Origin of the sequence: Aestuariivirga litoralis (assembly GCF_015714715.1) — a bacterium.
Lineage (GTDB): Bacteria > Pseudomonadota > Alphaproteobacteria > Rhizobiales > Aestuariivirgaceae > Aestuariivirga > Aestuariivirga litoralis_A.
This window is the reverse complement of the sequence record NZ_WAHS01000001.1, coordinates 1,912,990-1,970,660: the sequence shown is the minus strand read 5'-3', so window position 1 is coordinate 1,970,660 and position 57,671 is coordinate 1,912,990. Positions and strand designations below refer to the sequence as shown.

Genomic DNA, 57,671 nt, shown 5'->3' with positions numbered 1-57,671 from the left:
CCCGGGCGCAACTGGCAGACATGCATGAGGAATCCATGGCCGGTGAAGCCGGCAGCATTCTGCGTGTTGCCCACGGCGGTGCAGAAAAACAGCTGAATATCGGGCCGCCTCACACCCGGCACGGTGGAGAGAAACGCGCCGCCTTCGCCGGTGGTGGAAGCAAACAGCCCGCGCCGCCGGAATACCCAATCCAATACATGCAGGATATTGCGCGGCAGTGCCTTCCACGAAATGCCATAAGGCGCTGTGGTTTTGGCGCGGTATTCGAGCGTGATGTCGAGATGGTCCTGCAAATTGCCGCCCACGCCGGGCAGATTGTGTAACACGGATATGCCGTGTTTCGTGAGCTCCTTGGCATCGCCGATGCCGGAGAGTTGCAGAAGGTGCGGCGAGACAAATGCCCCGGCTGACAAGATCACTTCGCGGCCCAGAATTTTCTCGCCGTTGGCCTCAACACCAATGGCGCGCTTGCCCTCGAACAGCACGCGCGTCACCTGCTTGCCCGTGAGCACCGTAAGATTGGGCCGTGTGTGGCGGATGGGCGTGAGATAGGCGCTCTCCGACGTTTCACGCAAGCCCCCGCGCTGGGTGAAGGTGTAGATGCCAGCACCTTCCTGTGATGCGCCGTTGAAATCTGCGTTGAGGCCATAGCCCCGCTGCTGCATGGCCTCCAGGTAAACCCGCGTCATCGGATTGACGCTACGGATGGAGGCAATATTCAGCGGCCCGTTGGTGCCGTGATAAGCCGGATCAATCTGTTGCATTGTGCTGGGCAGATGGCGGCCGGAGCGCGGCTCAGCCAGCATTTCAAAACGCTCAAGCTTGCGAAAATAGGGCAGCATGTCGTCATAGCCCCAACCTGTGTTGCCCAGTGCCGCCCAGGCATCATAATCGTCGCGCTGGCCGCGAATGAAAATCTGCCCATTCACATTGGTGGAACCACCCGTGCCCTTGCCGCGCGGCAAGGCAATCTTGCGGCCCTGCAAGCCGGGTTCCGGCTCGGTTTCAAACCAGTCCATGAATTTGGCGCCGCCGAGAAAGGCCAAGGCTGGCGCCATGAAGGTCACCATGGCCAGCGGCATGCGCACCAGCCTGCTTTTGTCGTTGCGGTCAGCACCCGCTTCGATCAGCGCCACTTTGGTGTTGGGATTTTCGGAAAGGCGATTGGCGAGAACGGCACCGGCAGCACCAGCCCCCACGATCACATAATCATAGTCCGGCATCGTTAGCCCCGGCTCAATTGCCAGATCATGTTGCAGCGTGCGCCAGAGCGGCAATAGGCCAGGATGGGCTTGGGCATGTCGCGCATCGCCTGAGCAAAGGCGGTGATATCCTCAGGATTTGTCTGCCCCGGAATGATCGGGATATAACGGGTCTGCACGCCCACATCTGTTGCGGCCTGCTCGATCAGAGCAAAATCCGGCTGGTCAAAACTCTCGCCATCGGGGCGGTTGCAGATGATGCTTTTGAAACCGGCCCTGGCAATCAGCGCCACTTCCTCTGGCTGGATCTGGGCGGAGATGCTGAAATCTTGAGACAGCGTTTGCATGGCAGAAATCCTGTGACATTCTGAAAGCTATAGGCCGCGCGCGCCGCCTTTCGCAATGGCCAATCCGGACCCGGATGTGCTTGACAGGCCAGGCCCTTTCCGTAGGAAGGCGTGGGGGTATGACACGGGGTGGCACCAGTGACCGAGACAACGCGCAAGCATTCAACGCATCCTATCGTCACTGCCTTGCTGCTGCTGGTGATCCTGCGCATCTGCGTGCTGGCGGTTTCATCATTCATCAATCGTGAAAGTCTGTGGGGCTGGGCCACGGCCACGGGCTTTCATCTCGGTATGACCTTGCTAATTGGCGGCTTGTTCCTGCTGGTCTGGAAGCTGGTCTATCTCTCACCTTTGCGCGCACTGGTCACAGCGGCCGCGCTGATTGCGCTGTCGGCTCTGCTGTTCCTCAGCCTGTCTGATCCGATCCTGTTTGCGATCATCGGCGAAAGGCTGACACCCTCCACGCTCCGGCATTTTGCGGGCTGGGGCCTGTTTCAGTCTGATTATTTCTGGAAGCCGGTGATCGCCTATTGGCCTGCCGTTCTTTCGGGCGTGAGCTTCCTTGCGCTCTTCATACTGTGGATGCTCTGGCAATTTGTGCGTCTCGGCCTCAGGCCCTCCCTCACACCTCTGTCTTGGCGTGCAGCCTTTCTGACCCCGATGGCAGGCGCTGTTCTGGCGGGTGGGATTTTCTACGTGTTCCCACAGGTGCTGCAACCTGTCGAAATGGATTATCTGGCGCAAGCCACCGGCGCTGACGGCGCGCGCCTTGGCATGTCTGAAGCAGATGCCATCAAAAGCATCCGCAATTTCGCTGGCTTGCCGCAAGGGGCTGAATGGGCGGATGACACCTATCCGCTGATCTACCGCTGGAGGGAACCACCGGCCGCGCCCGCAGTGAAGCCGGATATCTTTGTCTTCGTGGTGGAAAGCATGCGCGGCGAAAGCTTGAAGCCCACCAATCCGGGTGGCCAGAATCTGGTCTCTGTGCCGGCCATTGAGGACATGGCGGCGCATGGTGTGGTGTTCCAGCATTTTCTGTCCAATGGTTTTCCGTCCGGGCCAGGCTTTGTCGGCATTTCATCGGGCGCGTGGATGCATCCGGTGAAGCGGTTGGATGCCGCCTATCCCGATACGGCCTTTGATCGCTTGGGTTCTCGCTTGCGCAGCGATGGCTATCATACCGGCGTGATCACTTATGACGTTCGCTACGACGACAAGACCCGTTGGGTCTATAATGTTTTTGAGGATGTGGTGGATGGCGTGGCCAAGGGCCTGCCTTCCAGTGACGCCGTGACGGCAGATGAATTCATCAAATGGGTGGGAGCAGCCGACGGCGACGGAAGCAACAAGCCGATCTTCGGCATGTATTTTACCAAGGAACCGCATCTACCCTATGCCTATCAGGACGATAGCGGCGGTTGGACCTTCGGCAAGGATCTCGCCGTAAATTATGCGCATTCCATTCATGGCATGGATGCTCAGTTGGCGCGCGTCTTCGCCGCGCTGAAGCAGCGGGCCCGGTGGAAAGACACGGTGGTCATCATCCTGGGTGATCACGCTAATTTCCTCAACCAGGGCACATCGACGGGCCAGCCGGTCAACGACACCAATTTCACCGGCGCGATCATTTCCGGAGGTTCGGCCATCATCGGCCAGCCGCGCATAAATCAGGAGCCATCCAGCCAGTCCGACATTGCCACTACGGTGCTGGCATTGGCGGGAGACTGGCGTCCGGCCATGACGCTGGGCCGCGATCTGCTGAGCGCATCGCCTGCGCGGCCGCCACGTGCCTTGGCCATCCGCAACGGTGGCAGCAGGCTTGATGTGGGGCTTGAAACCATGATGCTGCCCGGTCACAGCGCCACGCGCGCCGTGCTCACGCCATCATTGTTGCCATCAGTGCCGGGCACGCAAGCCATGCCGCCAGCAGGCGAGGTCGCCGATGCCATACGCATCTGGGCCTGGCTGATTGAGCACAACCGGGTGTGGAATCCCGATGTGCTGAAATAGGTTTTAGCGCAGCTTCTTTTCGCGGCCGTAAAGCAGCAGCATCAACACGATCACCACGCCATAGACGATCTGCCGGCCGAATTCCGGCATCTGCATGACCGACAGGATGGATTGCAGTAGCGTGATCAGCAGCACGCCGGCGACGGTACCCAGATAGCTGCCGCGGCCACCGAGGATCGACGTGCCGCCCAGCACCACGGCGGCAATGGCCGGCAGCAGATAGGCATCACCCATCGATTGCGCTGCTTTGGACGCATAGCCCGCCAGCATGATGCCGCCCAGGGCTGCAAGCCCGCCTGAGATCGCGAAGACCAGCATCACGATGCGCCTTGTATTGAGGCCGGAAAGATAGGCCGCACGCTCACGATTGCCGATGGCATAGACAGAACGGCCAAATGTTGTGCGCGTCAGCACGAACACCGCCACCGCACCGATGATCACCCAGCAGACGACCGCATTGGGAATGGTGGGAATGATCGATCCGGTTGCAATGTAACGCATCGCCGGCGAGGCCGTGTCCTGCGGTGAGAAGCCGCCGGTGTAAACCACCATCAGCCCTTGCGCGACGGCATTGGTGGCTAGTGTGATGATCATCGACGGGATGCGTAAATAGGCCACGCCAAAGCCGTTCAGCAGCCCCAGCAAAATGCCGCACAGAATGCCAAAGGGAATAGCAAACACCGCGCCCGTAGGTCCGAAGCTCGCCAGCGCACTCGACATCATGGCACCCACGGTGACGACCCAGGGCAGCGACAGGTCAATCTGCCCCACGAGAATGACAAACATCATGCCGGTGGCGATCACGCCAAGGAACGATGCCACCTTCAACTGTTGCAGCAGATATTCCGGCGATAGGAAGTTGCGCGAATAGATGCTGCCCACCAGCAACAGGAGGATGATGCAGCCAAAGGCCGTGAGTACGGCGGGATCAAAGCGTTTCGACAATTTCTGCATATTTTCCATCACGGCACTCATCCGAACCACTCCAGCCGGTTGCGGATACGCAGCAGCCCAAAGGCGCTGATGCTCACCGCCAGCATCAGGACCACGCCCTGGAATAGCGGCTGCCACAGTGGATCAAAATCAAACACGAACAGCAAGTCACCAATGGTACGGAAGGCCAGCGCGCCGAACACCGCGCCAATGGCACTGCCACGCCCGCCGAACAGCGACACGCCACCCAGAACCACAGCTGCAATGGAGAACAGCGTATAGGCATTGCCGCTGGCATAGGCCGCATCACCCGTATAGGTGAAGAAGGTGAGGAACAGCCCACCGATGGCCGAGAGCAGGCCGGAAATGGTGTAGGCCAAAAGCTTGGCGCGCTTGACCGGCATGCCCGACATGTAAGCCGCCTGTTCGGATGAACCCACCGCATAGGCGGCGCGGCCCGTTTCGGAGCGGCTGAAGGGCACCCAAACCACCAGGATCACCACCAGCAGCGTAACGAGGCTTGTCGGCAGAAAGCCGAAGAGTTTGCCAGTCAATGCATCAGCCAGTGTTTCATCCACAGTACCGCCGGGGTGGGGCCGCAAGGCGAGGGCAATGCCGAAATAAATCGCACCCGTGGCGATGGTGGCCACGATGGGTTGCAAGCGCCCGAAAATCACGATGGACCCATTGATGGCACCGCAGAGCGCACCCACCAGCAGCACGACGACCACGCCAAAGGCCACTTGCGTGGGCGACCCTGTGACCAACCATGAGGCGAGGCAATTGGTCAGCGTGAAAATCATGCCGACGGAGAGATCAATGCCCGATGTGATCACCACCAAGGCCTGCGCCATGGCCACGAAGGCCAGCAATACGCCCTTGTTGGAGGCCGTCTGCACCACATTGACGGAAAAGCCGGCCGGATGGTTTGACGTGTAGATGATGAACATCACCACAAAGATGCCGATGGCCACCAAAGTGCCGCGTTGCTCGGCAAGCCAGAAACGCCAGTCTTTCATGCGTGGGCTGCCTTTTCGGTTTCGATATTAAGCGCGCTGGCGATCAGCGCATGTTCGGTGATCCCGTCACCTTCCAGTTCACGGATCACCTTGCCGTCATACATGACCAGCACGCGGTTGCAGCAGCCGATCAGCTCATCATAGTCGGTGGAATAGAACACGATGGCCGCCCCTTCCGAGGCCAGCTTATGCAGCAGACGGTAAAGCTCCTGTTTGGTGCCCACATCAATGCCGCGCGTCGGGTCATTCAGAAGAATAATGCGCGGGCTATTCATCAGCCATTTGGCGATGACGACCTTCTGCTGGTTACCGCCGGACAGCGAGCCCACCGGAATATCGGGGCTGGCTGTCTTGATGGCCAGAAGCTCGATCATCTGGTCCAGCATGTCCTGTTCGCGCGCGCGGTCGATGATGCCGAAATTCGAAATGCGTGGCATGGACGACAACGAAAGATTTTCGCGCACCGTCATCGGCAGCATCAGGCCTTCGGTCTTGCGATCTTCCGGGATCAGCGCCATGCCGATCCTGTCACTCTTGGCGGTTTGCGGGCTGCCGATCTTGCATTCCTTGCCATCGATCATGACTTCGCCGCTGCAGCCACGCAGCACGCCAAACAAGGCCAGCAACAATTCACGTTGCCCCTGCCCATCAAGCCCACCGAGGCCCACGATCTCGCCGGGGCGCACCGCCATTGAAACCTTGTCCAGCCGGCCCGTCCACGAAAGATTATTCACCGCCAGCGCAGGCGCCTTGCTGTCGGCAGCAACCTTGAGCTTTTCGGGGAACACATTCTTGTATTCACGCCCGATCATCAGCTCCACCACTTCGTTATTGGTCTTGGTGCCGGCTTTGTAAGTGGAAATTTTCTGGCCGTTGCGGAACACCGTGCATTCATCCGCCAGTTCGGCGATTTCATGCATGCGGTGCGAAATATAAAGCAGCGCCAGCCCTTCGCCACGTAGGCGCTTGAGAACGGCAAAAATCTTTTCAACGTCCGACGCGGTGAGCGCCGATGTGGCTTCATCAAGGATCAGCAGCTTCGGCTTGCGCGCCAGGGCCTTGGCAATTTCCACCATCTGCCGGCGCGACAAAGGCAGATCCTTCACCAAAGCCAGCGGGTGAATGCCTTCAGCTCCGGCCTGCGCTAAAGCTTCTTCCGCCAAGGCGCGCTGCTTCTTGCGGTCAATCAAGCCAAAGCGCTTGGGCGGATTGCTGATGATGATGTTATCGGCCACCGACAATTCTGGGATCAGCGAAAGTTCCTGGAAGATACAGACGATCCCGGCAGCATTGGCTTCAGCGGGCGAGGCAAAGGAAACCTGCTTGCCATCCAGCGCCATGCTGCCCTCATCCGGTGCCACCACGCCAGCAATCACTTTGATGAGAGTGGATTTGCCAGCACCATTCTCACCCAGAATGGCATGGATGCGGCCCGGCCATATATCCAGACCAGCCTTTTCAAGCGCACGCACACCACCATAGCGTTTCGACACGCCTTCCAGATGCAACAGGGGAACAGAATCCGTCAAACGACCTCCAGCAGATCAAAAGGGGCGCCGTGGAATTGCTTCCACGACGCGCCCCGGGAGTAAAACCAGATTTACTGGTTTTCTTTGGTCTGCCCCATGATTTCCTGGGCAGAGAAGTTGATGCCGCAGGTGGGGAAGGAATTGCCCACGAAGAAGTTGTTGGACTGGTCAGGGAAGAAGTCCGTGCCGGCCTTGAAGTTCGGGTCTTCCACGATGGCCAGTGGCAGCTTCACCGATTGCGGAACAACTTCGCCTTCCAGAGCAGCAATGGCCGTCTTGATGGCCACGGCAACCTGGGCAGGGCCGGTGCCGGCAGACGAGCACTTCAGGCCGTCGCCAGCATGTTCCGAGCAGAACTTGCGGAAGCCGTTTTCGGTTTCACCGCCGAATGGCACGAATTTCTGCTTGGCGTCGATCATGGCTTGCACCACGCCGGTGTCGCCACCCTGTGCCGTATAGCCATCGAAGGGACCATTGGTGGCAATGGCGTCAGCAGCGGCCTTCTGGGCAACACCGTCATCCCACTTGCCGACAACTTCTGTCACTTCCCACTTCTTGCCGGAGGCATCGAGGGTCTCGTGAATGCCGTTGTGGCGGTCGGTATCAACCGAGGTGCCGGCCACGCCGCGCACTTCAAGCACCTTGCCGCCATTCGGCACATTCTTGATCAGCCAATTGGCCCAGAGAACACCAAGGCCCTTCTGGTCCACGTTCACATTGATCGCATCCTGGGTGTCCAGAATGTTGTCGAAGGCAACGAGCACCACGCCGGCTTCCTTGGCGCGCTTGATGACGGGCGCGAAGGCAGTCGGGTTCTGGGCGTTGACGACGATGGCGTCATAGCCGGAGTCAATGAAGTTGTTGATGGCGGAGATTTGCGCCGGCACGTCTTCACCGGTGGAAACCACCTTGAACTCCTTCAGCTTGGCCGCCACGTCTTTCTGGGCAGCATAGGCCTTGGCGGTTTGCACCATCTGGATGCGCCAGGTGTTGGCGATGTAACCATTGGCCAGAGCGATACGATAAGGCCCGGCCTTCTTGGGGAATTTGAAGAATTTAGTATCAGCGGCCCAGGGTGCGAAGCATTCCGCCTGAGCTGCCGGCCCGGCAACAACTTCCGGCGCTGCATGAGCCGATGTTGCAAGCGCAGTGAACATAGAGGTCGACAGGCCAGCGGCCACCAACCAGCGCGTATTGAATGAAAGTGCCATTTAGTTCCTCCCGAAACTGCGCTCCGGCTGATTCCGGGTCACGCTGCCAGAGCCCGCGAGATTGTTCTCGGCTGATTATGTTTGCTCAGGCAGGCTGGGACCATACGCGAAATGACAGCGCTGTCAAATGTATTGGATTTTGCGGTGCATCAGCCTATGGTCTGACCAGTAGACGGCAGGTGGGGAGAGTGCCATCACGAGAAAACGCAAGACATTGGATGATGTGGCCCGTCTGGCGAATGTGAGCCCAATCACGGTTTCACGCGCGCTGCGTGACCCCGATGTGGTTTCTCCTGAACTCCGGCAGCGGATTGACGCTGCGGTGGAAAAGCTGGCCTATGTGCCCAATCTCGCGGCCAGCAGGCTGGCATCGGCACGTAGCCACTCTGTGGGCGTCATCGTGCCCACGCTCTATAATGTGATCTTTGCCGACTATCTGCGCGCCCTGCATGAAGTGTTTCCCAATGCCGGCTTTCAGGTCGTGGTGGTCAACAGCCGCTATTCCGCCATCGAGGAAGAAAAGGCGGTGCGCACTCTATTGGGCCAGCGTGTCGAAGCCATCGTGATTGTTGGCGTGGACCACACGCCGATGACCAGGCGCTTGCTCAAGCAAGCAAAGATTCCGGTGGTCGAAACCTTTGAACTCTCGGATGACCCGGTGGATGTGAATATCGGCCTGTCGCATGTCGCTGCGGGCCGGGCGGCGACGCAACACCTGCTGGATCTGGGGCACCGCCAGGTTGGCTTTGTGATGGGCAGCATGGATATCCGCGCCGCCGCGCGCCTCGAAGGCTACCAATCCGCGATGACGCAGGCGGGCATTGCGCACGATCATCTGATTTTTTCAAAGCCGCTGCCCAGCACGATTGCACTTGGTTCCGCCATTCTGGCCGACATGGTGAAGGGTGGCGCCATGCCGGACGCACTGTTCTGCATCGACGACAATCTGGCCATGGGGGCGGTGATGAAATGCCGCGAGCTTGGCATCAGCGTTCCGGAGAAAATTTCGATCATTGGATTTCATGATCTCGAATTCGCGGCCTATGCCTCCCCGCCGATCACCACGGTGGCCACGCCGCGCTACGACATCGGGAAAATGGCGGCCGAAGCGGTGCTCGCCAAAATTGAAAAGAGCCGTGTCACTGCGCCGAGGCGCGTGGATATGGGCTACAAGATTCTCGAGCGGGGGAGCACCGCGCGGCGGAAATGAATTGGCCACGCCTGGTGAGTTCCAATGGACTCCTGCCGATCTCTGTGCCAGTTTTTGAACATGCGCGTTGATCATCTTGTCTGGTATTGTGCCGATCTGGCCGAAGGCGAACGCATTTTCGCTGAAACGATGGATGTCCCATCTGCCTATGGCGGAGAGCATCCCGGCGGCGGCACGGCCAACCGGCTGCTCTCGCTCTCGGACACGACCTATCTCGAAATTCTGGGCCGCGACCCGGGCCAGCCGGAAAGCAACCTGTATCCGGAACTGAGAGGTGTTTCGGGACATGGACTTTATCATTGGGCGATCGGGGGGATGGATCTTGAAGCCTTGCGCAGCAAAGCCGTCGCGGCCGGGCTGGCGCACAGTGATCTGGTGTCGGGTGGAAGAACCCTGCCCAATGGCAATTGGCTGGGCTGGACATGCTTTGGCATCAACGATCATGGCTTCGGCGCGCTGGTACCCTTCTTCATCGATTGGCAGGACAGCGAGCACCCAGCCAAGACAGCGCCGCGCGGCGGCAAGCTTGTGGGTGTGGAAGTGTTTTCGCCCAAGGCAGCGGAATTGCGCAAACTTTTCGATGCGCTTGGTCTCGACATCAAAGTGACGGAAGCGGCCAAGCCCGGATTGACAGCGAGTATTGAAAGCCGCTTTGGCACCCAGCTGTTGCGGATGTTTGATCCGGTGCCGCCGGGTTTTTCGATTTAGGGAGGCGGCACATGCAACGGCTGGCTGGAAAACGTGTTATCGTCACCGGGGGCTCCACTGGAATTGGTGCGGCCATTGCCAAGCGCTTTCTGGACGAGGGTGCAAAGGTCTGCATCTGGTGCCGCAACCCGGATAACGCTGCAAAGATCAAGGCGGAGTTGCCAGCACTTTCAGACGTGATTTGCGCCGATGTAGCGGAGCCGGGGGAAGTCGACGCGGCCTTCGCTCGCTCGGTGGCCGCCCTGGGCGGACTCGATGTGATGATCCCCAATGCCGGCATTTCGATCCGGAAGGATTTCCTCAACATTGACCGCGCCGATTTTGACCGGGTGATGCGCGTCAATGTGCATGGCGTGTTCTATCCCAGCCAACTGGCCGCCAGACACATGATGAAGGCCGATGGTGGTGCCATCGTGATCACCGCTTCCACTGCCGGCGTCGTCGGCTATCGCCACTATTCCGATTACAATGCCAGCAAGGGTGCCGTTCTGGCGATGATGCGCACCATGGCGATCGAGCTGGCCCCCAAGGTGCGCGTCAATGCGGTCAATCCCGGTTATACATCCACACCGATGCAGGATGCCGAATACAGCCCGGAAATGCTGAAGCGGGTGAACGACATCATCCCCATGCGCCGGCATGGCCGACCGGAAGAACTGGCGGGGCTTTATGTCTATCTCGCGTCTGATGAAGCGGCCTATGCGACGGGCGGTATTTTCACCTTCGATGGTGCGGAAAGCGTGGGATCTGCGGCTACCACACTGTAATATCAGCCGTGTGGCATTTCCGGCGCAAAAGCTGTAAGCGCGGCGCTCATTCCCCTTTTGAAAAGACGCGCCCTTGCCATTTCCCATTACACCAGCCCCTATTGCCCGCGCCCTCACTGAGCGCAATTACGAAGACCCCACCGCCGTTCAGCTCGCCGTTCTTGAAGCGCGCGCCACGGGCCGTGACATGGTGGTTTCCGCCCAGACCGGCTCCGGCAAGACGGTGGCTTACGGCTTAGCCATTGCCTCCACCTTGCTCGGCGAAAATCTGCGCTTTGAGCAGGAAGCTGATCCACTGGCGCTGATCGTGGCGCCGACGCGCGAATTGGCGATGCAGGTCGAACGCGAACTCACCTGGCTTTACGCCCACACGGGTGCCCGCATTCTCTCCTGCGTGGGCGGGATGGACCCGGGCCGCGAACGCCGCCGCCTTTATGATGGCGCGCATATCATTGTCGGCACGCCGGGCCGCCTGCGCGATCATCTTGAACGCGGCGCGCTGAAGATTGATGAGCTGAAGGCCGTCGTTCTTGACGAAGCCGATGAGATGCTCGACCTCGGCTTCCGCGAAGATCTCGAATTCATCCTCGAAGCCACGCCGAAGACGCGCCAGACTTTGATGTTCTCAGCCACCATGCCGAAGCCCATCGCCTTGCTGGCCAAGAAATACCAGCGCGATGCCTTGCGCATCGAGGCCAAGGGTTCCGAGCGCGCCCATGCCGATATTGAATACCGCGCCATGCGCGTGGCACCGAATGAAGTGGAACATGCCGTCGTCAACGTGTTGCGCTTTGTGGAATCACAATCGGCCATCGTGTTCTGCAACACCCGCGATCATGTGCGCCATCTGCACGCCACGCTTTCTGAACGCGGCTTTGCGGCGGTCAATCTCTCGGGCGAGTTGAGCCAGGCGGAACGCAACCACGCTTTGCAGGCTTTGCGTGATGGCCGCGCTCGCGTCTGCGTGGCCACTGATGTGGCCGCACGCGGCATCGATTTGCCCAACTTGAATCTCGTGATCCACGCTGATCTGCCGAACGATGCCGAAACCTTGCAGCATCGCTCCGGCCGCACCGGCCGCGCCGGGCGCAAGGGCGTTTCGGTTCTGCTGGTGCCTTTGTCGCGCCGCCGCAGGGCCGAGCAGCTCTTGGCCACAGCCAAGGTCAACCCGGTCTGGAGCGGCCCGCCACAGGCCGAAGACATCCGCAAGCTCGACCAGCAGCGCATGTTGCAGGACCCGATCCTGACAGCTGTGAACAGCGAGGAAGATCTGGAAATGGCGCGTGCAGTTCTCGCAAACAGGCAGCCAGAAGAAGTGGCAGCAGCACTGGTGCGCATCTACCGTTCGCGCCTGCCTGCCGCTGAAGATGTGTTTGATCCAGGCCCCGGTGACAATCGTGCGTCCCGCAACGACTTCCGCGAGCCCAAGTCTTTGCGCCGCAAAGAAGAGCGTGGCTCTGGCCCGCGCGAATATACCTGGTTTCGTCTCGATATTGGCCGCAAGAACAATGCCGATCCGAAATGGCTGCTGCCGATGATCTGCCGCCGCGGCCATGTGACCAAGCCGGACATCGGCGCAATCCGCATCAATGAAAATGAAACGCGCTTTGAAATCGCTGCCCACGCGGCGGATAAATTTGCTGCCGCCATGGTGATCGCCGACAAGGATGACGTGACGATTTCCAGGCTCGATGGCGTCATGCCGGCGCAAGCGCCAAAATCTGAGCGCAAGCGCAGCTTCGAACGCCGCGAAGGCAAGGAGAATTACGAGGCAAAGAAACCTCATGTCTTCGAGGCAAAGCCAAGCCGTGAAGGCAAGGAACCTTACGAAAACAAGAAGCCACACGGCTTCGACGCAAAGCCTGCGCATGAAGGCAAGAAGCCTTTCGGCGGCAAGCCGAAATTCAAGGGCAAACCGAAATTCAAAGGCAAAGAAGGCGGCTTCGAACCTTACAAAGGCCCGAAGGGCAAGGCGAGCTAACGCACCTCAAACGCAATGGGCGCCAGCTTGGCGATCCCGGCGGTCAACTTCATGCCACGCTGCACCGGGCCCACGCCGGCGGGCGTGCCGGTCATGATGACGTCGCCGGCGTTCAAGGTGAAATACTTTGAAAGCTGCGCCACGATCTCTGGCACGTTCCAGATCATGTCTTTCAAATCTCCGGTCTGCCGCCTTGCGCCATCGGCATCGAGCCAGATTTCGCCTGACGACAAATGCCCGCAGGCGCTGGCCAGCGTAAGCGGGCCAATGGGAGCGGATGCTGCAAATGATTTCGCGGTTTCCCACGGGCGGCTCTGCTTCTTTGCCACCGCCTGCAGGTCACGCCGCGTGAGATCAATGCCCACGGCATAGCCGAACACATGGTCCAGCGCCTGCACCACAGTCAGGTTCACGCCGCCTTTGTCCAGCGCCACCACCAGTTCCACTTCGTGATGCACATCCTGCGACTCTGAAGGATAGGGAATGGGCTGCCCAACCGGAACAATCGCATCCGCCGGTTTCATGAAAAAGAACGGCGCTTCGCGTTCGCCCGTGTGGCCCATTTCGCGGGCATGCTCATCATAGTTCCGGCCCACGCAGAAAATGCGAGACACCGGAAACAGCTTGTCTGTTCCCAAAATGGCGAGGGTGGCGACGGGTGCGGGCGCAAAGGCGTAAGTATGAGACATACGGATGTTTTAGCCAATTCAGCGCGCGGCGATAAGTGAAATCCCAGAATTGCCTTTCGCTGCAAATGAGAGCAAAGCGGAGCCCTTCCAGGGAGAATGAAATGATCAGATTTGGTGTCATTGGCGCAGGCCGCATTGGCAAAGTGCATGCCAAGACCATTGCAAGCAATTCCAAGGCCCAGCTCGCTTACATTGCCGATGCCGTGCCGCAGGCCGCGCAGGACCTGGCCGCCCAATATGGCGCCAAGGTTGCCAGCGTTGAAGAGATCATGAAGGCCTCTGATGTGGATGCCGTACTGATCGGCTCGCCCACCGGTTTCCATGCAGAACAGATCCAGGCCGCATCTAATGCCGGCAAGGCGATCATGTGCGAAAAGCCGGTCTCGCTCAGCGTGGCCAAGATTGAAGAGACGCTGAAAGTTATCGAGAAGAACAAGTCGACCTTGATGATCGGCTTCAACCGCCGCTTTGACCCGAGCTTTGCCGCCGCTGAAAAGCGCATCCGCGCCGGTGCTGTCGGCGATATCGAACTCATTACCGTGATCAGCCGCGATCCATCTCCGCCACCGGCCGAATATGTGAAGGGCTCAGGCGGCATTTTCGCCGACATGATGATCCATGACTTTGACCTGGCACGCTTCCTGATGGGCGAAGAGTTCGTCTCGGTGAGTGCACTGGGTGCGGCTCTGGTGGACAAGAAGATCGGTGAAGCCGGAGACGTCGACACGGCAGCCGTGCAGATGCAGACCAAATCCGGCCGCATCGCGGTGATCACCAATTCACGCCGCGCCACTTATGGCTATGACCAGCGCCTGGAAGTGCATGGTTCGAAAGGCATGATCCATGCCAAGAACATGCATGAAACCACGGTCGAATTGCAGACGGCCGAAGGTTACAAGACCGACCCGATCATGAACTTCTTCCTTGAGCGCTATCTGCCAGCCTACACCAATGAGCTGAACCTGTTCATCAATGCGGTTGAAACCGGTAACCGCGACCCCAAGCCCAGCGGCTTTGACGGCCTGCAGGCGCAGAAACTGGCCGAAGCTGCCACGCAAAGCTGGAAAACCGGGCTGCCGGTCAAGGTTTCGTAATCACCGGCTCCGGCCTTGTGAAAAGCGAAAAATAAAGGCAGCTTGGTCCTGACGGCAGGATTGTCGGCAGGGGGCGCACGATCCAAGCGGAGGGGTAGCGATGGCTGAACCGCAACACAGTGCCGTTACTGTTCTGGGGCTGGGTGCGATGGGCGGCGCACTCGCGAATGGGCTGCTCAAACGCGGCTTGCCCGTCACAGTGTGGAATCGAAGCCCCGATAAAGCTGAAGCACTGGTGGAACAGGGCGCGACTTTTATACCAGATCTCTCCGCCGCCATCGGCGCGTCTCCGGTGACGATCATGTGCCTGTCCGATCACGCTGCATGCATGAGCGTGTTGAACGGCAAGGCCATTGCGGCAGCGGCGGGGCGAACACTCATCCAGCTCAGCACGATCACCTCGGCAGAATCGCGCGAATTGGCGTCTCGGATGGCAGCGGCGAGCGTGCGCTATCTCGATGGCCAGATCCTGGCCTATCCCGATGACATATTGGAAGCGCGCGCCAATCTGGTCTGTTCGGGCCCGCCGGAAGTTTTCAATGAGCACGCCGCTACGCTCCGCGCCATGGCCGGAAATGTCTATCACGTCGGCGCATCGCACGGGGCAGCGCCATCCTTCGCCAAGGCGCATGATTCATTTTCGCTCGGTTGTTATCTGTCGCTCCTGCAAGGTGCTGCCATGTGCGCAAGCTCCGGCGTCGATCTCAGGGCGTGGAGCGATTACAATCTGCGTTACTTAAGCAGCGGCAATCTGGGCCGCGAAATGGCCATCCTCGCTGATCAAACCATAACGCGCAGCTATGACGAAGGCCTGGGCGCCACCATGAATGTATGGCGCGGCGCGGCCATCAAAATCGTCGAAGAATGCCGCACGGCGGGTGCGAATGTCGCCCATCTCGATTCGCTGCTGGCGCTCATGGATAAGTCCATCGCAGCCGGCGCAGGCGAAAAAGAAATCGGCGTCCTGTTCGAACAGATGACTGCGAAATAAATGGTGCCCAGGACCGGAATCGAACCAGTGACACGCGGGTCTATGGCACGCTGCTGGGCTATGACATCAGCGCCATTGCCGTGGCAGGCTCCACCACCGCGTAACGTCTTGGCACCAGCGTCACCGCTTCTTATGAGTTGGCTGGTGGCGCACTTTCCATGACGCCATTCGTGCGTGGCTCGGGCTTGTTTGAATGGCAGGCCGCCTATACTGACAACGCGGTGGTGCCGCATGCGGCCCAGTCTCTGGGCGTGGGTCTAATCTCACCCGGCCTGCGCATCTCCCATAGTTGGGAGTTGGGCAATGGCGCGGTGTTGACGCCTTATCTTGCAGGCGAGGCCGACTATGCCTTTGGCAACGGGGTTCTGGCCGGGTTCAACGACACACAGGGTCTGGCAGGAAAGGTCAATGCCGGATTGAATTGGCGTGGCGCACACGGACTCACTTTGGGCGTTGACGGCAGTTATGGCGGCATCGGTGCATCGATCCAGAGCCAGAGCCTCCAGGCCACAATCACCGTTCCGCTCTGACGCAAGGCCAATAGCGTTTCATGCGGCCCATCACGGTGGCGCGCCTGGCGTCATGCATCAGCCCCTGAAATAGGATCTCAGGGTTGCCTCCAAATTGGGCCAGAGCAACGCAATCACTACAATCAAAAAAAGTGCAACTGCTGCCAGATTCCAGGCGATCTCAAACCAATAGGTTCGCCGGGATTTTGGCTCGCTGTGAGCAGTGACGCCGGGCTTAGGCGCGCGGGTCATCGTCCGCTACCCACCCAATTTGCCACGCCACCCCAGGAAAGGGTTGCTTCGGCGGTACAGTCTTGATTTTCTCATTTGCCCAATGCTCAAAAAAATCTTTGATATTCATTCTCGGGCACGCCATAGGCGCCACCCGCAATTTTCAACAGCGATGGGCGGTCAAGAATCCGCACTTTGCCCCTCATGGATTTGATGGCATTCTGGCCTTCCAGAACCTGCAAGGCAACCGTGACGCCCGCCCGGCGCACAGCAAGAGTCTGCGACAAGAACTCATGGGTGATGACGAATTCCGCAGTATCCAACCTGTCCTGGCACATGAGAAGCCAACGCGCGAGCCTCTGTTGGATTGTCATGCGCCCATTCGCCAATGCCGTTTGTGCGGTCTGCACCATGAGAGTGTAAACAAAGCGGAGGATTGCAGTTCTCGTTTCAACACTGGAGTTGAAGGTCTCGAGAAAGGCGCGTTCAGCGATTCTGATCGACCGTCCCGGAACCTGGACTACAACCTCAAAGGGTGCATCTGTCACTGCGAAGCACAATGAAGCGCCGATCAGCCCTTCACGCCCGATGAGCCCGGTTTCAATACGCGTGCCATCGTTGCAGAGAGCGAGAACCGAGCAGATGCCGGAGACTGGAAAATAGATATGCCTGATGGTTTGGCCTTGGGAATGAAGAACGTCGTGGCTGTTCAAATCGACCCATTCAAAATGCTGATACATGGCCTCGAGATCTGCTTTTGGAAGTGCGCGAAGCAGTCGATTGTCCAACGCCGTCCTGACGCTTTTTGGCATTCAATATTCTTTCGATCGCATGGCTGACAACGGCTTCCAACTTTCAAACTTTTGCTAGTTGTCATTAGCAAAGTGCGGGGTCCAGCAAATGTGCATAAGCGTACATTCTCCTTATAAATCAGGTTGCAACAGCTTCACTTAAGCTTTGCCAAGCATCACACACCGCGGGATTCAGCACCAAAAGAGATGGCCAAATGCAATATGCAACCTCCGAAACCTACGATCAAAAAACGCAACTTGGTTTTTTCAGCATTCGGCGCGGCATGCTGCTCGGAGCCAGCTCCATAATTGCCGGCATCATTGTGGCAGGGGTTGCGATGTATCAGATCGATAACACCTACAGGATTGGCAGCGACAACTACTCAAAGATTGCTGAGGGCAAGGATCTCATCGCCGATATCTTGCCACCACCGCTGACGCCGTATCAGGCCATGCTGATTATCCACGCGTTGGACATCACCCCTGCGGATAAAATACCTGCAGCACGCGACAAGGTGGCTCAGCTCCACAAGGACTTTACCACCCGTCTCGCCCTTTGGGACGAGGTCATGAAGCAGCGTGGCAAGGCCGACATTCCACAGTGGAAAGAATTCTTCGCCGCCCTGCACAGCAAGGGAGATGTATTTTGGAAAGTTTTGGAGACCGAAGCGCTTCCCGCAGTGGTCAGCAACGCGTCCAGCAAAGACGAAGATATCAATAAGGCCATGACCGCCTTCTATGGTCTGGAGTCTACCGTAGAGTCCTCCGTATACTTTATCAACAACGACATCGCTGCCAGTGAAAGCTTGAGCAAGAGTGGCGCCGACCGGGGCATGAATTTGATCATCGGAGTTTTCGCGGTCATCCTGACAATGATCGGTCTTCTGAGTTTTCTCGGTCAAAAAATCATCGTGCAGGGCATCACCAGGCTTTCCCGGGCGATGGAAGTGCTGTCTCAGGGAAATATTGAAATTGCAATTCCCTACGAGGACAGGAAGGATGAAATTGGCGTGATGGCGCGCGCGCTTGCGGTGTTCAAAAGCCAATCCCAAAAAATCAGGGCCAGTGACATTGAAAAAACTGGCACACTTACAATTATGAAACAGCAGGCTGATGCCGTGGCGGCCAATCAGGCAGAGAACAAGCGCGTGATTGAAGAAATGGGTGAGGCTCTCAATCGGCTGTCGGCCGGCGACCTGACGTGCAAGCTGACAACCCCGTTTGCGGAATCTTTGGACGTTCTTCGTCAAAACTATAACAAGACCATCGACGCCCTGCAGGAATTGATCTCAAATGTGAAGCTTGGTGCTGAAAGCATCATGTCCGGTACCGGGGAAATTGCTGAAGCTTCAGGTGATCTGTCGCGCAGGAGCGAGAGCCAGGCGGCAACCCTTGAGGAAACCGCTGCCGCCGTCGCGCAGATCACCGACAAGGTGCGGATTACTGCGAGTGGGGCGGTCCGTGCACGAGAAGTGGTTCAATCGGCCAAAGTTGACGCTGACAAAAGCGGTGAAGTGGTTGCGCATGCCATCGACGCGATGCATCGCATCGAGGAAAGCTCCAAAAAAATCACACAGATTATCGGGATGATTGACGAAATCTCGTTCCAGACAAATCTTCTTGCCCTGAATGCCGGCGTTGAGGCGGCGCGCGCGGGCGATGCCGGTCGCGGATTTGCAGTTGTGGCTCAGGAAGTGCGCGCGCTGGCTCAAAGATCGGCGGGTGCCGCGAAAGAGATCAAGGTCATTTTGTCTTCGTCGCAAGATTCGGTGGAGGAGGGTGTCGGTCTTGTAACAGCAACCGGCGATTCATTGCGTTCCATCATCGAACGCGTAGGAGAAATCAATACAGTCATCTCAGAGATTGCCCAGAGCGCCGAGCAACAGGCCTCCGGCCTTCAGGAAGTCAATGCGGCTGTCGACAATATGGATAAGGCCACGCAACAAAATGCAGCTATGGTGGAAGAAACCACGGCAGCAACACGCATGCTGACTGAGCAGACCGTTGAATTGGCAAAGCTGGTTTCGCGCTTTTCAACGACCGCTTCGTCCGCGATCAGCAGAGAAGATTCAAAATCACCGTCAAACACCAAAAAGACCGCGTCCGTGCGCCCCGAAAAGTTCATCCCGCTGCAGCGCACAGGAACAGGAGTCGCACACAAGCTTGCGGGCGATGACTGGTCCGAATTTTAAACATACCACAATGCCGGGCAGATGAATTGCGTCCCACCGCAGCTGCGGCAGTGATCCAAATTCAAAATGATGTGAGAAATAAGTGGTGCCCAGGACCGGAATCGAACCAGTGACACGCGGATTTTCAATCCGCTGCTCTACCAACTGAGCTACCTGGGCACGGCGCTTTGGAAGCGCGCGGGCCCCCTATAGGCGAGGCGCACAGGCCTTGCAACCCATCTTTCAATCGCCTTGCGAAGGGCCTGAATCTTCTTCGTCATTCTCCACTGCAGGGATGGCATATTGCCCGCCCAGCCAGCGGTTCAGGTCCACCTCGCGGCAGCGGTCTGAGCAAAAAGGATGATGTTTCGGCCCGGCCGGTTTGTTACAGATGGGGCAGGGCCGGGGCCTTGGAAAAGTGACGACTTTCGCCACGCCTCAGAAACCCTCGGGAGGATTCGCCATCCAGTGCTCATAGACGGGATAGCGGGCACCCTGCAGAAGCGACACGGTTTCATTCAGCGGCAGGCCAACCACGGCGGCATGCGAGCCGGAGAGATAGCGCACAAAGGCTTCGGCGCGGCCTTGGATGGCGTAGCCGCCGGCCTTGCCTTTCCATTCTTCGCTCTTCAGATAGCTGTCGAGATCTTCGCGCGAGAGGCGCTTGAAGCGCACTTTTGTCTCACTGGTGCGCGTGGTCTGCCGGCCATCGGGCGCGATAAGCGAGACGGTGGAGTAGACCCAGTGCGAACGGCCAGACAGTAGCGTGAGACAGTCCTTGGCGTCCTGATAGGTTTCGGCTTTCGGGAGGATGCGCCGGCCCAACGCCACCACCGTATCGGCAGCCAGAATATAGGTGTTGCGGCCCAAAGCTTTGACCTGCGGCGCGTCTTTCGCCTTTCTGGCCTTGGCTTCGGCCAGGCGCACAGAAAGCTTGCGCGGGCTTTCGCGCTTCAACGGCGTTTCATCGATGTCGGCAGGGTTGAGCAGATCAGGCGCCAGCCCGATGCGGTCCAGCAGCGTCAGTCGTCGTGGGCTACCACTGGCCAGAACCAGACGTGCCTTGTCGTCGCTCATGTTTTATTTGAACCGGTAATTGATGCGGCCCTTGGTCAGATCATAGGGCGTCATTTCGACCATCACCCGGTCGCCGGCCAGAACGCGGATGCGATTCTTGCGCATTTTGCCGGATGTATGCGCGATGATCTCGTGGCCGTTGTGATCCAGCTTCACCCGGAACGTGGCGTTGGGCAGCAGTTCGGCAACCGTGCCTTCAAATTCGAGAAGTTCTTCTTTGGCCATTCAGAATCCTTAAAAACGCTTGTTCCGGCAAAGTCAGAAACTTTAACGGCGGGAACAGGCGCCAGTTCAATTAAACGGCGCGATTTCCCATCGGCCAGACGGGTGCCGGGCCGGAAATCGCGCTTGCTTGCGGCCTTTTGCGCCGGAAACGGGTCAAAATCAAGCCACTCTGCGGGCTGTTACCAAGGCAAAGCTTGAGGCTTCAGTCAGCCCTTGGCGCGGTCATGCGCTGGGGTGTCCGGATTGGTGATTGTGAGCAGCGAAAGCGTGAGCAGCGCCAGCGCGGTGATCAGTTGCAGATAGCCGCCCATCACCCGGTAAAGCAGCACGCCCATCACGCCACCCACCAAAAAAGACCCCACAGTGATGAGCTGCAGCTGCAGGTTTGAGGCATTGATGCCCCGGAGTTCATGTTTGCCCATCAGAAAACTCGAGGCCGCAATCCCAATATCAGTGATCAGGCCGGAAACATGCGTGGTGCGCACCCGGGCTGACGAGATCAGCGTGCTGATGGCATTCTGGAAACCCATGGCAAAGGCCAGCCCCAGCACGATGATCGAGACCCGCCAATCCCTGTTGGCCCACAGGTCCGATCCGCCGACCAGAGCAATAAGTGAAGCTTCGAGCACCAAAGCATAGGCATAAATTTTGCGCGTCTTTCTGCGCCCTGCCGTGATCAACGAGGACGAACACAGCGAGCCGAAAATGAAAGCCATTAGGATCGAAAGGAAGAATGACGCTAACGCATATTCGCCGGAAGCTATTTTCTCTGACAGGCTGGAAAGATTGCCCGTCATGTTGGCGGAAAAGAACCCGACTGCGAAAAACGCCGCCGCATTCATCGCCCCAGCCACGCAGCCCAGCACGCAGGCCAGCCTGATATCGATGGCCTGGTCCCGCTCCACGCCTTCCCTGATTAACATGACCTTGTTCTCCCCAAGAGGATCAGAAGCATAGAGCAAGTCTCCGCCGCCGCAAAGATTGCAAGCGATGCGCGGTGGACAAGAGCGGTGGTGACGCGCACTGCAAATCCCGCTTATGCTTTGCCCATGCCTGCTTCATTCCTCGACATTGCCTATCGTTATTTCCTCGCCGTGGCGGAAACCGGCTCGGTGCGCGAGGCGGCGCGTAGGCTCAACGTTGCGCCCTCGGCCATCAGCCGCCAGCTCAAACTGCTGGAATCCGAATTGGCCACCGCCGTGCTGGACCGCGATGGCCGCAACATCTCCCTCTCGCCTGCCGGTGAGATTCTGCTGCAGGGCCTGCGTGCCTCGCGGCACAGCCTTGAGAACATCATTGAGCGGCTTGATGCCTTGAATGGTCTTCGCCAGGGGCACTTGCGCATCGCTTCGGTGGAATCGGTCTCGGTCTCTTTGCTGCCGGAATTGCTGCAGACTTATGCGACCACCTATCCCGGCATCACCTTCAGCGTGAGCGTGGCGGGTTCCGAGACGGTGACCGAAATGGTGCATGACCACCGCGCCGAAGTGGGTTTCACCTTCAACCCGAAGCAATTGCGCAATCTGGAAGTCGTGACAGGGGCGGCCTTGAAAGTCTGTGCCGTCATGTCGCCCGATCATGCGCTGGCCAAGGCGAAAACCCTGACCCTTGGCCAATGCATGGAACATGCTGTGGCCTGGCCCTCCAATGACATCAGCCTACGCGCTATATTGGAACATACATTACGCCGTCGCACGAAAATGCCCCATGGTGCCCGGGTGATGGAGTGCAATTCGTTGCGTTTGATGGCAACCATGGCGCGTTTGAACCAGTGTATCGCCTTCCAGCCGCCCATCGGCATCGAGACAGATTTGCGGCAGGGCACTCTGGTGGCAATCCCCTTGACGGACAAGGGTTTGGCGCGTGACGAGTTCGCAGTCATCAAGCGCCGCGGCTTGCGCAACCGCCCTGCGGTTGATGCATTTCTAGACATCATGACTGCGCAATTGCCTAAAATGAATGCTGTTCTCAAAAAGTGAACAGGAGCACTTCCATTTTGTACTTTTGAGAACAATTCCCGCGTGTTAAGATTCTTCCGTTTTGACGGGAATGGACCTGACGGAATGGGAAGACTGACGACCCATGTGTTGGATACCGCAACAGGCAAGCCAGCGGCGGGCTTGGCCATTGAAGTGTGGCGCGGCGGCGAGCGTGTCAAGGTGATCACCACTAACGATGATGGCCGCGCCGATGCGCCGCTTCTCGAAGGCGACGATCTTAGCACCGGGCGATATGAGTTGCGCTTTCATGCCGGCGATTATTTGCGTTCTTCAGGCATCGAACTGCCCGAGCCGCTGTTCCTTGATGTGATTCCGATCTCTTTTGGCATCTCCGACGCAAGCGCACATTATCATGTGCCGCTCCTGCTCTCGCCCTTCGGCTATTCGACCTATCGGGGCTCGTAATGGCGCTCTCCTTCCTGCGGCGTGGCAAAATGGTGCAGGTGGAAAATTTCGTACCCGATACGATGCTGCTGGATTACCTGCGCCTCACCGAGCGTTCGCGCGGCACCAAGGAAGGCTGCAATGAAGGCGATTGCGGCGCCTGCACCGTGGTGCTGGGCGACCTGGTGAATGGCAGCGTGCAGTACAAGGCCGTCAATGCCTGCATCCTTTTTCTGGGCCAGATCCACGGCAAGGAACTGATCACCGTCGAAGACCTCGCCGAGGGCGGCAAGCTGCATCCTGTGCAGGCCGCCATGGTGGAAACCCACGGTTCGCAATGCGGCTTCTGCACACCGGGCTTTGTAATGTCGCTGTTTGCGCTGGGCCACCAGAAACAGAATGTTTCGCGGGATGATATTCTGCTGGCTATAGCCGGCAATCTCTGCCGCTGCACCGGCTACAAACCCATCGTCGATGCTGGCTTGAAAGCCTGCAACAAGCTCTCCGACAAATTCAGCGCCGATGCCAAACAGGCTGCCGCCGCTTTGCAATCCATCGCCAATGAAGACCTGTTCATCGGCAACGAAGACTCCTTCTTCGCTGCCCCCGCATCGGGCGCGGCGCTAGCCACTTTGGCCGCAAAATATCCGCAAGCGCGCATTGTCGCCGGAGCCACCGATATTGGGCTCTGGGTGACCAAGCTGATGCGCCCACAAAAGCAGATCATCTATACAGGCCGCGCCACTGACTTTGCCGAAGTCAAAGTGAGCGGGGACGGAATTTCTGTCGGGGCCGGGGCCACCTACACAGCAGCGCTGAATGCGCTTTCATCGCACGCAGCAGATTTCGGAAGTGTTGTGCGGCGCATTGGGTCAACTCAGGTGCGCAATTCGGGCACGATTGGCGGCAATGTCGCCAATGGTTCGCCCATCGGTGATACGCCACCCATGCTGATCGCGCTCGGCGCCACGCTCACCCTGCGCAACGGTGAAGCCACGCGGGCCATGCCCATAGAAGATTACTTCATCGCTTACGGCAAGCAGGACCGCGTGCCCGGCGAACTGGTCTGGCAGATCGATGTGCCCAAACTGAAGGCCAATCAGCAGTTCAAGGCCTACAAAATATCCAAACGTTTCGACCAGGATATTTCCGCTGTCATGGCCGCCTTCCGTTTCACGCTGGATGGCGATGTGATCAGCGAAGCCCGCATCGCTTTCGGCGGCATGGCAGCAACTCCAAAGCGCGCCACCAAAACGGAAGACGCATTGCGCGGCAAAACACTTGCGCAAGCGCTGTCCATCACGCTCGATGATTATGCGCCGCTCACCGATATGCGGGCCTCCGCCGAATACCGGCGCGAGACGGCAGCCGCTCTTCTCAAGAAGGCGCTGTTGGAATTGCAGGGTGAAACGCAAACCCGGGTTCTGGTCGCATGAAGCCGATGGCCCGCCCCCTCGCACAAGTTGGAAGGTCGCTGAAGCATGACAGTGCTGATCTTCATGTACAGGGCCTTGCCAATTACGTCGACGACATTCCCGAAATCGAAGGCACGGTGCATGTAGCCCCCGGCTATGCCAAGGACGCTGCCAAGGGCAAGATCACCAAGCTGGACTTGTCCGCTGTTAGGGCTGCACCCGGCGTGTTGGCGGTTTTCACTGCCGAAGATATTCCGCATACCAATGGCTGCAGCCCGGTGGGCCGGGATGATGATCCCGTTCTCGCGCGCGGCGAGATTGCCTTTCATGGCCAGGTGATTTTCGCTGTCGTGGGTGAAACCCGCGATGCCGCGCGCCGTGCCACGCGCCTTGCGGTGATTGAAGTGGCCAAGGAAAAGCCGGCTGTCTCGGTGGCCGACGCGGTGGCCATGGGCACCCAGGATATTTCACCACCCTATGCCTTCAACAGCAAAAACCTCGCCGGCGCATTGAAAGCCTCTGCGCATCGCCACAAGGGCAAACTGACCATCGGCGGGCAGGAACAATTCTATCTCGAAGGCCAAGTGTCTTACGTCGTGCCGCAGGAAAAGGGCGGCATGTTCGTGCACTGCTCCACCCAGCACCCGACCGAAGTGCAGCATCTCGTGGCGCATATGCTGGGCATTGATGATGCCCTGGTCACCTGCGAATGCCGGCGCATGGGCGGCGGTTTTGGCGGCAAGGAAAGCCAGGCGGCACAATGGGCGTGCCTGGCTGCCCTCACGGCCTATAAGCTGAACCGCCCGGCCAAATGCCGCCTCGACCGCGACGACGACATGATCATGACGGGCAAGCGCCATGACTTCGAAGCGGAGTTTGAAGTGGGTGTCGGCAAGGACCTGCGCATCAAGGGTGTCTCCGTCGATCTCTTCGGCCGCTGCGGTTACTCAGCCGATCTGTCAGACGCGATCTGTGATCGCGCCATGTTCCATTCCGACAATTCATATTTCTACCCCGAATATCACATCGGCACGCGGCGCCTGCGCACCAACACTGTGTCCAACACTGCTTATCGCGGCTTCGGTGGCCCACAAGGCATCATCTTTGCCGATGCGATGATGGAGCAACTCGCCATCTCTCTGGGCATTGATGCGTTGGAGCTACGCAAGAAGAATCTCTACGTCCGGGGCCGCGATGTCACGCCCTATGGCCAGAAGATTGAAGAGCACGTGCTCGTTAATCTCGTGTCCGAGCTGGAGCGCACCTCGCAATATGCCAAGCGCCGCAAGGAGATTACCAAGTTCAACAAGCAGAGCCGCTGGCTGAAAAAAGGCCTCGCACTCACCCCGGTGAAGTTCGGCATCTCCTTCACCTTCACCCAGATGAACCAGGCCGGAGCACTGGTGCATGTCTATACCGATGGTTCCGTGCATCTCAATCACGGCGGCACCGAGATGGGGCAGGGGCTTTATCAAAAAGTGGCGCAGGTTGTGGCCGAGGTTTTCAGCATTGATGTGGAGCGCGTGAACATCACCGCCACCCGCACCGACAAAGTGCCGAACACTTCACCCACCGCCGCATCCTCCGGCACTGACCTCAACGGCATGGCCGCTTTCAACGCGGCCAACACCATCAAAGCGCGCATGACTGAATTTGCCGCCAAGCTGTGGAAGGTCAAACCCGCTGCAGTAAAATTTGAAAACAGTGTGGTGAGTGCCGGCAAGAAGGCGATGAGCTTCACCCAACTGGCCCAGGCCGTGCGGGCCGCGCGCATCTCGTTGTCCTCCACCGGCTTCTATGCCACGCCAAAAATCCATTGGGACAGGCCATCGGGAAAGGGCCAACCCTTCTTCTATTTCGCCAATGGCGCTGCCTGTTCAGAAGTTCTGGTCGATGTGCTGACCGGCGAGATGAAAGTCACCAAGGTGGATATTCTTCAGGATGTCGGCCGTTCGCTCAATCCGGCGCTGGATATCGGCCAGATTGAAGGCGGCTTCGTGCAGGGCATGGGCTGGCTGACCACCGAAGAACTGGTTTTCGACGCGGAAGGCCGCCTGCGCACCCACGCGCCTTCGACTTACAAGATTCCCTGCGCCTCGGATGTGCCGGAGCATTTCAAGGTCGTGCTCTATCAAAGCAAAGGCAACAAGGAAGACAGCATCTATCGCTCCAAAGCCGTGGGCGAACCGCCGTTGAACTTGCCAGTTTCAGTTTGGTGCGCCGTAATGAATGCAGTGGCCAGCCTGAGGCCCGGCGTGGTGCCCGATCTCCATGCGCCCGCCACCGCAGAGGCGATCATGAAGGCGGTGAAGAGCATGGGGGCCGCAGCATGAATATCTGGGCAAAGGCAGCGGGCATTCTGGAGTCGGGCGCACCCTGCGTCATGGTCGAAGTGACCAAGGCCGAAGGCTCAACCCCGCGCGAAGCGGGCGCCAAGATGCTGGTCACCCCGCGCGGCTATTCCGGCACGATCGGCGGCGGCACCTTGGAATGGCACGCCATGGCGGAAGCGCAAGCGATGCTGGGCAAGCCCGGCATCATCCGCACCATGACGCGCTCACTTGGTCCCGATCTTGGCCAATGCTGTGGCGGGCGCGTCAGCCTGCGCCTGCAAAGTTTGACGATAGCGGACATGGCGCAAGTGAAGACGATGGCGGAAGCCGAACTTGAAGATTTGACGCATTTAAACCTTTGGGGAGGGGGGCATGTGGGGCGGGCGCTGGTTTTGGCGCTCGCTCCACTTGCTTTTAGGATCACCTGGTGGGACCAGCGCGAAGGCGCATTCCCAGCCTATGTGCCCGAGAATGTAATTTGCCGGGCCGGGGGGCTTGATGGAATGAAAGAGGGTGGGCTGGTCCTGATCATGACCCACAACCACAATCTGGATTTCGAGATCGCCGATTTCGCTCTGCGGCAGGATCACTTCTTCCGCGTCGGCATGATCGGCAGCGACACCAAGTCAGTGCGCTTCCGCAAACGCCTCGCCGCAGCTGGCCACAATGCCGAGGCGCTGGAACGACTGGTGTGCCCGATTGGATCGAAAGCGATCCATTCCAAGCTGCCGCCGGTCATCGCCGCCACCGTGGCCGTGCAATTGCTGGAATGGCAACAAATGTTGAAAACTGTTGAATTCCCTGTTGCCGCACCGCAGCATCTGGATAAGGTGATGTCATGACGGAGCTTCTGGCAGCGAAAAATATTGTCAAAGTTTTTGGCACCTTGCGGGCCAATGATAACGTTTCGCTCTCGCTCAAATCAGGTAAAATCCACGCCCTCCTCGGCGAAAATGGCGCAGGCAAGTCCACCCTCGTCAAGATGATCTATGGCGCTCTGCAGCCAACGTCAGGCCATTTTGAATGGATGGGAAAGCCCGTCACGATAGCCAGCCCATCGGAAGCGCGCGCACTCGGTGTGGGCATGGTGTTCCAGCATTTCTCACTGTTCGAAGCGCTCACGGCGGCGGAAAATATCGCCCTCGCCATGCCCGGCAAATTTGATGTGAGCACGCTTTCGGCCCGCGTAAAAAAACTCTCTAGCGAATATGGCCTGCCGGTTGATCCGGCTTCCACTATTGCCGATCTTTCCGTCGGCCAGCGCCAGCGCGTGGAAATTGTCCGCTGCCTGCTGCAGAATCCGAAACTGCTGATCCTTGATGAGCCGACATCCGTGCTCACGCCGCAAGAGGCTGAACAGCTTTTCGTCACCCTGCGCCGCCTCGCATCCGAAGGCTGCGCCATCCTCTATATCTCGCACCGCCTCGAAGAAGTGCGCAAGCTTTGCGACACCGCAACGGTCATGCGCCAGGGCAAGGTGGTCGCTGCCTGCGTTCCGAAGAATGAAACGCCGGCTTCGATGGCCCGCATGATGGTGGGCTCTGATGTGGCCGCCGTTCACGCCCATTCTGCGCCGCCCAAGGGCCCAGTGCGCTTGCATCTCGATCATCTCTGCACCGAAGCCGATGGCTTCGAAGTGGCTTTGCGTGATGTGTCGCTGGAAGTGCAAGGCGGTGAACTCGTCGCCATCGCTGGCGTGGCCGGCAACGGCCAATCGGAATTCTTTGATGCATTATCGGGTGAGCTTTCCGCCAAGAAGGCAGGCCAAGTCATTATTGATGGTGCCGCTTGCGGTTTTGAAAATGTAACCCAGCGCCGCCGCCGTGGTGCCGCCTTCGTGCCGGAAGAGCGCTTGGGTCACGCCGCCGTGCCGGGCTTTGCGCTTTCCGACAATGCTGTGCTCACCTTGCATTCGGTGGATGGCAAACTGTCCAAAAATGGCGTGCTCCGGAAGTCCGAGGCGCTGGCCATGGCAGCGCAAGTGATCAAGACTTACGATGTGCGCAAGGGCAAGGTTGATCCTGAGGCCCGCTCTCTCTCCGGCGGCAATCTGCAGAAATTCACCGTCGGCCGTGAGCTGGAGCGCAAGCCCGGCATTCTCGTCGTCAATCAGCCCACCTGGGGCGTTGATGCTGGCGCTGCCGCCACCATCCGCCAGGCGCTGATTGATCTGGCGCGGTCGGGCTCTGCCGTCCTCGTCATCAGCCAGGATCTGGATGAGATTTTCGAAATCGCGGACCGCATTGCAGTGATCTCGCGCGGCCAGCTTTCCAAGGCCGGCCCGCGCTCGGATTGGACGCTTGAAAATATCGGCCTGGCCATGGCCGGCGCGCATGAGGTGACCGATGCCGCTTAGACTTGAAAAGCGGTCCGAACGCTCAGCCACCATGGCGCTGCTGTCGCCGGTGATCGCCATCGGTCTCACACTGATATTCGGCGCGCTAGTCTTCTGGGGCCGCGGCGTTGATCCGTTGCACGGCCTCTATGTCTATTGGCTTGAACCGCTGACTGATGAATGGAATCTGGAAAAGCTGGTGGTCAAAGCCACCCCGCTGGTGTTGATGGCGTCTGGCCTCGCACTCTCATATCAGGCCAATGTGTGGAACATCGGCGCTGCGGGCCAGCTTTTCATGGGTGCGCTGTTTGCTGGCCTTATCCCAGCGATTTTCACCTCGTGGCAGACGCCGGAAGTGATGGTTGTGATGCTGCTGATGGGCATTCTGGGTGGTGCGCTCTGGGCCTTGATTCCGGCCTTCCTGAAAGTGCGCTTCAATGCCAATGAAATCCTCACCTCGCTGATGCTGGTCTATGTGGCCGGGCTGGTGTTTGACTGGCTGGTGCGCGGCGCGCTGCGCGACCCCAAGGGCTACAACTTCCCCAAAACGGTGAATTTCGCCGGCTGGCAAACCCTACCCACTTGGGGCGACATTCATCTCGGCGCACTCTTTGCCGTAGTGATCGCTCTCGGCCTCGGCTTCCTGATGTGGCGCATGCTGAAAGGCTTTGAACTGCGCACTCTAGGTGCCGCCCCGCGCGCGGGCAAATTCGCCGGCTTCTCGATGAACCGCGCCGTGTATTTCTGCTTCCTGGTTTCGGGCGGCCTTGCGGGCCTCGCTGGCGCTTGCGACGTGATGGGCGTGGGCCGCCAATTGCAGACGCCTTATTCCACGCCTGATTATGGTTTCGTTGCCATCATCGTGGCCTTCCTCGGCCGGCTCAATCCGATTGGCGCGATCTTCTCCGGCGTGCTTCTTGCCATCACATTCCTCGGTGGCGAAGCCGCGCAAACCACGCTGCAGATTCCAGACAAAATCGCCAAGGTCTTCCAGGGCGTGCTGCTGTTCTTCGTACTCGCCTGCGACACACTCATCCTCTACCGCATCAAATGGGTCTCATCCCGGAGCAAGCAGGACTGATGGAACAATTTTACGCCATAGCGATCACCATCATCGCCGCCTCCACGCCTTTGCTGATCGCCGCCATCGGTGAACTGGTGGTGGAACGGTCCGGCGTGCTCAATCTCGGTGTTGAAGGCATGATGATCATGGGCGCCGTCACCGGCTTCGGCGCCACCTTCATCACCGGCAATCCCTATATCGGGCTGTTCGCCTCGATTTTCGGCGGTGCTTTGATGGCGCTGCTGTTCGGTTTCCTCACCCTCACCTTGCTGGCCAACCAGGTCGCCACCGGTCTTGCCGTCACGCTGCTGGGTGTTGGCCTGTCTTCGCTGCTGGGTGAGGCATTTGTGGGCCAGCCGATCCAGCGCTTGCCCAGCTTCTACGGCATCAATGTCCTGATCATTTTCTCTTTCATCCTCGTGGGCCTCGTCTCCTGGTTCCTGTTCCGCACCAGGCCCGGCCTGATGATCCGTGCGGTTGGCGACAATCATACTTCGGCTCATGCCATGGGTTTCCACGTGGTTGGCCTGCGTTATGCATGCGTGGTCTTCGGTGGTGGCTGCGCGGGTCTCGCCGGCGGTTATCTTTCCGTGGCGGACACCCCGCAATGGGTTGAAAACATGACGGCGGGCCGCGGCTGGATTGCGCTTGCCCTTGTGGTGTTCGCAACCTGGCTGCCTAAAAGAGTGATTTTCGGTGCCTATCTTTTCGGCACCATCTCCATTCTTTCCTACACGGTGCAGACTTTTGGCTGGGGCATTCCGTCCCAGCTCTTGTCCTGCACGCCCTACCTTGTCACGATAGTGGCACTTGTGGTGATCTCCGGAAACCGGCGGTTGCTGCGTGCCAATACACCGGCTTGCCTTGGCCAGCCCTTCGTGGCTGACCGTTGATTTTTTTGTTCAAACAGGGAGAACTTTGATGAAGAAACTTTTGATGACTGCGGCCATCGCCGCTGCGGCTTTGGGCTCTGCCTATGCCTCGGCTGACGCTGCCGACAAGATGGACAAGGTGAAGGCATGCTTCGTCTATGTCGGCGCCATCGGCGACATGGGCTACACCTTCCAGCACAATGAAGGCGTGAAGGAGCTCCAAAAAGAGCTCGGCGACAAGGTCGAAACCAAGATCGTTGAAAACGTGCCGGAAGCTGATGCGGCAGGCCCGATTGAACGCCTGGCCCGTGATGGCTGCAATATCATCTTCACCACCTCGTTCGGCTTCATGGAACCGACCCTCCAGGTCGCTGCCAAATATCCCAAGGTGATGTTCGAACACGCCACGGGCTTCAAGACCGCGCCGAACGTGTCGACCTATAACGCCAAGTTCTACCAGGGCCGTTATGTGCAAGGCGTGATCGCCGCCAAGATGTCGAAGACCGGCACCGCTGGCTACATCGTCTCCTTCCCGATTCCGGAAGTGGTGATGGGCATCAACTCGTTCCTGCTCGGCGCGCATTCAGTGAACCCCGACTTCAAAGTCAAGATCATCTGGGTCAACACCTGGTTTGATCCGGGCAAGGAAGGCGATGCCGCCAAGGTTCTGTTCAGCCAGGGTGCTGACATCATCGTGCAGCACACTGACTCTGCGGCTCCGATCACCGTTGCTGAAGAGCAGAAGAAGTTCGGCTTCGGCCAGGCTTCCGACCAGATCAAGTTCGGCCCGCATTCGCAGCTGACCTCGACCATTGACAGCTGGGGCCCGTACTATGTGCGCCGCGTCAAGGAAATGCTCGACGGCACCTACAAGTCGGAAGAGCAGAACTGGGATGGCATGGCTGAAGGCACCGTCACCATGGCGCCGTTCACCAACATGCCGGACGACGTGAAGGCGCTTGCCCAGAAGACCTATGACGACGTCAAGTCTGGCAAGGTCGAGCCCTTCACTGGCCCGCTCACCAAGCAGGATGGCACCACGGTCGGCGAAGCCGGAAAGCCGCTGCCCGCTGGCGATATCCTTGGCATGAACTATTACATCAAGGGCATCGACGACAAGCTGCCGCAATAAGATGTAGTTTGATCCCGGCCCTCATCTTTGCGGCAGCAAGGGTGAGGGCCATTTCTTGTAAGCAAGCCGAAAGCCATGCAACTCGATCCATTCCTTCTTGATTGGTTGAACATCCTGGTCCGTTGGGGCCATTTGATCGCCGGCATCAGCTGGATCGGTACGTCATTCTATTTCGTCGCCCTGGATCTCTCACTGCGCAAGGATGTGCCGCTGCCCAAGGGCGTGGCGGGCGAAGCCTGGGAAGTGCATGGCGGCGGTTTCTACCATGTGCAGAAATACCTCTCCGCCCCCGACAATCTTCCGCCGCATCTGATCTGGTTCAAATGGGAGGCCTATCTCACCTGGATCACCGGCTTCCTGCTGCTCATCATCCAATATTATGTGCAGGCCGATATTTACCTGGTTGATCCTGCAGTCATGCCGCTCAACGCTTGGCAGGCCTCCGGCATCAGCATCGGATCATTGATTGCAGGCTGGTTCATTTACGATGCCCTGTGCCGCTCTCCCATTGGCAAGAGCACCGGTGTGCTGGCGCTCTGCGTTTATGCGATGATCGTGGCCGCCTCTTGGGGGTTCTCTCACGTCTTCTCCGGCCGTGGCGCCTTCATCCATGTCGGCGCTTTCATCGGCACGATCATGGCCACCAATGTGTTCGGCGTGATCATTCCCAACCAGGGCAAGATCACCGCGTCCCTGCTCAAGGGCGAAGTGCCCGATCCCAAATATGGCGTGATCGGCAAGCAGCGCTCCACCCACAATACCTATCTCACGCTGCCGGTCCTTTTCATGATGACCAGCAATCACTATGCCGTCATCACTGGCTATCCGCAGGCGTGGGCGCTCGTCGGCATCATTGTGCTGTTCGGCGGCCTGGGGCGTTATTTCCTGCTGCGCCATGAAGTGGGCGACAGCATGGATAAGATCGGCTGGGCCGTGCCTGTGATTATGCTGCTGCTGGCTGGCGCGATGCTGCTAACGCAGCCCTCAAGCAAACCGGCTCTCAACATCCAGGTCAGCGATGATCAGGCGCTATCCATCGTCACTCAGCGTTGCGCCGCTTGCCATTCGGCCAAGCCTACTGATCCCACCATCAAGGAAGCCCCCAAGGGCATCATGTTTGCATCGGTGGATGACCTGAAGCGATACGCCGTGCAGATTGACGCGCAGGCGGTGCGCAATCATTCGATGCCACTCGGCAACAAGACCGGCATGACCCAGGACGAGCGTGACCAGCTCGGCGCTTGGATTGCCAAACTGAAATGATTTCGGACCTCCTATGAAACTGAATGAAGTGAACACCCTTGATGCGGCAGGTTTTGAGCGCGTCTTCGGCGACATTGCCGAACATTCGCCCTGGGTGGCGCAAGAGGCTTTCGCCGCAGCCCCCTTCGCCTCGCGCGACGCGATGATCAAGGCCTTCCGCCGCGCCATGCGTGATGCCAGCGACGCCGCGAAAATCACCTTGCTGCGCGCCCATCCCGATCTCGCCACCCGCGCCAAGCTCACGGAAGATTCAACCAATGAACAAAAGGGTGCAGGCCTCGACACTTTGACGGCAGAAGAATTTGCCCGCTTCACTGAACTCAACGATTCCTACAAGGAAAAGAACGGCTTTCCCTTCATCTTCGCGGTGCGTGGCGCGACCAAAAATCAAATTCTTTCCGGATTTGAAGAACGCATCCATAATGACACCGATGCGGAATTCGAAACTGCATTGGAACAGGTGGGCCGCATCATCCGTTTCCGCCTGGAAGACCGGATCGAAGAATGACAAAATTGCTCATCGGCCAATTGGTGCATTTCGGCGCCGAGCCACACCAGGTCGTGCATGAAGAACGTGGCGGGCTGGTGGCCGGCGATGATGGCACCATCCTCTGGCGCGGGCCGCTGGCTTTGTTGCCGGAAGCCTTCTCTCATATCGAGCGCGATGATCACGGCAAGAAGCTTCTCATGTCGGGCTTCATTGATGCCCATATCCATTTCCCGCAATACCGCATGTTGGCTGCAGCCGCTGTCGATCTGCTCGATTGGCTGTCGCGCTACACCTTTCCCGAAGAAGCGCGCTACGCCGACCGCGTTTACGCCGATACTGCCGCAGAAATCTTCCTGCAGCGCCTGTTCAGCAATGGCACCACATCGGCGCTGGCCTTCTGTTCCTCACACAAAGTCTGTGCCGAAGCGCTGTTCGCCGCTGCCGCCAAGCGCAACATGGCGCTCATCACTGGCAAAACCATGATGGACCGTGGCGCCATCCCCGCCGTCGAGGATGATCCCGAACAATCAGCCATCGATACGCTGGCGCTGCACAAGGCCTTCCACAGCAAGGGCCGCCTGCGCCACGCGGTCACGCCGCGCTTTGCCATTACCTCCAGCGACAAACAACTGAAGCTGGCCGGCGAAGTGCTGCAGGATTGTCCTGGCGCATTGATGCAGACGCATCTCTCCGAAAGCCTGGGCGAGATCGCGCGCGTGAAGGAACTGTTCCCCAATGATCACGATTATCTGGGAGTCTATGAACGCTTCGGACTTCTCACCGATCGCAGCCTGTTCGCCCACGGTATCCATCTCTCCGAAAGCGAAGCGAACCGTCTGAGTGAAGCGGGCGGCACGGTGGTGCATTGCCCCACCTCCAACACCTTCCTCGGCTCCGGCCTGATGTCGATGGATCACTTGCGCAGCGTGTCGCTCGGGCTGGCCACCGATGTGGGCGGCGGCACCAGTTATTCCATGCTGCAGACTTTGGGTGAGACTTACAAAGTGCAGATGCTGTGCGGCCTGAAACTAAAGGCCACCGAATTATTTCACATGGCCACATTGGGCAATGCACGGCGGCTGAAGATCGAGCTTGAAACCGGCTCGCTCGATGTCGGCAAATTCGCTGACGTGATCGTGCTGGATCCGGAAGCCACCCCCGTCCTCGCCGCGCGCCATCCACTCTCGCAATCGCTGGAAGACGTGCTGTTCTCGCTGGCACTGCTGGGCGATGACCGCGCCATAAGCGCCACCTATGTGGCGGGCCAGCGCGTCCACTAAATCCTTTACCGTCATTCCCGCGAAAGCGGGAATCTGTGGTATGTGCTGATCATTGATCAGGACAGGGGACAGAACATGGACGTAGCATTGGTCACCGGCGCATCAGCCGGGCTGGGCGTGATTTTCGCGAAGAAGCTTGCTGCGCAGAAACAGAATCTCGTTCTGGTGGCGCGTCGCAAAGACAGGCTCGAAGCTTTGGCCAAGGAGCTGAAGACCGCTCACGGCGTCGAAGTTTTCGTTGAAACGGCAGATCTGGGCGAACCAGGTGCTGCGGCAAAGCTGATGAAAGCTGTGGCCGGGCAGAAGCTCACCATCTCCACGCTGATCAACAATGCCGGCCTCGGCACACTCGGAAATTTTGCCGAGCAGACGCCTGAGTCGCAAACCAACATCGTCAATGTGAATTGCACCAGCCTGATCGAACTCAGCCACGCCGTGCTGCCGGAGATGATCGCGCGCAAATCCGGCGCCATTCTCAATGTGGCCTCCACCGCCGCCTTCCAGGCCGGACCTAAAATGTCGATTTACTATGCCAGCAAGGCTTTCGTGCTCAGCTTCTCGGAAGCGCTGCATGACGAAGTAAAGAAGCACGGCATCCATGTTTCATGCCTGTGCCCCGGCCCGACCAGGACAGAATTTTTCGAAACGGCGGGCGCCACGCAGATCGGCCTCGCCAAACTGGCCGGCTCTCCCGAAAGTGTGGTCGATACCGGCCTCAAGGCACTGGCCCGTAACAAGACCTTCGTGGTCACCGGCCTGCACAACAAGATCATGGCGCAAGGCACGCGTTTTGCGCCACGCGCGGTGACCCGCACCATCGCGCGCGTGCTGATGTAGGATGCAGACTTTCGAAATCTTCCTCCTGTCCACACCGGGCCTTGAACGGGTCGTGGCTGAAGAAGCCGCTGCGGCAGGCTTTGACGTCACCGGCAAACATGCAGGCGGCGTGACCATCCATGGCGCATGGCCCGAAGTCTGGCGCGCCAATCTGGAATTGCGCGGGCCTGGTGCCGTTCTCGCCCGCCTGGGCACATTCCGCGCCAGTCATCTGTCGGAGCTCGACAAGAAAGCCCGCAAATTTCCGTGGGATGAAATCCTGCGCGCAGATACGCCGGTGAAAGTTTCCGCCGCCTGCAAGGCCTCGCGCATCTATCATTCGGGTGCCGTGAAGCAGCGCGTGGAAGATGCATTGAAAGCCGCAGGTCTCACCATCGCTGAAGATGCCGATGTGGAAGTTATGGCCCGCATCGAGAAAGACATCTGCACCATCAGCATCGATACATCGGGCGCGCTGCTGCACAAGCGTGGCCACAAGGAAGCGATGGCCAAGGCACCTTTGCGCGAAACCATGGCGTCCTTGTTCTTGCGCCAATGCGGTTATGTGGGCACCGAGCCGGTGCTTGATCCCATGTGCGGCTCCGGCACTTTCGTGCTAGAAGCGGCCGAAATTGCGCGTGGCCTGCATCCCGGCCGCGACCGCGCCTTCGCCTTTGAAAAGCTCAAGACCTTCGACGCCGCCGCCTGGGCGCAGATGCGCCTGCCTAAACCCGCTGTGGACCTGCCATTCCGCTTCACCGGTTTCGACCGCGATGCCGGTGCCATCACCGCCAGCAAGGCCAATGCCGAGCGCGCGGGGGTCGCGTCGATGACAGACTTTGCGCAAGCGCCGGTCAGCGCTTTGCGACGGCCCGAAGGCCCGCCCGGCCTCGTCATCGTCAATCCGCCTTACGGCAAGCGCATCGGTGATGTGAAGAAGCTCACGGGCCTCCACGCCGCCTTAGGTCAAGCGTTGCGCGAAGGCTTTTCGGGCTGGCGCGTGGGTCTTGTCACCAACGAAAAGGCGCTGGCGCAAGCCACCGGCCTGCCTTTCATCAAGCCTTCCGCTCCCGTCCTGCATGGCGGCCTGCGCGTGCATTTGTGGCGCACGGAAGCTTTGAAATAATACTTCCATTTCACTTGCAAGATGGAATATATGTTCCATTATTGAGGTGAAGCATGCAGAACGACCAGAACAAAAACACCAAGGCCATCGTCACCGGCGGCGCTCAGGGCATCGGCTTTGCCACCGCCAAGCAGCTCGTGGCGGAAGGTTGCAAATCCATCGCCCTCATCGGCCGCGACAAGGACAAGGGCGCCAAGGCGGTTGCGGAGCTGGAGAAGGATGGCGCCTCCGCGCTGTTCATCAGCGCCGATGTGTCCGACGGCAAAGCGGCGCTGAACGCAGTGGAGCAGGCCACGAAGAAATTTGGTGTCATCAATGCACTGTGTAACGCCGCAGCCACTTCAGCGCGCGGCACGCTGCTGGAAACCACGCCTGAACTGTTCGACCAGATCTATCACACCAATGTTCTCGGCCCGATAATGCTGATGCAAGGCGTGGTAAAGGGCCTGATCGATGCCAAGCAGCCCGGCTCCATCGTCAATGTTCTTTCTATGTCCGGCCATGGCGGCCAGCCGTTCCTCACGGCCTATTCTTCATCCAAGGCGGCGCTGGCAGCCACCACCAAGAACGTCGCCCATGCTTACCGCTTCAACAAGATCCGCTGCAACGCGGTGCTGCCGGGCTGGATGGATACGCCGAATGAAGATGTGGTGCAGAAGAAGTGGCACAACGCACCGGATGATTGGCTGGCAAAGGCTGAAGCCGCCGCACCCATGGGCCAATTGGTGAAACCGCACCAGATGGCGCATCTCATCGCCTATATGCTGTCGCCCAATTCCGGCGTGATGACCGGCGCGCTGGTCGATTACGACCAGATGATCATCGGCCCGAACAGCTGATCACTTTTCCTTCACCGACTGCATCGCCACAAAGGTCGATGTGTTGGCCACATGCGGCAGGCTGGTGATTTTCTCGCCCAGCACCTGCCGGTATTTCTTGATGTCACCGGTGCGCACCTTCAGCAAATAATCAAACGCACCGGCAATCATGTGGCATTCTTCAACCTCGCGCACGCGCTTCACCGCGTTGTTGAATTTCTGCAGCGCGTCTTCGCGCGTGTCAGAAAGCTTCACTTCCACAAAGGCCACATGATCAATCCCCAACTTTGCGGGATTGAGCACCGCACGGAAGCCCTCGATATAGCCTTCCTTCTGCAAACGCTTCAGCCGCAATTGCGTTGGCGTTTTGGAAAGCCCGATCTTCGTGGCAAGATCAGTGATCGAAATACGGCCATCCACCGCCACGCAATCGAGGATCTTGCGGTCGAATTGGTCAAAATCACTGTTGGTTTGTTGCATTCAGGACAATTGCCTATCAAAGTCTATATTCTTGGAACAATATCCTGTTCTGGAGTAAAATGTAAGACCAAAGCCGCAATTCCAGGTGCTAAAACTGCCCCATGAGCAAAGCTGCCCCCAATCCCTTCGCCCAATTCGCCCCGCCGGTCCGCCCGGCCACGCCGCTGCGTCAGGCCATCACCAAAGCCTATCGGTTACCCGAACCGGACTGCGTGCCACCGCTTATCGATGCTGCCATGCAAACCCCAGCTCAAAAGAAAGCCATCGCCGCCACCGCCCGCCAACTGATCGAGCGCCTGCGCGCCAATCCGCCCAAGGGCGGCGTGCAAAGCCTGGTGCAGGAATACGCGCTGAATAGCCAGGAGGGCGTGGCGCTGATGTGCCTCGCCGAAGCCTTGCTGCGCATCCCCGATGATGCCACGCGCGATGCTTTGATCCGCGACAAGATTTCCGGCGGCGACTGGGCCGCGCATCTGGGCGGCGGCCGTTCGCTCTTCGTCAACGCCGCCACTTGGGGCCTCGTCGTCACTGGCAAGCTCACAGCGAGTGTCAATGATACCAGCCTCGCTACGGCCCTTGGCCGCCTCATCGGGCGCGTGGGCGAACCTGTCATCCGCGCCGGCGTGGACATGGCGATGCGCCTAATGGGCGAACAATTCGTCACCGGCCAAACCATCGAGGAAGCCTTGGCCAATGCGGCGAAGCGCCATGACAAGGGCTACCGCTTTTCCTTCGACATGCTGGGCGAAGCCGCCACCACCGAAGACGATGCGCGGCGCTATTACGCATCCTACGAAGCCGCCATCCACGCCATCGGTAAAAGCGCGGGCGAGGGGCCCTATGCCGGCGACGGCATTTCCATCAAGCTGTCAGCACTGCATCCGCGCTATGCCAGATCACAAGCCGCCCGCGTGATGAACGAGCTGCTGCCGCGCGTGGTGAAACTCGCGGCCATCGCCAAGAGCTACAATATCGGTTTCAACATTGACGCCGAAGAAGCCGACCGTCTGGAACTCTCGCTCGATCTTCTCGAAAGCCTCAGCTTCGATCCAGAATTGAAAAACTGGAACGGCCTTGGCTTCGTCGTGCAGGCTTACGGCAAACGCTGCCCCTTCGTGCTCGATTTCATCATAGATCTCGCCCGCCGCAGTGGCCGCCGCATCATGGTGCGTTTGGTGAAGGGCGCCTATTGGGACAGCGAGATCAAGCGCGCCCAGGTTGATGGCCTGGAAGGCTTCCCCGTTTACACGCGCAAGATCTACACCGATGTGTCCTACATCGCCTGCGCCAAAAAACTGCTGGCAGCACGCGATGCCGTCTTCCCGCAATTCGCCACCCACAATGCACAAAGCCTGGCCAGCATCTATCACATGGCGGGCGATGATTTCCGCCTCGGCGATTATGAATTCCAGTGCCTGCATGGCATGGGCGAGCCGCTTTATGATCAAGTGGTGGGAAAGTCAGGCCTCGCCCGTCCCTGCCGCATCTATGCACCAGTCGGCACGCATGAAACGCTGCTGGCTTACCTCGTGCGCCGCCTGTTGGAGAATGGCGCCAATTCCAGCTTCGTGAACCGCATCGCCGATGAAGATGTATCGGTGGATGAATTGCTGGCCGACCCGGCAGAAGCCGCCAGCCATATTTCGCCATTGGGTGCCGCGCATGAGGCGATCTTGGCACCCCGTTCCATCTTCGGCGCGCGTGCGAATTCCAAAGGCATAGACCTCGCCAATGAAGGTGCGCTCGCGGAACTAGCCAAGGCACTGGCCTTGAGCGCCGCCAAAAGCTGGGATGCAAAACCGCTGCTCGCCAGCAAGGCGAAAGCCGCCAAGGCGCGCGCCGTGTTCAATCCTTCCAACAACGCAGATCAAGTCGGCACCGTTGCCGAAATGAGCGCCACCGAAGTATCCGCCGCAGCGAAATCCGCCGCCGTTGCTTACTCGGCATGGAGCGCAAAACCGTCTGCAGACCGCGCCGCAATGCTCGAAACCGCCGCCGACTTGCTGGAAGCCAACATGATGGAACTCATGGGCCTCATCATGCGCGAGGCCGGAAAGAGCGCCGCCAATGCGATAGCTGAAGTGCGCGAAGCAGTGGATTTCCTGCGCTACTACGCCGCCGAAGCGCGCACCCATTTGCAAGGTAAGCAGGGCCTCGGTGTCATCACTTGCATCAGCCCATGGAATTTCCCGCTGGCGATTTTCCTGGGCCAAGTCTCCGCCGCCTTAGTGGCAGGCAATGCGGTGCTGGCCAAGCCGGCAGAGGAAACGCCGCTCATCGCATACGAGGCCGTGAAGCTGTTGCATCAGGCCGGTGTGCCGAAAGACGTTTTGCAATTCCTGCCCGGTGATGGCGCCATCGGTGCGGCACTGGTCGCAGCACCTGAGACTCAAGGCGTGATGTTCACCGGCTCCACCGAAGTCGCGCGCCTGATCAATGCCACACTATCGAAGCGGCTTTCCGCTGAAGGCCGCCCCATTCCACTGATCGCCGAAACCGGCGGGCAGAATGCGATGATCGTCGATTCCTCCGCCCTCGCCGAACAGGTGGTAGGCGATGTGATTGCCTCGGCTTTTGACAGTGCGGGCCAGCGCTGCTCGGCTTTGCGCGTGCTCTGTCTGCAGGAAGACGTCGCCGACCGCACGCTCGACATGCTGAAGGGCGCGATGCAGGAATTACGCGTGGGCAACACGTCCACCCTCAGCGCCGATGTGGGCCCGATCATCACGGCAGAAGCGCAAACCAATATCGAACGCCATGTGAGCGCGATGGCCGACAAGGATCACCCGGTAACGCGCGTTGAGATGGATTCTGAAACCAGCCAAGGCTCATTCGTGGCGCCCACTCTGATCGAGATTTCATCCATGTCCGAATTGCAGCGCGAGGTCTTTGGTCCCGTGCTGCATGTGCTGCGCTTTGCGCGCGATGATCTGGGCCAACTCATCGACGAGGTAAATGGAACGGGCTACGGCCTCACCTTCGGCCTGCATACGCGGCTCGATGAAACCGTGGCAGATGTCACGGCGCGCGTCCATGCTGGCAATGTCTATGTGAACCGCAACACCATTGGTGCCGTCGTCGGTGTGCAACCCTTCGGTGGTCACGGCCTGTCCGGCACCGGCCCCAAGGCCGGCGGGCCGCTCTATCTGCATCGTCTGGTGCGCGGCGCAGCGCCTGCGATGCCCAAAACGGAAATCGAATTGCTCGGCCCGGTGGGTGAGCGCAATTTGTACAAGCTGGCCCCGCGTGGCCGCGTTCTCTGCCTGCCGCAGACCGAGAAAGGCCTCGCCGAACAACTGCGCCTGATTGCCGAAACCGGCAATGAAGCCGTGGTCTCCGCATCGCCAAAGCTCAAAGTGCCTGAGGCCTTGCGCCTCAATGCGCCATGGCAAACATCAGGTCCCTACACGGCGGCTCTGGTTGAAGCCGAAGGCGCGGCGCTGCGCAGTTTGCTGGAGGCGCTGGCCGCCTTGCCCGGCCCGGTGATCCTCGCGCAAAGCGCGCCTTATGATCCCGCCTGGCTGATGGCCGAAACCTCAACCTCGATCAACACCACCGCTGCCGGTGGCAATGCGAGTTTGATGGCCATCGGCTAAGCCGAAAGCCGCATCATCGAAGCGCGCGCCTGATCTGCGACGGGCATGGTAATTTCCCGATCGAGTTTTGCATGCTCTGCCCGCCAGATCGGCACGGCTTGCGCGATGAGCTTCTGCCCGGCTGGTGTCAAGAACACCTGCTTGCTGCGCTGGTCCTCCGGATCAACCACGCGCTTCACCAGTTTGCGCCGGGCCAGCGTGGCAACGCCTGCGGTGAGTGTGGTGCGGTCCATGCCGAGAAAACTGGCCAGTTCCATCATGCTCCACGGCCGCTTGGCATTCAGCGCCACCATCATAGAGAATTGTCCATGGGTCAGGCCCAGCGGGCGAAATGCAATGTCAAACCGCCGGGCCAGTTTGCGGGCGGCACGCTGCGTGGCCAGGCACAGGCAGCGGTCCCGTACCTCAAAAACCACATCGACCGGCAGCCCACTTGCATCCTGCTTCATAATATGTTGATATCAACATAATCAATGAAGCACAAGTACTGGGAGCAAGCCATGCAAAATTCTTATCGTTGGGTGATCGTGGCGGTGGGCGGTCTCATCGGCTGCATCGCCATGGGCGCGCTGTTCGCTCTGCCGGTTTTCATCACCACCATGGCCGAACAATCGAAATGGTCGCATACCGGCATTTCCGCCGCCATGACCATCGCGTTTCTCTCCATGGCGTTCGGCGGCTTCATCTCCGGCACGCTGACCGACAGGCTCGGCCCCTTCAAAGTGGTATTGAGCGGCTCGGCCTTGCTGGCGGTCGGTCTGGCATTGGCGTCGCAAGCGCCATCGCTTCCGCTCTTTCAGCTGTTCTACGGCGTGTTCGCGGGTGTTGCCGCATCGGCCATCATGGCGCCGCTGATGGCCACCGTGGCGGGCTGGTTTGACACGCGCGTGGCGCTTGCCGTCTCGCTTGTCTCGGCCGGCATGGGGCTTGCTCCCGCCACCATGACGCCGCTGGCCAGCTGGCTGATCACTCATCATGACTGGCGCGTATCTATGCTCACTATGGCTGTGATCGTCGGCGCCACCATGGTGCCTTTGTCCTTCTTCATCCGCCGCCCGCCTGTCCTCGAAGCGATGGCGCAAGGCGCTGCTCCAAACGCTGCGGCAGGTCCGCAAATGTCGATAGGCGACGCGCTGAAATCGCCACCCTTTGTCATTCTTGCGCTCACCAACTTCTTCTGCTGCGCCACCCATTCGGGCCCGATCATCCATACGATCAGCTATGCCATGACCTGCGGTATTCCTCTCGTTCTGGCCAGCACGATCTATACGGTTGAGGGTCTCGCGGGCATGGGTGGGCGTTTGGTCTTTGGCCTTGCAGGCGATAAATTCGGTGCCAAGCAGGTGGTGGCTGTGGGCCTTCTCGCGCAAGCCATTCTGGCTTTGTGCTACGCCTTCGTCGGGCAGCTGCCGGGCTTCTATGTGGTGGCCGCGCTCTTCGGCTTCACCTATGCCGGCGTGATGCCGCTATACTCGGCACTGGCGCGCGAGAATTTCCCGGTCAGCATGATGGGCACCATCATCGGCGGCATTTCAGCCGCAGGTGGTTTGGGCATGGCGCTGGGGCCTTTGGCTGGTGGCCTGATCTATGATCAATTCGCCAGCTATTTCTGGCTCTATGCCGGTGCCGCAGGCATGGGCCTTGCGTCCTTCCTCACGATCCTGGCTTTCCGGCCCATGGCCAAGCCACAAATGCCGAGTGCAATTGTCGCCTAAGTCTTCACGACTTTCGCGATCAGTGCATAAGAACGATAGGGCCGTGCGATCTCCGCGCGGCCCAAGTGTTTCAGCGCATCCTCAAGTGCAAGGCGCGGTGTCACATGAAACTGCGCCAGCCAAGAGTAGAGCCCGCGCTTGAACCAGCCGGGCAGGTGCGCACAGTCACCAAAATCCACCACATGCAGCGCGCCACCCGGCTTCACCGCAGCGAAGGCCTGGGTGAGTGCAGCCTGCCAATCCGGAATCATCGACAGCGTGTAGGAGAAATAAAGCCGGTCAAACTGCGCTTGTCCGAACATGGTGGTAGCATTGAACTGCGTGGCATCACCAAGCGCGAGCGTGATGTTGTTTGCGCCTGCAGTGGAACGCTCCGCGCTGCGTAGCATCTCCGATGAAATATCGAAGCCAAAAAACTTTGCCTGAGGATAGCGCCGCGCCGCGCCGATCAGATTGCGCCCTGTGCCACAGCCGATCTCAAGCGCCGTCTCGCCGGGCGCGAGATCAAGCTGATCCAGCATCCGGTCGCGGCCCAGTAGATAATAAGCGCGCGTGGCATCATAGAAATGCCGCTGCACACCATAGATGCGGTCCATGCTTTCGGCATGGGCAAGTGAGTCCGCCTCAAGCCTTGAGTTCGTAGACATGGAAGCCCCCATAGATGGAAGACCGGTCGCGGGTATGGAGATCGGCTGACTTCTTCTCAAGATAAGTCCAGCGTGACAGCACATCTTCCGTCAATCGGCCCGGCAAGATTGTATCAGCGCCAGCCGTGCGGAAAATGACCCGCGCACCCGGCGCAGCCGCCGCGGTGATCGCACACCACAGGGCATTGAGCTGTTCGTCCGTCATCCAGTCCTGCGCATCAAGCAGAACCACCCGGTCCACGCTGGCCGACGGGGCCTGCGCCAGCACATGCGTCATGTTCGCCTGATGCACGCTGAGACGCGAGGCGCGGTCACGCAGCACATCGAAATTCTTTTCTTGCAGATAGGGCGGCAGTGGGCCCGAAGCGTCCGGCGCATAGGCGCGGCCAAAAGCCTGCCAGGCAAAATAATTTTCGCTCAGCGGATAATCGCAAGTGAGGCGGCGCAGGCGCTCGTACAAAACCTCGCCCATATTGCCGCCGCCAGATAACGCATCATATTGTGCCGGCGGAATGCCCAGGCCAAACAGCGCCATCGGCGATTTGGTCACACGCTTGACCAGGCGGCGCGTAAACAGCGGGCTGATATGCTGATGGAAATAAGCGCGCTGTTCGCCCAGATCCTGGCAGTCCAGAAAGCTCTGCAGGTTCAAGCCATAAAAGCGCGCCGCCATGTGGCCCGCACCGATGAACTTGCCGAGCAGCCCGCGACGATAGATGTTTTTCGCAAACCCGTCGATGCGCTTCTGGCCCCACAGATTGCGCCCTTCCCAATAGGCGCGCGTTTCGTTGTCAATCTGGCTGGCAAGGAAGCGGCGATAAAGATCAGGATTGGCCGCATCATCAGCCTCGCCGAAAAAGCGGTAGAAGCTTTCGCTATTCGGCAAATATTTGGCACCCGCGATTTTCAGCCGCACCAGCGCCACATGCGCCCGGTTGAGATCAACGGCCGTCACCCGCGCCGGCCCCGCCATCAAATAGCTCAGCGCATTGCAGCCGCCCGAAGCGATCGTCACCACATGGTGATGCGGCTGCAGTTCCATCGCCGCCATATCGACTTCAGGGTCTTCCCAGATTTGCGCGTAAACCAGCCCGCGGAACAGATAGGCAAACAGCCGCTCCTGCAAGCCGCGCCAGCCAAAGCCGCTGCCGGGGCCCACGGCGTCAAGCACCAGATGTTTGGTGCTATGTGAAGAGATGGCGTCAATGGTCATGCAATTCCCCTTCAATTTGGTGACCGCGCTAAGGCTTCTCTGTGACGATTCGGTCACGGAATTTTCGTCATCAAACTTTCATGCGAAGCGGCCAAAGCGCGGATCATGGACCAGCTCGCCACACCGACGCGGCGCTTCCGCGCCATTTTCATCTCCGATCTTCATCTGGGAACCAGGCGCGCGCGCTGCGATTTGATCCTCGATTTTTTGAAGCAAACGGAGAGTGATTATCTCTATCTGGTCGGTGACATTATCGATTCATGGTCGCTGAAAAAGCACTGGTACTGGAACCAGAAACAGAATGACGTGGTCCAGAAGCTTCTGCGCAAGGCCCGCAAAGGTGCGCGCGTGATTTACCTGCCGGGCAACCATGACGAAAATTTCCGCCAGTTCTTGGGGCATCGATTTGGCCGTGTCGCGGTGTTGAATGAAACCGTGCACATCTCTGCCACCGGCAAGCGCTATCTGGTGCTGCATGGCGACAAGTTTGACAACGTGATCTATTTCGCTTCGTGGCTCGCCAAGATGGGCGACTGGGCTTACGAACGCCTGATGGATCTCAATGTGGTGATCCTGTGGTGCCGCAAGCTCTTCGGCCTCGGCCATTGGTCGCTTTCGGCTTACATCAAGCACAAGGTGAAGAAGGCGGTGGAGTTCATTTCCCGCTTTGAAACCGTTGTGGTGAAAGAAGCCCATGCGCGCAATTGCCAGGGCGTGATTTGCGGCCATATCCATACGCCAGATGATCGCATGATCGATGGCATCCACTATCTCAATGATGGCGACTGGGTGGAAAGCTGCACCGCCTTGGTGGAGCATTTTGACGGCCGCTGGGAAATTCTGAACTGGGCCGATCATGCCGAGCCTGCAGCGGTCGAAGAACAAGCACCGCAGCCCATCGTGTCGCGCGCGCAAGTCAGCGACGCGTTTTCAGGTCTGGCCGTCAGCGGGATCTAAATATCAAACGGCTCGATATTTTTGAACGCGACCCTGAGCGCCTTCGACCATTCGCCCGACACCATGCGGAAATACGGGTCGTCCTGCCCGATGCGCTTCACATGCTCGAATTTCAAACTGCCGTTCTCATAAGTCAGCATGTCAATCGGCAGGCCTACGCTCAGGTTTGAGCGCAAGGTGGAATCAAACGAAATCAGGATCATCTTGGCCGCTTCACCGAGCGGCATCTTGGCATCAGCCACCCGGTCAAGGATGGGCTTGCCATATTTATGCTCCCCGATCTGGAAGAAGGGCGTGTCCACCGTGGCCTCAATGAAATTACCTTCAGTATAAATCTGGAACAAGCGCGGCCGCTCCTTGCCGATCTGCCCGCCGAAAATGAAGCTGGCGGAAAACGCTTCGCCGCGCGCGCCCAGATGTTCGCCATCAATGCGGCGCACTTCGCGGATCGCCTTGCCGATGATGCGCGCCGCCTGAAACATGGTCTTCGCCGCGAACAAGCTGTCGGGATTTTTAGTGGCCTTCGGCCCCAGCATCGATTCTTCGAGCAGGCTGGTCACCGCTTGCGTCACCGCCAGATTGCCTGCGGTCAGCAGCACGAAAACCCGCTCGCCGGGCTTGGCCCAAGTGTGAAGTTTTTTGAATTTGCCCACATTGTCCAGGCCGGCATTGGTGCGCGTATCAGCAGCCATCACCAGGCCTTCGTCAATCAGCAGCCCCACGCAGTAAGTCATCGAATCCCCAAGGCAGTCAAATTTCGGCGCTACTGTTGTGCCATTTCCACGCGCACTTCAACTGTCATTTGCTCGATATTGCCGCCCCTGCGGCTGCCGCGCACTGGTGCTGTGCCCGCCGCGTCCAGTCCGCAGGCCACGCGGATATAATGATCGGTGGGGCAGGTGTCATTGGCGGCATCAAAGCCCACCCAGCCCAGATTGGGCACCATCGCTTCGGCCCAGGCGTGCGATGCTGATGCCGTGCCCTCGGCAATCAGATAGCCAGTCACATAGCGCGTCGGAATGCCACTGGCCCGCGCCAAGCCAATAAAAATATGCGCATGATCCTGGCACACGCCGCGCCCCTGCGCGAAGGCTTCAGCCCCTGTGGTCAATGAATCGGTTGTGCCGGTTTCATAAGCCACCGCACCATGCACCGCCGCCATCAATTCATGCAGGAAGGCCAGCGTGTCTCCCGGCTTGGTCTTGAATTGCGCCTGCATGTCCAGCATCGCATCGCTGGGTTTGGTATTCGGCACCTGCCGCAGATAAACATAATCCGGCACCATGTTGGAAAGGCCCTGCACCAGACCGGTCATGTCCTGCACATCGACAACACCTTCGGCCACGATGGAATAAGAACCCTTGGGCTTGATCGCGGTGATCAGATGCACTTGATTGCCAAACGCATCGCGGTATTGCATCGCGCCTTCAATGCCCGGCGCAGTGACGCGCCAGCTCTCAACCTTCTGGCCCTTGAAGGACAGCGGCGTGAGCAGCAGGCGCTGGACCGAATAGTCGACACTCGACTGATAGGTGTAATGCGTGCTGTGGGTGACGATGAGGCGCATGGGTTTACGGGAAGTTGAACGTCTGCGCGATGGACTGCGACAGCTGCTGGTTGGTGAACAGAAAATCCTGCAGGAATTCGTGCAGGCCATGCCGGAAGATTTCATCCATGTTGCTGCCGCGCAATTGCTGCAGTCTTTGATCGGCAGTGTTGTGGCAATCATAGCGCTTGCCATAAAGCTCTTCGAGGCCGCCCAGTGCTGTGTTGATCCACTGATACGAGAAAGTGAGCGAACGCGGCATTTCCTCGCGCAAGATCAGGAATTCCGCCACCTGCCAGGGCTTGTAGCTCGAGTCGCGGTAGAACCAGCGATAGGAGCGATGCGCCGAAACTGAGCGCAGAATTGTGCCCCATTGCTGCAGATCAAGATCACTGCCCACATCGCTGGGGCGCGGCAGCAGAATAAAATATTTCACATCAAGGATGCGCGCAGTGGAATCGGCACGTTCGACAAAATTGCCAAGCTGGCTGAAATAATAATTGTCGGTGCGCAACATGGTGCCCAGCAGCGCACCGCGGAACGCCATGGAGCGCTGCCTGATCCATTCCAGAAATTCCGGCAGCCTTGTGGTGCTGATGCTTTCCGGCGTGATCTGGTCAAAATCATTCCAGGTGGAATTGATACTCTCCCACACATCGCGCGTGAGTGCTGTGCGCACCGCGCGGGCATTGTTGCGCGCTGTCATCAGACAGGATTTGATGGAAGATGTATTGTCTAGATCAAACAGCAGATAGTTGATGACGTTCTCTGCCGTCAGTTCCTTGTATTTCTCGTCATAACCAAAGGCGCAGGCCGCACCCAGCAGTGTGGCACGCCAGTCGTCACGATGCCCTTCCAGCGTGCCGGGCATCAGCGAAATGCGATAACCCACTTCCAGCAGGCGCGCCATGTTCTCGGCCCGCTCGACATAGCGGCTCATCCAATAGAGTGATCCTGCGGTGCGCCCCAGCATTCCGGATCAGTCCTCCAGAACCCAGGTGTCTTTGGTGCCGCCGCCCTGCGATGAATTCACCACCAGCGAGCCTTCCTTCAGCGCCACGCGCGTCAAGCCGCCCGGCGTGATCCTGATCTTATCTCCCGAAAGCACGAAGGGGCGAAGGTCCACATGGCGCGGCGCCACGCCACTCTCGGTGAAAGTCGGGACGGTGGACAGCGCCAGCGTAGGCTGGGCAATGTAATTGCCGGGCCGCGCGATCAGCCTTGCGCGGAAATCTTCAATCTGCGCCTTGGTCGAAGCGGGCCCCACCAGCATGCCGTAGCCTCCGGAGCCGTGGACTTCCTTCACCACCAGTTCTTTCAGATGATCCAGCACATATTTCAAACTGTCAGCATCGCCGCAGCGATAGGTCGGCACATTCTGCAGCAGCGGCTTCTCGCCTGTGTAGAACGAAATCATGTCGGGAATATAAGAGTAGATCGACTTGTCATCGGCCAGGCCCGTGCCCGGCGCATTGACCAGCGTCACGCGGCCCGCGCGGTACACATCGAAAACCCCCGGTACACCCAAAGCGGAATCAGGCCGGAAGGTCAAGGGATCAAGATAGGCATCATCAATGCGGCGGTACACAATGTCCACGCGCTTCGGCTCTTGCGTGGTGCGCATGTAAAGCCAGCCATCAGACACAAAGAGATCATGGCCTTCGCAAAGCTCAGCGCCCATTTCATCAGCGAGAAACGCGTGCTCAAAAAATGCTGAATTGTGGATGCCGGGGGTCAACACCACAATCACCGGGTCGCCCTTGCAGGCCGGCGGCGCAACACTCTCCATGGTGGAGCGCAACATGGATGGATAATGATCGACCGGCGCCACGCGCTGCTGCGCGAACAGCTGCGGGAAGAGATACATCATCGCTTCCCGGTCTTCGAGCATGTAGGAAACACCCGACGGCGTGCGGCAATTGTCTTCCAGCACGAAGAAATCATTCTCGCCGGTGCGTACAATGTCGATGCCGATGATGTGCGAATAGATGCCCCGCGCCGGATCAAGCCCCATCATTTCCGGCACGAAGGCTTCGTTGTTGATGATTGCCTCGCGCGGAATTTTGCCCGCCCGGATGATTTCCTGCCGGTGATAGATGTCATGCAGGAAGGCATTCAGCGTGCGCACTCGCTGCTCGATCCCGCGTGAAAGCCGGCGCCATTCCTGCGCGGCAAAAATACGAGGCACAATGTCAAACGGGATCAGGCGCTCGGAAGCTTCGCCGCTGCCATAGACGGCAAAGGTAATGCCTTGGCGGCGGAAAATCGCTTCAGCATCAGCTGAGGCTTTGGCCACGTCGGCAGGGCTTAGGCCGGATAGCCACTCGGAAATCCGGTCATAGGGCTCTCGAAGCTTGGCCCCCGTGCTGTTCATCTCGTCGAAAAACGCTGGCATGATACTCGTTTAAGACGTTGCCTCGCTGCACTGCGATGCGCAAGCGCAAAAATCGGGCAAAATTTTTCTGCCCGGATTTTGGGCAAGCTGGCCGGGAATCAGACCGCAGGCTTGCCGTAGAACAGCGCGGAGACATGTTCGGCTTCTGCAAAAAACAGCCAGCGTTCCACCCAGGCTGCCAACAGCAGAAGCGGCGCTACCAGCATCACCAGATACGGCACCTTCGGGCTGAAAAGCGTGAGAAAAAAAGCAATGTCGAGCAGCAGCGTGCACAGGAACTGCAACCGCCGCGCATGTTTGCGCGCCACCGCAAAGCCCATTTCCTTCATGATGAAGTTGCTCGCCGTATGCGGCACTTCCCATTGCCGCACACCTTCGCCAAGGCCTGTGGCCTGGCCCATGCTGAACTCCCGCCGTGCCCGCCGCCGATGCCGCCAGTACAGCCATTTCAGCACGATCACGATGAAGATCAGAATGACGCTCAGCAGTGCCTGGAAATTTGCAGCCCCTGCCTGAAACCGCCCGAAGATCACACTCACAACTGAGAGCAACGCAGAGCCAGTGGCCAGCGCAAAGGCCAGATAGGTCGGCAGCGTGAAGCGGCTGTACCAGGCCGGAATGGTTTTCAGCGAGGCATAGATCATCGCCGTGCAGACCACAGTGACGGCACACATGAGAGACGTGGCAATCCCCAACGGCCCGATCAATTGCGGCACGTCGATCAGCCCCGACCACACCGCGCCGAAAGCAATTGCGATGGGATAAGTCACCACCGAAGCCACGCCCTCGCGCGACAGCCAGCTTGACCGCCATTGTGAGAACGCCCGCCATGCGCGTTCCGGCCGCCCCAGATGGGCAGTCGAAGACAGCAGCCCTGCTGTGATCAGCACCAAAGCCAAAACCATCGTGGTGATCGCAAAGCCGGGCGAAGACGCCTTGCCATGTGCGTTACCCACAAGCCCAGCCAAAGCCAGCAAGCCATAGCCAGCGCCTGAAGAGACAGTAAAGAAGATGACAGAATAGGCGGGGTTCATCAGCCTTCCAACTTGTCCGAATGATCGTCCGGGTTCGCCGCTGCAGTCACCGCCGAAGGCGTAAGCAGCTTGTCCGCCCAGGCGAACAACATTTCCATCACCGATCCGTCCCCCTTGGGCAGTGCTTCCACACCTGCCGCATAATTCTCCCGGCGCGCGCGTGGTGGCAGATATTTGTTGGTGGGTTTGTAGCCCATCTCCGGCAACAGATCGAAACCGCCACGCTCCTTCACCAGAATGGAAACTTCAGAACTTTCATCGGCCAAATCACCAAAGTGTCGCGCCCCCGTGGGGCACGCACGCACGCAGGCTGGCACACGGTCTTCCTCGACCAGATTGTCATTATAGATGCGGTCCACACACAAGGTGCATTTCTTCATCACGCCCTGCATGTAATCATATTCGCGCGCACCATAAGGGCAGGCCCAGGAACACAGCTTGCAGCCGATGCATGTTTCAGGGTTCACCAGCACGATGCCGTCTTCGGCGCGCTTGTAGGACGCACCCGTGGGGCACACGGTCACGCAAGCCGGCTCCTCGCAATGCAGACATGAGCGCGGAAAATTCACGATGCGTGAATCGCTGCGGCCTTCTTCCAACACTTCATAACCATGAATGCGGTTGAACCATGGGCCCGATACATCCGCTCCTTGCGGATCAGTATCCGTCAGCGGCCCGCTGTCGCCTTGCGCGTTCCATTCCTTGCAGGATGTGGCGCAAGCCTGGCACCCCACGCAGGTATCAAGATCAATGACCAGTCCGAGCTTTTTGGTCGTCGTTGCCGGAAGCATCGTCATGCGCGCTTCCTTTTCGTTGACTTCAGCACCGGAAATTGCGGTGCGCTTTCTGGCTTCTGGTCCGCACTCTTGCTGATCCGCACTTTCAAATCATACCACGCCGCTTGCCCAGTCACTGGATCGGAATTGGAATAGCGGTAACCGCCCTCGCGTTCCGGCAAAAGATCACTGATCAGATGGTTCAGCAGAAAACCCTTCTCCCCCTCAGGTGAATCCGGTGTCAGCGCCCAGGCACCCTTGCGCTTGCCGATAGCATTCCACGTCCACACAGTATGCTCATTCTGCCCATCGGAGAATTTCACTTGGGCTTTGATCGTGCCGTGATGCGAGGTCACATCCACCCAGTCACCATCGGCGATGCCGAGTTTCTCCGCCTTCGCCTTGTGCATGTAAAGCCAGTTGCGCCCGAGAATCTGCCGCAGCCAGGAATTCTGTGAACCCCAGGAGTGATACATCGCCATCGGCCGCTGGGTGATCGCATGGATGGGGAAGTCTTCATCACTCACCATCTCGCCTTCAAACGGCGCATACCAGAACGGGATCGGATCGAAATAAGTTGCGATGCGCTTCCGGTGCTGCTCCGGCACCACCACCTTGCCATGGCCCTGCGCCGCGAGGCGGAATTTCTGCAGCGTCTCGGAATAGACCTGGTGGATGATCGGTTCGGGGCGCGGCAGGAAGCCAAAGAACGTGGCCCAGTCCAGATAATCCCAGTTCACATGCCTATAGTATTTCATGTTGTCACTGAGTTCCTGATACCAGTGACTGCCATTGTCGATATAGGCCTGCAGCTGATTGGGGTTCACTGCCCCGCGCCCTGCGGCCTTGCCATCCTTGCCGCGGAAACCCGCCAGAGGCCCAAGTCCCGGCGCACGTTCATGATTCACAATGTAATCAGGATAGCCGCCCGGATAACGCGGCCCACCTTCAGCATTGGTCATGGCGGGCAGGCCGAGGCGGTGGCCGAGATCGAGCAGCACAGTCTGGAACGGCCGCACATCGCGGTCAGGCTCCACCACCGGCTGACGGATCGAATCCGCCGGGCCATCAGCTTCCGATATCGGCCGGTCCAGCATCGAGATGCAGTCCCAGCGTTCAAGGTAAGTGGTATCGGGCAAAACGAGATCTGCATACTGCACCGTCTCCGAAGCATAAGCATCGGAATAGATAATCTTGGGGATCACGTAAGAGCCGTCAGGCTTCTTCGCGGTCAGGGCCTTGAGCGTATCCGGCACATTCATCGCCGAATTCCAGCTCATATTCGCCATATACATGAACAGCACGTCGATAGTGTAAGGGTCGCCCTTGCTGGCATTGTTGATGACCATGTGCATCAAGCCATGCGCAGCAAGCGGCGCATCCCAGGAATAAGCCTTGTCGATGCGCTGCGGCGTGCCAACTGAATCCACCAGCAAATCTTCCGGCCCTGAGACAAAACCCAGCGGCGGGCCGGGTAGGGGCTTGCCGGGCTGCACTTGCCCCGGCTTTCCGGCGGGCTTCACATGCGGCGGAATGGATTTGGGGAAGGGCGGCTTGTAGCGCGAGCCGCCCGGCACATCGATGGTGCCTAGCATGATCTGCAGCACGTGAATGCTGCGGCAGGTGTGAAAGCCATTGGAATGCGCACTGATCCCGCGCATTGCATGCATCGAAACCGGGCGGCCCAAAGTCTTTTCATGGCGCCGGCCCAGATAATCCGTCCATGGAATATCAAGCTCGATGGTTTCATTGAACGCCGTATGCGCCAACTCGGCCGCAATGCGCCGCGTCGTCTCCGGCGGCACGCCGCATTTTTCGGCGACGCGCTCTGGCGAATACTCATCGCCAGCAAAGCGCTCGGCGATCAGCGTGAAGCTGGTCACCACCTTGCGGCCATCGGGCAGGTTGAAGCGGCCCAACAATGCAGGCGTTGCGCCGAATGGCCCAGCCTTGGTGCCGCTGCCCTGCTTGTCCCACACCAACGGCGTGCCCGCAGGATTGCGCAGGATGAGGCCATCATCCGCCCCGCCCGGGTTCTCGATCACCAGCCACGAAGCATTGGTGTAGCGCGACAGATATTCCGCATCGATCTTCTGTGCCGCCAGCAGGCAGTGGATCAATGCCCCCACAAACAACCCATCGGTGCCGGGCGTGATTCCGATCCATTCATCAGCAATGGCGGAGTAACCCGTCTTCACCGGATTGATCGAAACGATCTTGGCGCCTCGCGCCTTCAGCTTGCCCAGGCCCGCCTTGATCGGGTTGGAGCCGTGATCCTCCGCCACGCCGAACAGCAGGAAATATTTGGTGTGCTTCCAATCGGGTTCGCCGAATTCCCAGAACGCGCCGCCATAGGTGTAAAGCCCCGCCGCCGCCATGTTCACCGAGCAGAAGCCGCCATGTGCGGCATAATTCGGCGTGCCGAATTGCGAGGCCCACCAGCCCGTCAATCCCTGGCTCTGATCGCGGCCGGTGAAGAAGGCCAGTTTCTTCGGATCGGAATTGCGCACGTCAGACAGCCATTGCGTGGCCATGGTCAGCGCATCGTCCCATTCAATCTCGCGGAATTCGCCCGAACCACGCTCACCCACCCGTAGCAAGGGTTTGGACAAACGCGCCGGCGAATAATGCTGCTTGATGCCAGCGGCACCCTTGCCGCAGATAATGCCTTTGTTCACCGGATGGTCGGCGTTACCGTCGATGTAAGTAACCTTGCCGTCTTTCAGATGCACCCGGATGCCGCAGCGGCAGGCGCACATATAGCAAGTGGTAGTTTTGATTTCGTCCCAGCCTTTGGGCGAAAGATTGATCTTGGGTTCGGCCGTCATGGCGGGGACCTTAGTGATGCGGCACTATTGCATCCATGGTGCAGTCCGGCAAGAACGCCAGTCCAGGGAGGAAGTCCAACTTCAGAATTAAGAATTGTGACGGAATTCACGCTTGCGGCGCAGCAATGAAGTGCGTTACCCCTGTGATCTGCCAGCTGATTTGATAATAGCGGGTCGTAAGTCTCGGGTAGCTCAGCCAGTTTCACACAAGTTGTCTTAATTAACATCCGTCAAGCTGAAGCCATCTGTTTGGCCAGAGGTGTGTGCGTTTTTAGGCCGTGTTCACCCGTGTCCGAATGGAGAATTTGCCCCGATGTCGATCGTATCAAGCCTGACCACCCGTCAGATTGCGGCCCTTACCACCACGGCCATCAAGCAGCTCTCCTCATCTGATGTGCAGTCACTCTCCACCACGCAGGTGGGGGCACTTTCGGCAACCCAGATCAACGCGATGGAGACAACTGATCTCCAGGCGATGGGCACCGACCAGATCAAGGGCATATCCACGGTAGCGATGAGCGGCCTCATCGGAGATACACTGATCGCCCTCACCGATACGCAGACGCCAAGCTTCACTGCATCACAGATTTCGAACATTCAGGCCGCCGCAATGGCCTCGCTCAGCGCAACCGATGTGCAAAGCTGGGATGCAACGCAGCTCGCCGCCATCACCACCAAGCAGCTCTCCACGCTTTCTACCGCGGCACTGGCGCACTTTTCTGATACCCAGCTCAACGGCCTCACCACCACCCAGGCCCAGAGCCTGACCACCACCCAGCTCAATACGCTCGATACGGCCCAGCTCAACGCGCTCGATACGACCAAGCTGTCGGTCACCCAGATCAAGGGCATGACTGCAACTGCCGTCGGCAACCTTTCCACCACCCAGGCGCAATCCCTCACCGCCACCCAGATCGGTGCGTTGACCACCCAGGATCTCGCAGCCTTGAGCTCGGAAGAAGTGCAGGGCTGGGGCACCGCCCAATTGGCGGCGTTGACCTCCAAGCAGCTGTCGGGCCTTTCGACGGCAGCCCTCGGCAATTTCTCTGACACGCAATTCGGCGGGCTTTCTTCAACCCAGCTGCGCGGTTTGACCGCTGGCCAGTTGAACGGCCTGGGCACCACGCAGCTCAACGCCATCGACGTGACCAATCTGTCCACATTGCAAATCAGTGGTCTGAACGAAACCGGCGTTGCCGCTCTCTCCGCCACGCAATCCGCTGCTTTCACCACCACGCAGATCGCTTCGCTAAGCAATGCCGCTTTGGGTGCCATTGCTTCCGACAATCTCCAGACCTGGAGCACCGCTCAGCTCGGCGCCATCACCACAAAGCAATTGTCCGGCTTGTCGACCACGGCGCTCGCGCATTTCTCCGACACCCAATTGAATGGGCTGACCACTGCGCAGGTTCAGGGCCTCACCACCACCCAGCTCAACACGCTGGATACGGCCCAGCTTAACGCGCTCGATGCAACCAAGCTGTCGGTCACCCAGATCAAGGGCATGACCACGGTAGCCTTCGGCGCTCTTTCGACCACCCAGAGCCAGTCCCTTACCACCGCCCAGATCGCGGTTCTGACCACCGATGACCTGAAGGCCTTGAATTCCGACGAGTTGCAGGGCTGGGGTACAGCCCAGCTTGGCGCTCTGTCGTCGAAGCAGCTCTCCGGCCTCAACGCGACTGACATTGCCAAATTCTCAGACACCCAGCTGGGTGGCCTGAGCTCGACGCAGCTGCGCGGCCTCACGGCTGGCCAGCTCAACAGCCTCGGCTCCACGCAGATGGCCGCCCTCAATCTGTCCAGCTTGTCTACGCTGCAGATCGGTGCGCTGAACGAAACCGGCATCGCCGCTCTCTCCACCACCCAGGCCACCGGGCTGTCCACCACCAATATCGCCGTCCTCAGCACGGCCGCTCTGGGCGCTCTTTCCAGCGACAATGTGCAGGCCTGGAGCACTGCTCAGCTTGGCGCCATATCGACCAAGCAGCTCTCAACCTTGACCACCACGGCGATCAGCCATTTCTCGGATACGCAGCTCGGCGCGCTCACCACGGCGCAGACCCAGGGCCTCACCACGGCACAGTTGAACAGCTTGGGCACCGCCCAGCTCAACGCGCTCGACGTGACCAAGATTTCCAACACCCAAATCACCGGCATGACCGCCACCGTCTTCGGCACGCTTTCGTCCACCCAGGTTGGCGCCTTGACCACCGGCCAAGTCGCCGTTCTGACCAGCACCGAACTTGGCGCTCTTTCGTCCGACAATGTGCAGGCCTGGAGCACGGCGCAGTTGGGTGCGATCACCACCAAGCAGCTTTCTGCCTTGAGCACCTCCGCGCTCGCCAACTTCTCCGACACGCAGCTTGGCGCCTTGACCACGGCACAGACGCAGTCGCTCACCACCACCCAGCTCAACACACTGGCCACGGCTCAGCTTAACGCGCTGGATGTCACCA

The 57,671-nt window shown here is 58.9% G+C and carries 51 protein-coding genes and 1 tRNA gene (2 of these 52 only partly in view); 28 read left to right on the top strand and 24 right to left on the bottom strand.

Annotated elements, in window-relative coordinates:
• Positions 1 to 1,223, bottom strand: the 5' portion of a protein-coding gene (locus F8B91_RS09975) for a GMC family oxidoreductase (RefSeq protein WP_196503551.1). 433 nt of this gene lie to the left of the window's left edge; the window shows 1,223 of its 1,656 coding nt (coding positions 1–1,223); the start codon lies at positions 1,221 to 1,223; its stop codon lies beyond the left edge, outside the window.
• Between the two features lie 2 nt (positions 1,224 to 1,225).
• Complete coding sequence (locus tag F8B91_RS09970; RefSeq protein ID WP_196503550.1) at positions 1,226 to 1,549, bottom strand: TIGR01244 family sulfur transferase; 324 nt, start codon at positions 1,547 to 1,549, stop codon at positions 1,226 to 1,228.
• 138 nt (positions 1,550 to 1,687) lie between these two features.
• Between F8B91_RS09970 and F8B91_RS16930 the strand changes: the two genes are divergently transcribed.
• Positions 1,688 to 3,562 carry a sulfatase-like hydrolase/transferase gene (locus F8B91_RS16930; RefSeq protein WP_196503549.1) on the top strand — a complete coding sequence of 625 codons (1,875 nt, stop codon included), beginning with the start codon at positions 1,688 to 1,690 and terminating at the stop codon, positions 3,560 to 3,562.
• A gap of 3 nt (positions 3,563 to 3,565) precedes the next feature.
• Here F8B91_RS16930 and F8B91_RS09960 read toward each other — a convergent pair whose 3' ends face one another.
• The 4 genes from F8B91_RS09960 to F8B91_RS09945 form a co-directional block, all read right to left on the bottom strand.
• On the bottom strand, positions 3,566 to 4,537 hold the full coding sequence (locus tag F8B91_RS09960; protein ID WP_246715011.1) for an ABC transporter permease: 972 nt from the start codon (positions 4,535 to 4,537) through the stop codon (positions 3,566 to 3,568).
• A complete protein-coding gene (locus tag F8B91_RS09955; RefSeq protein WP_432432039.1) occupies positions 4,534 to 5,457 on the bottom strand; it encodes an ABC transporter permease in 924 nt (307 codons plus the stop codon). Before F8B91_RS09955 ends, F8B91_RS09960 begins: the two co-directional genes overlap by 4 nt.
• 53 nt (positions 5,458 to 5,510) lie before the next feature.
• A complete protein-coding gene (locus F8B91_RS09950; protein WP_196503547.1) occupies positions 5,511 to 7,043 on the bottom strand; it encodes a sugar ABC transporter ATP-binding protein in 1,533 nt (510 codons plus the stop codon).
• Between the two features lie 71 nt (positions 7,044 to 7,114).
• Positions 7,115 to 8,200, bottom strand: a complete 1,086-nt coding sequence (locus F8B91_RS09945; protein ID WP_196503962.1) for a sugar ABC transporter substrate-binding protein — start codon at positions 8,198 to 8,200, stop codon at positions 7,115 to 7,117.
• A gap of 268 nt (positions 8,201 to 8,468) precedes the next feature.
• Between F8B91_RS09945 and F8B91_RS09940 the strand changes: the two genes are divergently transcribed.
• The 4 genes from F8B91_RS09940 to F8B91_RS09925 all read left to right on the top strand — a co-directional run bounded on the left by F8B91_RS09940 (position 8,469) and on the right by F8B91_RS09925 (position 12,920).
• Positions 8,469 to 9,464 carry a LacI family DNA-binding transcriptional regulator gene (locus F8B91_RS09940; RefSeq protein WP_210324349.1) on the top strand — a complete coding sequence of 332 codons (996 nt, stop codon included), beginning with the start codon at positions 8,469 to 8,471 and terminating at the stop codon, positions 9,462 to 9,464.
• Positions 9,465 to 9,524: 60 nt separating this feature from the next.
• On the top strand, positions 9,525 to 10,172 hold the full coding sequence (locus F8B91_RS09935; RefSeq protein ID WP_196503546.1) for a VOC family protein: 648 nt from the start codon (positions 9,525 to 9,527) through the stop codon (positions 10,170 to 10,172).
• A gap of 11 nt (positions 10,173 to 10,183) precedes the next feature.
• Positions 10,184 to 10,939, top strand: a complete 756-nt coding sequence (locus F8B91_RS09930) for an SDR family NAD(P)-dependent oxidoreductase (protein ID WP_196503545.1) — start codon at positions 10,184 to 10,186, stop codon at positions 10,937 to 10,939.
• Between the two features lie 73 nt (positions 10,940 to 11,012).
• Positions 11,013 to 12,920: a DEAD/DEAH box helicase gene (locus tag F8B91_RS09925; RefSeq protein WP_196503544.1), complete on the top strand. Its 1,908-nt coding sequence runs from the start codon at positions 11,013 to 11,015 to the stop codon at positions 12,918 to 12,920.
• Here F8B91_RS09925 and F8B91_RS09920 read toward each other — a convergent pair.
• Positions 12,917 to 13,609 carry a fumarylacetoacetate hydrolase family protein gene (locus F8B91_RS09920; RefSeq protein ID WP_196503543.1) on the bottom strand — a complete coding sequence of 231 codons (693 nt, stop codon included), beginning with the start codon at positions 13,607 to 13,609 and terminating at the stop codon, positions 12,917 to 12,919. The genes F8B91_RS09925 and F8B91_RS09920 overlap by 4 nt on opposite strands.
• Before the next feature lie 101 nt (positions 13,610 to 13,710).
• Between F8B91_RS09920 and iolG the strand changes: the two genes are divergently transcribed.
• The 3 genes from iolG (at position 13,711) to F8B91_RS09905 (ending at position 16,224) form a co-directional block, all read left to right on the top strand.
• Positions 13,711 to 14,703 carry an inositol 2-dehydrogenase gene (gene iolG / locus F8B91_RS09915; RefSeq protein ID WP_196503542.1) on the top strand — a complete coding sequence of 331 codons (993 nt, stop codon included), beginning with the start codon at positions 13,711 to 13,713 and terminating at the stop codon, positions 14,701 to 14,703.
• A gap of 100 nt (positions 14,704 to 14,803) precedes the next feature.
• Positions 14,804 to 15,694: an NAD(P)-dependent oxidoreductase gene (locus F8B91_RS09910; RefSeq protein ID WP_196503541.1), complete on the top strand. Its 891-nt coding sequence runs from the start codon at positions 14,804 to 14,806 to the stop codon at positions 15,692 to 15,694.
• A 158-nt stretch (positions 15,695 to 15,852) separates the two neighbouring features.
• A complete protein-coding gene (locus F8B91_RS09905; protein ID WP_196503540.1) occupies positions 15,853 to 16,224 on the top strand; it encodes an autotransporter outer membrane beta-barrel domain-containing protein in 372 nt (123 codons plus the stop codon).
• A gap of 317 nt (positions 16,225 to 16,541) precedes the next feature.
• On the opposite strand, the gene F8B91_RS09900 is transcribed toward F8B91_RS09905, so the two are convergent.
• Positions 16,542 to 17,174 (bottom strand): Crp/Fnr family transcriptional regulator, encoded by a 633-nt coding sequence (locus tag F8B91_RS09900; RefSeq protein WP_196503539.1) that lies wholly within the window; start codon positions 17,172 to 17,174, stop codon positions 16,542 to 16,544.
• A gap of 266 nt (positions 17,175 to 17,440) precedes the next feature.
• Between F8B91_RS09900 and F8B91_RS16925 the strand changes: the two genes are divergently transcribed.
• On the top strand, positions 17,441 to 19,417 hold the full coding sequence (locus tag F8B91_RS16925) for a methyl-accepting chemotaxis protein (RefSeq protein WP_246715009.1): 1,977 nt from the start codon (positions 17,441 to 17,443) through the stop codon (positions 19,415 to 19,417).
• An 83-nt stretch (positions 19,418 to 19,500) separates the two neighbouring features.
• Here the strand turns inward: F8B91_RS16925 and F8B91_RS09890 are convergent.
• From F8B91_RS09890 to F8B91_RS09870, 5 genes are all read right to left on the bottom strand, one after another.
• Positions 19,501 to 19,576, bottom strand: a tRNA-Phe gene (locus F8B91_RS09890).
• A 63-nt stretch (positions 19,577 to 19,639) separates the two neighbouring features.
• Positions 19,640 to 19,831, bottom strand: coding sequence for a DNA gyrase inhibitor YacG (yacG, locus tag F8B91_RS09885; protein WP_196503538.1), 192 nt, complete (start codon positions 19,829 to 19,831; stop codon positions 19,640 to 19,642).
• A gap of 3 nt (positions 19,832 to 19,834) precedes the next feature.
• A complete protein-coding gene (locus F8B91_RS09880; RefSeq protein WP_196503537.1) occupies positions 19,835 to 20,473 on the bottom strand; it encodes a Maf family nucleotide pyrophosphatase in 639 nt (212 codons plus the stop codon).
• Between the two features lie 3 nt (positions 20,474 to 20,476).
• Positions 20,477 to 20,698: a translation initiation factor IF-1 gene (gene infA / locus F8B91_RS09875; protein WP_196503536.1), complete on the bottom strand. Its 222-nt coding sequence runs from the start codon at positions 20,696 to 20,698 to the stop codon at positions 20,477 to 20,479.
• 206 nt (positions 20,699 to 20,904) lie between these two features.
• Positions 20,905 to 21,621 carry a YoaK family protein gene (locus F8B91_RS09870; RefSeq protein WP_196503535.1) on the bottom strand — a complete coding sequence of 239 codons (717 nt, stop codon included), beginning with the start codon at positions 21,619 to 21,621 and terminating at the stop codon, positions 20,905 to 20,907.
• A gap of 90 nt (positions 21,622 to 21,711) precedes the next feature.
• On the opposite strand from F8B91_RS09870, the gene F8B91_RS09865 reads away from it, so the two are divergent.
• The 15 genes from F8B91_RS09865 to F8B91_RS09795 all read left to right on the top strand — a co-directional run bounded on the left by F8B91_RS09865 (position 21,712) and on the right by F8B91_RS09795 (position 38,046).
• Positions 21,712 to 22,677, top strand: a complete 966-nt coding sequence (locus tag F8B91_RS09865; protein ID WP_196503534.1) for a LysR substrate-binding domain-containing protein — start codon at positions 21,712 to 21,714, stop codon at positions 22,675 to 22,677.
• Positions 22,678 to 22,761: 84 nt separating this feature from the next.
• Positions 22,762 to 23,103, top strand: coding sequence for a hydroxyisourate hydrolase (uraH, locus tag F8B91_RS09860; protein WP_196503533.1), 342 nt, complete (start codon positions 22,762 to 22,764; stop codon positions 23,101 to 23,103).
• Positions 23,103 to 24,518, top strand: a complete 1,416-nt coding sequence (xdhA, locus tag F8B91_RS09855) for a xanthine dehydrogenase small subunit (protein ID WP_196503532.1) — start codon at positions 23,103 to 23,105, stop codon at positions 24,516 to 24,518. Before uraH ends, xdhA begins: the two co-directional genes overlap by 1 nt.
• A gap of 5 nt (positions 24,519 to 24,523) precedes the next feature.
• Positions 24,524 to 26,830 carry a xanthine dehydrogenase molybdopterin binding subunit gene (gene xdhB, locus F8B91_RS09850; RefSeq protein ID WP_246715008.1) on the top strand — a complete coding sequence of 769 codons (2,307 nt, stop codon included), beginning with the start codon at positions 24,524 to 24,526 and terminating at the stop codon, positions 26,828 to 26,830.
• Positions 26,827 to 27,672: a xanthine dehydrogenase accessory protein XdhC gene (gene xdhC / locus F8B91_RS09845; RefSeq protein WP_196503530.1), complete on the top strand. Its 846-nt coding sequence runs from the start codon at positions 26,827 to 26,829 to the stop codon at positions 27,670 to 27,672. The genes xdhB and xdhC overlap by 4 nt, the downstream gene beginning before the upstream one ends.
• Entirely contained in the window at positions 27,669 to 29,186 is a 1,518-nt protein-coding gene (locus F8B91_RS09840; protein WP_196503529.1) for an ABC transporter ATP-binding protein, read from the top strand. The genes xdhC and F8B91_RS09840 overlap by 4 nt, the downstream gene beginning before the upstream one ends.
• Positions 29,176 to 30,246 carry an ABC transporter permease gene (locus F8B91_RS09835; RefSeq protein ID WP_196503528.1) on the top strand — a complete coding sequence of 357 codons (1,071 nt, stop codon included), beginning with the start codon at positions 29,176 to 29,178 and terminating at the stop codon, positions 30,244 to 30,246. Before F8B91_RS09840 ends, F8B91_RS09835 begins: the two co-directional genes overlap by 11 nt.
• Entirely contained in the window at positions 30,246 to 31,121 is an 876-nt protein-coding gene (locus F8B91_RS09830; RefSeq protein ID WP_196503527.1) for an ABC transporter permease, read from the top strand. The genes F8B91_RS09835 and F8B91_RS09830 overlap by 1 nt, the downstream gene beginning before the upstream one ends.
• Before the next feature lie 28 nt (positions 31,122 to 31,149).
• Positions 31,150 to 32,232: a BMP family ABC transporter substrate-binding protein gene (locus F8B91_RS09825; protein ID WP_196503526.1), complete on the top strand. Its 1,083-nt coding sequence runs from the start codon at positions 31,150 to 31,152 to the stop codon at positions 32,230 to 32,232.
• A 75-nt stretch (positions 32,233 to 32,307) separates the two neighbouring features.
• A complete protein-coding gene (locus F8B91_RS09820; protein WP_196503525.1) occupies positions 32,308 to 33,495 on the top strand; it encodes a urate hydroxylase PuuD in 1,188 nt (395 codons plus the stop codon).
• 13 nt (positions 33,496 to 33,508) lie between these two features.
• On the top strand, positions 33,509 to 34,003 hold the full coding sequence (gene uraD / locus F8B91_RS09815) for a 2-oxo-4-hydroxy-4-carboxy-5-ureidoimidazoline decarboxylase (protein ID WP_196503524.1): 495 nt from the start codon (positions 33,509 to 33,511) through the stop codon (positions 34,001 to 34,003).
• Positions 34,000 to 35,265 carry a guanine deaminase gene (guaD, locus tag F8B91_RS09810; protein ID WP_196503523.1) on the top strand — a complete coding sequence of 422 codons (1,266 nt, stop codon included), beginning with the start codon at positions 34,000 to 34,002 and terminating at the stop codon, positions 35,263 to 35,265. The genes uraD and guaD overlap by 4 nt, the downstream gene beginning before the upstream one ends.
• Before the next feature lie 75 nt (positions 35,266 to 35,340).
• Positions 35,341 to 36,102, top strand: coding sequence for an SDR family NAD(P)-dependent oxidoreductase (locus F8B91_RS09805; protein ID WP_196503522.1), 762 nt, complete (start codon positions 35,341 to 35,343; stop codon positions 36,100 to 36,102).
• A gap of 1 nt (position 36,103) precedes the next feature.
• A complete protein-coding gene (locus F8B91_RS09800; protein WP_196503521.1) occupies positions 36,104 to 37,207 on the top strand; it encodes a THUMP domain-containing class I SAM-dependent RNA methyltransferase in 1,104 nt (367 codons plus the stop codon).
• 53 nt (positions 37,208 to 37,260) lie between these two features.
• The gene (locus tag F8B91_RS09795; protein WP_196503520.1) at positions 37,261 to 38,046 is read left to right on the top strand and encodes an SDR family oxidoreductase; all 786 of its coding nucleotides are present in this window, start codon (positions 37,261 to 37,263) and stop codon (positions 38,044 to 38,046) included.
• Here the strand turns inward: F8B91_RS09795 and F8B91_RS09790 are convergent, their stop codons facing one another.
• Positions 38,047 to 38,505: an Lrp/AsnC family transcriptional regulator gene (locus F8B91_RS09790; protein WP_196503519.1), complete on the bottom strand. Its 459-nt coding sequence runs from the start codon at positions 38,503 to 38,505 to the stop codon at positions 38,047 to 38,049.
• Positions 38,506 to 38,606: 101 nt separating this feature from the next.
• On the opposite strand from F8B91_RS09790, the gene putA reads away from it, so the two are divergent.
• Positions 38,607 to 42,101, top strand: coding sequence for a bifunctional proline dehydrogenase/L-glutamate gamma-semialdehyde dehydrogenase PutA (gene putA / locus F8B91_RS09785; RefSeq protein WP_196503518.1), 3,495 nt, complete (start codon positions 38,607 to 38,609; stop codon positions 42,099 to 42,101).
• Here putA and F8B91_RS09780 read toward each other — a convergent pair.
• Positions 42,098 to 42,550: a MarR family winged helix-turn-helix transcriptional regulator gene (locus F8B91_RS09780; protein WP_196503517.1), complete on the bottom strand. Its 453-nt coding sequence runs from the start codon at positions 42,548 to 42,550 to the stop codon at positions 42,098 to 42,100. The two genes, putA and F8B91_RS09780, sit on opposite strands and share 4 nt — an antisense overlap.
• A gap of 51 nt (positions 42,551 to 42,601) precedes the next feature.
• Here F8B91_RS09780 and F8B91_RS09775 point away from each other — a divergent pair, with 51 nt between their 5' ends.
• Positions 42,602 to 43,816: an MFS transporter gene (locus tag F8B91_RS09775; RefSeq protein WP_196503516.1), complete on the top strand. Its 1,215-nt coding sequence runs from the start codon at positions 42,602 to 42,604 to the stop codon at positions 43,814 to 43,816.
• On the opposite strand, the gene F8B91_RS09770 is transcribed toward F8B91_RS09775, so the two are convergent.
• Positions 43,813 to 44,463, bottom strand: coding sequence for a class I SAM-dependent methyltransferase (locus tag F8B91_RS09770; RefSeq protein WP_196503515.1), 651 nt, complete (start codon positions 44,461 to 44,463; stop codon positions 43,813 to 43,815). The genes F8B91_RS09775 and F8B91_RS09770 overlap by 4 nt on opposite strands.
• Positions 44,441 to 45,676 (bottom strand): DUF3419 family protein, encoded by a 1,236-nt coding sequence (locus F8B91_RS09765; protein WP_196503514.1) that lies wholly within the window; start codon positions 45,674 to 45,676, stop codon positions 44,441 to 44,443. The genes F8B91_RS09770 and F8B91_RS09765 overlap by 23 nt, the downstream gene beginning before the upstream one ends.
• Positions 45,677 to 45,781: 105 nt before the next feature.
• Between F8B91_RS09765 and F8B91_RS09760 the strand changes: the two genes are divergently transcribed.
• A complete protein-coding gene (locus F8B91_RS09760; RefSeq protein ID WP_196503513.1) occupies positions 45,782 to 46,633 on the top strand; it encodes a UDP-2,3-diacylglucosamine diphosphatase in 852 nt (283 codons plus the stop codon).
• Here F8B91_RS09760 and F8B91_RS09755 read toward each other — a convergent pair.
• The 7 genes from F8B91_RS09755 to F8B91_RS09725 all read right to left on the bottom strand — a co-directional run bounded on the left by F8B91_RS09755 (position 46,630) and on the right by F8B91_RS09725 (position 55,212).
• The gene (locus tag F8B91_RS09755; RefSeq protein WP_196503512.1) at positions 46,630 to 47,367 is read right to left on the bottom strand and encodes a proteasome-type protease; all 738 of its coding nucleotides are present in this window, start codon (positions 47,365 to 47,367) and stop codon (positions 46,630 to 46,632) included. The genes F8B91_RS09760 and F8B91_RS09755 overlap by 4 nt on opposite strands.
• Positions 47,368 to 47,396: 29 nt before the next feature.
• Positions 47,397 to 48,200: a transglutaminase family protein gene (locus tag F8B91_RS09750; protein WP_196503511.1), complete on the bottom strand. Its 804-nt coding sequence runs from the start codon at positions 48,198 to 48,200 to the stop codon at positions 47,397 to 47,399.
• A 4-nt stretch (positions 48,201 to 48,204) separates the two neighbouring features.
• Complete coding sequence (locus tag F8B91_RS09745; RefSeq protein WP_196503510.1) at positions 48,205 to 49,152, bottom strand: alpha-E domain-containing protein; 948 nt, start codon at positions 49,150 to 49,152, stop codon at positions 48,205 to 48,207.
• Positions 49,153 to 49,158: 6 nt separating this feature from the next.
• Positions 49,159 to 50,574: a circularly permuted type 2 ATP-grasp protein gene (locus tag F8B91_RS09740; RefSeq protein ID WP_246715007.1), complete on the bottom strand. Its 1,416-nt coding sequence runs from the start codon at positions 50,572 to 50,574 to the stop codon at positions 49,159 to 49,161.
• A gap of 98 nt (positions 50,575 to 50,672) precedes the next feature.
• Positions 50,673 to 51,608, bottom strand: coding sequence for a dimethyl sulfoxide reductase anchor subunit family protein (locus F8B91_RS09735; RefSeq protein ID WP_196503509.1), 936 nt, complete (start codon positions 51,606 to 51,608; stop codon positions 50,673 to 50,675).
• The gene (locus F8B91_RS09730; protein WP_196503508.1) at positions 51,608 to 52,405 is read right to left on the bottom strand and encodes a 4Fe-4S dicluster domain-containing protein; all 798 of its coding nucleotides are present in this window, start codon (positions 52,403 to 52,405) and stop codon (positions 51,608 to 51,610) included. The genes F8B91_RS09735 and F8B91_RS09730 overlap by 1 nt, the downstream gene beginning before the upstream one ends.
• Entirely contained in the window at positions 52,402 to 55,212 is a 2,811-nt protein-coding gene (locus F8B91_RS09725) for a molybdopterin oxidoreductase family protein (protein ID WP_196503507.1), read from the bottom strand. Before F8B91_RS09725 ends, F8B91_RS09730 begins: the two co-directional genes overlap by 4 nt.
• A 313-nt stretch (positions 55,213 to 55,525) precedes the next feature.
• On the opposite strand from F8B91_RS09725, the gene F8B91_RS09720 reads away from it, so the two are divergent.
• On the top strand, positions 55,526 to 57,671 hold the 5' end (the start) of the coding sequence (locus F8B91_RS09720; RefSeq protein WP_196503506.1) for a beta strand repeat-containing protein. Its footprint extends 2,678 nt past the window's final position; 2,146 of the gene's 4,824 nt are visible here — the first part of the coding sequence; the start codon lies at positions 55,526 to 55,528; its stop codon lies beyond the right edge, outside the window.

Coding starts and splice junctions, on each gene's coding strand:
- iolG (WP_196503542.1), top strand. CDS start 13,711: ATGATCAGATTTGGTGTCATTGGCGCAGGCCGCATTGGCAAAGTGCAT.
- putA (WP_196503518.1), top strand. CDS start 38,607: ATGAGCAAAGCTGCCCCCAATCCCTTCGCCCAATTCGCCCCGCCGGTC.
- infA (WP_196503536.1), bottom strand. CDS start 20,698: ATGGCCAAAGAAGAACTTCTCGAATTTGAAGGCACGGTTGCCGAACTG.
- F8B91_RS09920 (WP_196503543.1), bottom strand. CDS start 13,609: ATGTCTCATACTTACGCCTTTGCGCCCGCACCCGTCGCCACCCTCGCC.
- F8B91_RS09765 (WP_196503514.1), bottom strand. CDS start 45,676: ATGACCATTGACGCCATCTCTTCACATAGCACCAAACATCTGGTGCTT.
- F8B91_RS09870 (WP_196503535.1), bottom strand. CDS start 21,621: ATGTTAATCAGGGAAGGCGTGGAGCGGGACCAGGCCATCGATATCAGG.
- F8B91_RS09960 (WP_246715011.1), bottom strand. CDS start 4,537: ATGAGTGCCGTGATGGAAAATATGCAGAAATTGTCGAAACGCTTTGAT.
- F8B91_RS09910 (WP_196503541.1), top strand. CDS start 14,804: ATGGCTGAACCGCAACACAGTGCCGTTACTGTTCTGGGGCTGGGTGCG.
- F8B91_RS16925 (WP_246715009.1), top strand. CDS start 17,441: ATGCAATATGCAACCTCCGAAACCTACGATCAAAAAACGCAACTTGGT.
- F8B91_RS09825 (WP_196503526.1), top strand. CDS start 31,150: ATGAAGAAACTTTTGATGACTGCGGCCATCGCCGCTGCGGCTTTGGGC.
- F8B91_RS09740 (WP_246715007.1), bottom strand. CDS start 50,574: ATGCCAGCGTTTTTCGACGAGATGAACAGCACGGGGGCCAAGCTTCGA.
- F8B91_RS09820 (WP_196503525.1), top strand. CDS start 32,308: ATGCAACTCGATCCATTCCTTCTTGATTGGTTGAACATCCTGGTCCGT.
- F8B91_RS09790 (WP_196503519.1), bottom strand. CDS start 38,505: ATGCAACAAACCAACAGTGATTTTGACCAATTCGACCGCAAGATCCTC.
- F8B91_RS09745 (WP_196503510.1), bottom strand. CDS start 49,152: ATGCTGGGGCGCACCGCAGGATCACTCTATTGGATGAGCCGCTATGTC.
- F8B91_RS09755 (WP_196503512.1), bottom strand. CDS start 47,367: ATGACTTACTGCGTGGGGCTGCTGATTGACGAAGGCCTGGTGATGGCT.
- F8B91_RS09900 (WP_196503539.1), bottom strand. CDS start 17,174: ATGTATCAGCATTTTGAATGGGTCGATTTGAACAGCCACGACGTTCTT.
- guaD (WP_196503523.1), top strand. CDS start 34,000: ATGACAAAATTGCTCATCGGCCAATTGGTGCATTTCGGCGCCGAGCCA.
- F8B91_RS09725 (WP_196503507.1), bottom strand. CDS start 55,212: ATGACGGCCGAACCCAAGATCAATCTTTCGCCCAAAGGCTGGGACGAA.
- F8B91_RS09730 (WP_196503508.1), bottom strand. CDS start 52,405: ATGACGATGCTTCCGGCAACGACGACCAAAAAGCTCGGACTGGTCATT.
- xdhA (WP_196503532.1), top strand. CDS start 23,103: ATGGCGCTCTCCTTCCTGCGGCGTGGCAAAATGGTGCAGGTGGAAAAT.
- F8B91_RS09775 (WP_196503516.1), top strand. CDS start 42,602: ATGCAAAATTCTTATCGTTGGGTGATCGTGGCGGTGGGCGGTCTCATC.
- F8B91_RS09805 (WP_196503522.1), top strand. CDS start 35,341: ATGGACGTAGCATTGGTCACCGGCGCATCAGCCGGGCTGGGCGTGATT.
- uraD (WP_196503524.1), top strand. CDS start 33,509: ATGAAACTGAATGAAGTGAACACCCTTGATGCGGCAGGTTTTGAGCGC.
- F8B91_RS09750 (WP_196503511.1), bottom strand. CDS start 48,200: ATGCGCCTCATCGTCACCCACAGCACGCATTACACCTATCAGTCGAGT.
- F8B91_RS09835 (WP_196503528.1), top strand. CDS start 29,176: ATGCCGCTTAGACTTGAAAAGCGGTCCGAACGCTCAGCCACCATGGCG.
- F8B91_RS09970 (WP_196503550.1), bottom strand. CDS start 1,549: ATGCAAACGCTGTCTCAAGATTTCAGCATCTCCGCCCAGATCCAGCCA.
- F8B91_RS09905 (WP_196503540.1), top strand. CDS start 15,853: ATGACGCCATTCGTGCGTGGCTCGGGCTTGTTTGAATGGCAGGCCGCC.
- F8B91_RS09840 (WP_196503529.1), top strand. CDS start 27,669: ATGACGGAGCTTCTGGCAGCGAAAAATATTGTCAAAGTTTTTGGCACC.
- F8B91_RS09880 (WP_196503537.1), bottom strand. CDS start 20,473: ATGAGCGACGACAAGGCACGTCTGGTTCTGGCCAGTGGTAGCCCACGA.
- xdhC (WP_196503530.1), top strand. CDS start 26,827: ATGAATATCTGGGCAAAGGCAGCGGGCATTCTGGAGTCGGGCGCACCC.
- F8B91_RS09930 (WP_196503545.1), top strand. CDS start 10,184: ATGCAACGGCTGGCTGGAAAACGTGTTATCGTCACCGGGGGCTCCACT.
- F8B91_RS09945 (WP_196503962.1), bottom strand. CDS start 8,200: ATGTTCACTGCGCTTGCAACATCGGCTCATGCAGCGCCGGAAGTTGTT.
- F8B91_RS09800 (WP_196503521.1), top strand. CDS start 36,104: ATGCAGACTTTCGAAATCTTCCTCCTGTCCACACCGGGCCTTGAACGG.
- F8B91_RS09830 (WP_196503527.1), top strand. CDS start 30,246: ATGGAACAATTTTACGCCATAGCGATCACCATCATCGCCGCCTCCACG.
- F8B91_RS09795 (WP_196503520.1), top strand. CDS start 37,261: ATGCAGAACGACCAGAACAAAAACACCAAGGCCATCGTCACCGGCGGC.
- F8B91_RS09935 (WP_196503546.1), top strand. CDS start 9,525: ATGCGCGTTGATCATCTTGTCTGGTATTGTGCCGATCTGGCCGAAGGC.
- F8B91_RS09780 (WP_196503517.1), bottom strand. CDS start 42,550: ATGAAGCAGGATGCAAGTGGGCTGCCGGTCGATGTGGTTTTTGAGGTA.
- F8B91_RS09760 (WP_196503513.1), top strand. CDS start 45,782: ATGGACCAGCTCGCCACACCGACGCGGCGCTTCCGCGCCATTTTCATC.
- uraH (WP_196503533.1), top strand. CDS start 22,762: ATGGGAAGACTGACGACCCATGTGTTGGATACCGCAACAGGCAAGCCA.
- F8B91_RS09735 (WP_196503509.1), bottom strand. CDS start 51,608: ATGAACCCCGCCTATTCTGTCATCTTCTTTACTGTCTCTTCAGGCGCT.
- F8B91_RS09770 (WP_196503515.1), bottom strand. CDS start 44,463: ATGTCTACGAACTCAAGGCTTGAGGCGGACTCACTTGCCCATGCCGAA.
- xdhB (WP_246715008.1), top strand. CDS start 24,524: ATGGCCCGCCCCCTCGCACAAGTTGGAAGGTCGCTGAAGCATGACAGT.